This window comes from Nocardioides aquiterrae (genome assembly GCF_039526625.1).
Taxonomy (GTDB): domain Bacteria; phylum Actinomycetota; class Actinomycetes; order Propionibacteriales; family Nocardioidaceae; genus Nocardioides; species Nocardioides aquiterrae.
Window position 1 is genome coordinate 55,226 of sequence record NZ_BAAAJE010000001.1, and the last position, 57,671, is coordinate 112,896.

At 70.7% G+C, this 57,671-nt stretch carries 49 protein-coding genes and 1 pseudogene (2 of these 50 running past the window's edge); 20 read left to right on the top strand and 30 right to left on the bottom strand.

Annotated elements, in window-relative coordinates; all coding sequences use genetic code 11:
* From ABD086_RS00280 to ABD086_RS00330, 11 genes and pseudogenes are all read right to left on the bottom strand, one after another.
* Positions 1-315, bottom strand: the start of a protein-coding gene (locus tag ABD086_RS00280; protein ID WP_343904611.1) for a nickel pincer cofactor-dependent isomerase, group 22. It extends 1,026 nt beyond the left edge of the window; only the first 315 of its 1,341 coding nucleotides appear in the window; its start codon is at positions 313-315; the stop codon falls past the left edge of the window.
* Entirely contained in the window at positions 312-2,048 is a 1,737-nt protein-coding gene (locus ABD086_RS00285) for a dihydroxy-acid dehydratase (protein WP_343904612.1), read from the bottom strand. Before ABD086_RS00285 ends, ABD086_RS00280 begins: the two co-directional genes overlap by 4 nt.
* Positions 2,049-2,100: 52 nt before the next feature.
* Positions 2,101-3,288 (bottom strand): L-2-hydroxyglutarate oxidase, encoded by a 1,188-nt coding sequence (gene lhgO / locus ABD086_RS00290; protein WP_343904613.1) that lies wholly within the window; start codon positions 3,286-3,288, stop codon positions 2,101-2,103.
* Complete coding sequence (locus tag ABD086_RS00295) at positions 3,288-4,007, bottom strand: ABC transporter ATP-binding protein (RefSeq protein WP_343904614.1); 720 nt, start codon at positions 4,005-4,007, stop codon at positions 3,288-3,290. The genes lhgO and ABD086_RS00295 overlap by 1 nt, the downstream gene beginning before the upstream one ends.
* A gap of 19 nt (positions 4,008-4,026) precedes the next feature.
* Positions 4,027-5,808 (bottom strand): branched-chain amino acid ABC transporter ATP-binding protein/permease, encoded by a 1,782-nt coding sequence (locus ABD086_RS00300; RefSeq protein WP_343904615.1) that lies wholly within the window; start codon positions 5,806-5,808, stop codon positions 4,027-4,029.
* On the bottom strand, positions 5,808-6,683 hold the full coding sequence (locus tag ABD086_RS00305) for a branched-chain amino acid ABC transporter permease (protein WP_343904616.1): 876 nt from the start codon (positions 6,681-6,683) through the stop codon (positions 5,808-5,810). The genes ABD086_RS00300 and ABD086_RS00305 overlap by 1 nt, the downstream gene beginning before the upstream one ends.
* 22 nt (positions 6,684-6,705) lie before the next feature.
* Entirely contained in the window at positions 6,706-8,037 is a 1,332-nt protein-coding gene (locus ABD086_RS00310; protein WP_343904617.1) for an ABC transporter substrate-binding protein, read from the bottom strand.
* Positions 8,038-8,119: 82 nt separating this feature from the next.
* Complete coding sequence (locus tag ABD086_RS00315; protein ID WP_343904618.1) at positions 8,120-8,884, bottom strand: SDR family NAD(P)-dependent oxidoreductase; 765 nt, start codon at positions 8,882-8,884, stop codon at positions 8,120-8,122.
* Positions 8,885-8,888: 4 nt separating this feature from the next.
* Positions 8,889-9,305: a GlcG/HbpS family heme-binding protein gene (locus ABD086_RS00320; protein ID WP_343904619.1), complete on the bottom strand. Its 417-nt coding sequence runs from the start codon at positions 9,303-9,305 to the stop codon at positions 8,889-8,891.
* A gap of 34 nt (positions 9,306-9,339) precedes the next feature.
* A complete protein-coding gene (locus tag ABD086_RS00325) occupies positions 9,340-10,158 on the bottom strand; it encodes a cyclase family protein (protein ID WP_343904620.1) in 819 nt (272 codons plus the stop codon).
* A pseudogene (locus tag ABD086_RS00330) lies at positions 10,151-10,363 on the bottom strand (tautomerase family protein); the annotation flags it as partial. The gene ABD086_RS00325 and the pseudogene ABD086_RS00330, both read right to left, overlap by 8 nt.
* A 131-nt stretch (positions 10,364-10,494) precedes the next feature.
* Between ABD086_RS00330 and ABD086_RS00335 the strand changes: the two are divergent.
* Positions 10,495-11,700 (top strand): MFS transporter, encoded by a 1,206-nt coding sequence (locus ABD086_RS00335; RefSeq protein WP_343904622.1) that lies wholly within the window; start codon positions 10,495-10,497, stop codon positions 11,698-11,700.
* Between the two features lie 255 nt (positions 11,701-11,955).
* Here ABD086_RS00335 and ABD086_RS00340 read toward each other — a convergent pair whose 3' ends face one another.
* The 3 genes from ABD086_RS00340 to ABD086_RS00350 form a co-directional block, all read right to left on the bottom strand.
* Positions 11,956-15,045: a hypothetical protein gene (locus ABD086_RS00340; RefSeq protein ID WP_343904623.1), complete on the bottom strand. Its 3,090-nt coding sequence runs from the start codon at positions 15,043-15,045 to the stop codon at positions 11,956-11,958.
* Positions 15,046-15,119: 74 nt separating this feature from the next.
* A complete protein-coding gene (locus tag ABD086_RS00345) occupies positions 15,120-15,785 on the bottom strand; it encodes a hypothetical protein (RefSeq protein ID WP_343904625.1) in 666 nt (221 codons plus the stop codon).
* 125 nt (positions 15,786-15,910) lie between these two features.
* The gene (locus ABD086_RS00350) at positions 15,911-18,580 is read right to left on the bottom strand and encodes a replicative DNA helicase (protein WP_343905301.1); all 2,670 of its coding nucleotides are present in this window, start codon (positions 18,578-18,580) and stop codon (positions 15,911-15,913) included.
* 489 nt (positions 18,581-19,069) lie between these two features.
* Between ABD086_RS00350 and ABD086_RS00355 the strand changes: the two genes are divergently transcribed.
* From ABD086_RS00355 to ABD086_RS00365, 3 genes are all read left to right on the top strand, one after another.
* Positions 19,070-20,428 carry an MATE family efflux transporter gene (locus ABD086_RS00355; protein ID WP_343904626.1) on the top strand — a complete coding sequence of 453 codons (1,359 nt, stop codon included), beginning with the start codon at positions 19,070-19,072 and terminating at the stop codon, positions 20,426-20,428.
* On the top strand, positions 20,425-20,955 hold the full coding sequence (locus tag ABD086_RS00360) for a hypothetical protein (RefSeq protein ID WP_343904627.1): 531 nt from the start codon (positions 20,425-20,427) through the stop codon (positions 20,953-20,955). Before ABD086_RS00355 ends, ABD086_RS00360 begins: the two co-directional genes overlap by 4 nt.
* A 77-nt stretch (positions 20,956-21,032) precedes the next feature.
* Entirely contained in the window at positions 21,033-22,196 is a 1,164-nt protein-coding gene (locus tag ABD086_RS00365) for a hypothetical protein (protein WP_343904629.1), read from the top strand.
* Between the two features lie 256 nt (positions 22,197-22,452).
* Here the strand turns inward: ABD086_RS00365 and rplI are convergent, their stop codons facing one another.
* From rplI to rpsF, 4 genes are all read right to left on the bottom strand, one after another.
* Positions 22,453-22,899 carry a 50S ribosomal protein L9 gene (gene rplI, locus ABD086_RS00370; protein ID WP_343904630.1) on the bottom strand — a complete coding sequence of 149 codons (447 nt, stop codon included), beginning with the start codon at positions 22,897-22,899 and terminating at the stop codon, positions 22,453-22,455.
* 14 nt (positions 22,900-22,913) lie between these two features.
* Positions 22,914-23,150 carry a 30S ribosomal protein S18 gene (gene rpsR, locus ABD086_RS00375; RefSeq protein ID WP_028637855.1) on the bottom strand — a complete coding sequence of 79 codons (237 nt, stop codon included), beginning with the start codon at positions 23,148-23,150 and terminating at the stop codon, positions 22,914-22,916.
* Between the two features lie 202 nt (positions 23,151-23,352).
* On the bottom strand, positions 23,353-23,910 hold the full coding sequence (locus tag ABD086_RS00380; protein WP_343904633.1) for a single-stranded DNA-binding protein: 558 nt from the start codon (positions 23,908-23,910) through the stop codon (positions 23,353-23,355).
* 111 nt (positions 23,911-24,021) lie between these two features.
* Entirely contained in the window at positions 24,022-24,312 is a 291-nt protein-coding gene (gene rpsF / locus ABD086_RS00385) for a 30S ribosomal protein S6 (RefSeq protein ID WP_343904635.1), read from the bottom strand.
* 238 nt (positions 24,313-24,550) lie between these two features.
* On the opposite strand from rpsF, the gene ABD086_RS00390 reads away from it, so the two are divergent.
* Together ABD086_RS00390 and ABD086_RS00395 are read left to right on the top strand one after the other, a co-directional pair.
* Positions 24,551-25,348, top strand: coding sequence for a deoxyribonuclease IV (locus ABD086_RS00390; protein WP_343904637.1), 798 nt, complete (start codon positions 24,551-24,553; stop codon positions 25,346-25,348).
* A complete protein-coding gene (locus ABD086_RS00395; RefSeq protein ID WP_343904638.1) occupies positions 25,345-25,758 on the top strand; it encodes a VOC family protein in 414 nt (137 codons plus the stop codon). The genes ABD086_RS00390 and ABD086_RS00395 overlap by 4 nt, the downstream gene beginning before the upstream one ends.
* 9 nt (positions 25,759-25,767) lie before the next feature.
* On the opposite strand, the gene ABD086_RS00400 is transcribed toward ABD086_RS00395, so the two are convergent.
* Positions 25,768-26,064, bottom strand: a complete 297-nt coding sequence (locus tag ABD086_RS00400) for a hypothetical protein (RefSeq protein ID WP_343904640.1) — start codon at positions 26,062-26,064, stop codon at positions 25,768-25,770.
* Between the two features lie 69 nt (positions 26,065-26,133).
* On the bottom strand, positions 26,134-27,429 hold the full coding sequence (locus ABD086_RS00405; protein WP_343904642.1) for a CHAT domain-containing protein: 1,296 nt from the start codon (positions 27,427-27,429) through the stop codon (positions 26,134-26,136).
* 81 nt (positions 27,430-27,510) lie between these two features.
* Between ABD086_RS00405 and ABD086_RS00410 the strand changes: the two genes are divergently transcribed.
* On the top strand, positions 27,511-28,002 hold the full coding sequence (locus ABD086_RS00410) for a hypothetical protein (RefSeq protein WP_343904644.1): 492 nt from the start codon (positions 27,511-27,513) through the stop codon (positions 28,000-28,002).
* Positions 28,003-28,585: 583 nt separating this feature from the next.
* Here the strand turns inward: ABD086_RS00410 and ABD086_RS00415 are convergent.
* The 3 genes from ABD086_RS00415 to ABD086_RS00425 are packed head-to-tail and all read right to left on the bottom strand — an operon-like array spanning position 28,586 to position 31,259.
* A complete protein-coding gene (locus ABD086_RS00415) occupies positions 28,586-30,160 on the bottom strand; it encodes a S8 family peptidase (RefSeq protein WP_343904646.1) in 1,575 nt (524 codons plus the stop codon).
* Between the two features lie 14 nt (positions 30,161-30,174).
* On the bottom strand, positions 30,175-30,636 hold the full coding sequence (locus ABD086_RS00420; RefSeq protein ID WP_343904648.1) for a hypothetical protein: 462 nt from the start codon (positions 30,634-30,636) through the stop codon (positions 30,175-30,177).
* Positions 30,636-31,259, bottom strand: coding sequence for an RNA polymerase sigma factor (locus ABD086_RS00425; protein ID WP_343904649.1), 624 nt, complete (start codon positions 31,257-31,259; stop codon positions 30,636-30,638). The genes ABD086_RS00420 and ABD086_RS00425 overlap by 1 nt, the downstream gene beginning before the upstream one ends.
* 177 nt (positions 31,260-31,436) lie before the next feature.
* Between ABD086_RS00425 and ABD086_RS00430 the strand changes: the two genes are divergently transcribed.
* Entirely contained in the window at positions 31,437-32,585 is a 1,149-nt protein-coding gene (locus ABD086_RS00430; protein ID WP_343904651.1) for a lipid II:glycine glycyltransferase FemX, read from the top strand.
* A complete protein-coding gene (locus ABD086_RS00435) occupies positions 32,582-33,637 on the top strand; it encodes an alanine racemase (RefSeq protein WP_343904653.1) in 1,056 nt (351 codons plus the stop codon). The genes ABD086_RS00430 and ABD086_RS00435 overlap by 4 nt, the downstream gene beginning before the upstream one ends.
* Positions 33,638-33,644: 7 nt before the next feature.
* On the opposite strand, the gene ABD086_RS00440 is transcribed toward ABD086_RS00435, so the two are convergent.
* Genes ABD086_RS00440 through ABD086_RS00450 form a run of 3 tightly spaced genes read right to left on the bottom strand, consistent with a single transcriptional unit; the run spans position 33,645 to position 38,151 of the window.
* The gene (locus ABD086_RS00440; protein WP_343904655.1) at positions 33,645-34,313 is read right to left on the bottom strand and encodes a hypothetical protein; all 669 of its coding nucleotides are present in this window, start codon (positions 34,311-34,313) and stop codon (positions 33,645-33,647) included.
* A gap of 46 nt (positions 34,314-34,359) precedes the next feature.
* Positions 34,360-35,796 carry a glycosyltransferase family 87 protein gene (locus ABD086_RS00445; RefSeq protein WP_343904657.1) on the bottom strand — a complete coding sequence of 479 codons (1,437 nt, stop codon included), beginning with the start codon at positions 35,794-35,796 and terminating at the stop codon, positions 34,360-34,362.
* On the bottom strand, positions 35,797-38,151 hold the full coding sequence (locus ABD086_RS00450; protein ID WP_343904659.1) for a transglycosylase domain-containing protein: 2,355 nt from the start codon (positions 38,149-38,151) through the stop codon (positions 35,797-35,799). It abuts the gene before it with no gap.
* Positions 38,152-38,321: 170 nt separating this feature from the next.
* Here ABD086_RS00450 and ABD086_RS00455 point away from each other — a divergent pair, with 170 nt between their 5' ends.
* Positions 38,322-38,948, top strand: a complete 627-nt coding sequence (locus ABD086_RS00455; RefSeq protein ID WP_343904661.1) for a PadR family transcriptional regulator — start codon at positions 38,322-38,324, stop codon at positions 38,946-38,948.
* 22 nt (positions 38,949-38,970) lie between these two features.
* On the top strand, positions 38,971-40,062 hold the full coding sequence (locus ABD086_RS00460; protein ID WP_343904663.1) for an inositol-3-phosphate synthase: 1,092 nt from the start codon (positions 38,971-38,973) through the stop codon (positions 40,060-40,062).
* 40 nt (positions 40,063-40,102) lie between these two features.
* Here ABD086_RS00460 and ABD086_RS00465 read toward each other — a convergent pair whose 3' ends face one another.
* Positions 40,103-41,356 (bottom strand): phospholipase D-like domain-containing protein, encoded by a 1,254-nt coding sequence (locus tag ABD086_RS00465; protein WP_343904665.1) that lies wholly within the window; start codon positions 41,354-41,356, stop codon positions 40,103-40,105.
* Between the two features lie 208 nt (positions 41,357-41,564).
* Here ABD086_RS00465 and ABD086_RS00470 point away from each other — a divergent pair, with 208 nt between their 5' ends.
* Positions 41,565-45,161, top strand: a complete 3,597-nt coding sequence (locus ABD086_RS00470) for a PKD domain-containing protein (RefSeq protein WP_343904667.1) — start codon at positions 41,565-41,567, stop codon at positions 45,159-45,161.
* A 158-nt stretch (positions 45,162-45,319) separates the two neighbouring features.
* Here the strand turns inward: ABD086_RS00470 and ABD086_RS00475 are convergent, their stop codons facing one another.
* Positions 45,320-46,243: a hypothetical protein gene (locus ABD086_RS00475; RefSeq protein WP_343904669.1), complete on the bottom strand. Its 924-nt coding sequence runs from the start codon at positions 46,241-46,243 to the stop codon at positions 45,320-45,322.
* Positions 46,244-46,395: 152 nt separating this feature from the next.
* Positions 46,396-47,820 (bottom strand): CCA tRNA nucleotidyltransferase, encoded by a 1,425-nt coding sequence (locus tag ABD086_RS00480; protein WP_343905302.1) that lies wholly within the window; start codon positions 47,818-47,820, stop codon positions 46,396-46,398.
* Between the two features lie 100 nt (positions 47,821-47,920).
* Here ABD086_RS00480 and ABD086_RS00485 point away from each other — a divergent pair, with 100 nt between their 5' ends.
* From ABD086_RS00485 to trxA, 7 genes are all read left to right on the top strand, one after another.
* A complete protein-coding gene (locus ABD086_RS00485) occupies positions 47,921-50,041 on the top strand; it encodes a DUF6049 family protein (protein WP_343904670.1) in 2,121 nt (706 codons plus the stop codon).
* Entirely contained in the window at positions 50,038-51,702 is a 1,665-nt protein-coding gene (gene murJ, locus ABD086_RS00490; RefSeq protein ID WP_343904671.1) for a murein biosynthesis integral membrane protein MurJ, read from the top strand. Before ABD086_RS00485 ends, murJ begins: the two co-directional genes overlap by 4 nt.
* 46 nt (positions 51,703-51,748) lie before the next feature.
* Positions 51,749-53,602: a protein kinase family protein gene (locus tag ABD086_RS00495; RefSeq protein ID WP_343904673.1), complete on the top strand. Its 1,854-nt coding sequence runs from the start codon at positions 51,749-51,751 to the stop codon at positions 53,600-53,602.
* Positions 53,599-54,282 carry an RNA polymerase sigma factor SigM gene (gene sigM / locus ABD086_RS00500; RefSeq protein ID WP_343904675.1) on the top strand — a complete coding sequence of 228 codons (684 nt, stop codon included), beginning with the start codon at positions 53,599-53,601 and terminating at the stop codon, positions 54,280-54,282. The genes ABD086_RS00495 and sigM overlap by 4 nt, the downstream gene beginning before the upstream one ends.
* A 44-nt stretch (positions 54,283-54,326) precedes the next feature.
* Positions 54,327-54,980 (top strand): hypothetical protein, encoded by a 654-nt coding sequence (locus tag ABD086_RS00505; protein ID WP_343904677.1) that lies wholly within the window; start codon positions 54,327-54,329, stop codon positions 54,978-54,980.
* 84 nt (positions 54,981-55,064) lie between these two features.
* Positions 55,065-56,087: a thioredoxin-disulfide reductase gene (gene trxB, locus ABD086_RS00510; protein ID WP_343904678.1), complete on the top strand. Its 1,023-nt coding sequence runs from the start codon at positions 55,065-55,067 to the stop codon at positions 56,085-56,087.
* A 95-nt stretch (positions 56,088-56,182) separates the two neighbouring features.
* Positions 56,183-56,509: a thioredoxin gene (gene trxA, locus ABD086_RS00515; protein ID WP_343904680.1), complete on the top strand. Its 327-nt coding sequence runs from the start codon at positions 56,183-56,185 to the stop codon at positions 56,507-56,509.
* 93 nt (positions 56,510-56,602) lie between these two features.
* On the opposite strand, the gene ABD086_RS00520 is transcribed toward trxA, so the two are convergent.
* A complete protein-coding gene (locus ABD086_RS00520) occupies positions 56,603-57,256 on the bottom strand; it encodes a GNAT family N-acetyltransferase (RefSeq protein ID WP_343904681.1) in 654 nt (217 codons plus the stop codon).
* Positions 57,257-57,317: 61 nt separating this feature from the next.
* Between ABD086_RS00520 and ABD086_RS00525 the strand changes: the two genes are divergently transcribed.
* Positions 57,318-57,671, top strand: partial view of a pyridoxal phosphate-dependent aminotransferase gene (locus tag ABD086_RS00525; protein WP_343904682.1) — the start only. It continues 861 nt past the right edge of the window; only the first 354 of its 1,215 coding nucleotides appear in the window; its start codon is at positions 57,318-57,320; the stop codon falls past the right edge of the window.

Genomic DNA, 57,671 nt, shown 5'->3' on the forward strand with positions numbered 1-57,671 from the left:
GCCCATCGCAGGCACCAGGAAGGGCTGGGCCCCGACGCGACGAAGCTCCTCGACCACCGCTCGGACCACCTCGGCGATCCGGGTGATCCCGCGGCTGCCGACACCGACGGCGACCGTCTCGCCCGGCCGAACGACGCGCAGCGGCTCGACCAACTGCTCGTGAACGATCGACCGAACATCGAGCGGTGGCTCCGGGGGTGCAGGGGGTCGGCGGACGCGCAGCACCTGCGGAACCGGCACCTCACGGGTCACGATGTCGCTCAGCTGGAGCGAGGGCAGCACCGGGCGGGCGGCGGGCCGTCCGGTCGCGGTCATCGCGGCGGCTCCGGCTGCAGAGCGTCCCCTCGATCCTCATCGTGGGCCATGAAGTCGAGGTCGGCCCCGAGGTGCGCCTGGGTGACGGTCTCGGCGTACAGCCGCCGCCAGCCTCGGGCGGGAACCTCCGGCGCCGGTTGATCCGCTCGCCTCCGTGCGAGCTCCGCCTCGTCCACGAGGAGGTCGATGCGACGCTGCTCGACGTCGAGCCGCACCAGGTCGCCGTCCCGCACGAGGCCGAGCGGCCCACCCACCGCACTCTCCGGCGAGCAGTGCAGCACCACCGTGCCGTACGAGGTGCCGCTCATCCGCGCGTCCGACACCCGGACCATGTCCGTGACGCCCTCAGCGGCAAGCCGCCGAGGGATCGGGAGCGAGCCGGCCTCCGGCATGCCGGCCCCGACCGGACCGGCGTTTCGGAGCACGAGGACCGAGTCCGCCGTGACGTTCGTACCGGGGTCGTCGAGCCGCTGCGCGGCGTCTTCGGGGGAGTCGAACACGACGGCAGGTCCGGTGTGCTGGAGCAGCGAGCCGGTGGCCGCCGACACCTTGATGACCGCACCCTGGGGTGCCAGGCTGCCCGAGACGACGGCCAATGCCCCAGGCGGCCCCAACGGGTCATCGAGGCTCCGGATGGTGCTCTGCCAAGGCGCCGGGTCGGGCACCTCGTCGAGGAGGTCGCCGAGGGAGCGCCCGGCCAAGCCGCGGTGCTCCAAGCGCAGCAGCGGCCGGAGCGCGCGGAGCAGCACCGGCACCCCGCCGGCACGGTGCAGGTCCTCCATGTAGCCCCTGCCGGATGGCTTGAGGTCCACGAGCAGCGGCGTCTCGCGCGCGATGTCATCGAAGTCCTGGAGCGTGACCCCGGCGCCGGCCCTCCGGCTGATGGCGAGCAGGTGCACGATGGCGTTGGTGGACCCGCCTACCGCCGCGAGCACGCGCAACGCGTTGTGGAAGGCGTCGGGCGTGAGCACCTCTCGTGGGAGTACCGGCTCGCGGGCCAGCTCAACCGCGCGTCGACCGGTGCGCACGCCGTGCCTCAGCCGGTCGCCGGTGGGCGAGGGAGGTGTTGCCCCACCGGGCAGCATCATGCCGAGCGTCTCCGCCATCGTGGCCATCGTCGAGGCGGTGCCCATCACCATGCAGGTGCCGGAGGTCGTGGCCAGCGCGCCCTCGGCCTCCCGGATCCGCTGCTCGTCCATCTCCCCCGAGCGGAACTTGCCCCACAGGCGTCGGCAGTCCGTGCACGCTCCGACCCGCTCCCCCTCGAACGTGTTGGTGAGCATCGGGCCGGTCACCTCGATGAGCACCGGCACGCTGCTCGAGGCAGCTGCCATCAGCTGGGCCGGGACCGTCTTGTCGCACCCGCCGACCAGGACGGCGGCGTCCATCGGTTGGGCACGGACGAGCTCCTCGGTCTCCATGGCGAGCAGGTTGCGAAAGAGCATCGAGGTGGGGGACAGCAACGTCTCCCCCAGGCTCATCGTCGGGAACACCATCGGCAAGCCGCCTGCTTCGGCGACTCCGCGTTTGATGCTGTCGATCAGACCCGGCATGCCGCGGTGACAAGGGTTGAAGTCCGAGGTCAGGTCGGCGATGCCGACGATGGGACGGTCGAGATCGTCGGAGTCGAAGCCGGCCCCCGACAAGAACGCACCGCGGAGGAAGCGGCTGAAGCCGACGTCGCCGTACGCCGTCATGCCGCGTGCGGCGCCCGTCGGCTTGTTCGTGGTCACGGAACCTCCTGAGTCGGGTCGGCGGAGCGTGCCGGGATCGCGTGCCGTGCCCTCACTCCCTCCAGAGCTCCCGCGCGATGTGCTCTCCGATCGGAAGGCAGGCAGTGGCGGCGGGAGAGGGTGCATTGAGCACGTGCAGGGTGGGTCCGTCGCGGAGGAAGAGGAAGTCGTCCACCAGCTGTCCGGCGCGAGTGACGGCCTGCGCGCGCACTCCTGACCCAGCACGCCTGATGTCGGACGTGCGCAGCTCGGGGACCATCTGTCGGGCTGCGCGGACCAGGGCGCGTCCCGCGAGCGAGCGGGCCATCTCTTGCGCCCCTGTTCCGGCGTACCGGCGCGCGAGCCGCCACGCGCCGGGGTAGGAGGCGGAGTCCCACACGTCTCGTAGGGCCACGTCGGACCACCGGTAGCCCTCCCGGGCCAGCGCTGGCACGGCATTCGGTCCGATGTGGACGACCCCGTCGATCCCGCGAGTCAGATGCACACCGAGGAAGGGCAGAGACGGGTCCGGCACGGGATAGATCAGCCCCTTCACGAGGTGATCGCGTTCGCGGATGATCTCGCTGTACTCGCCTCGGAACGGCAGGATCCGCACGCCTGGGTCGACCCCCGAAGCCCGGGCGAGCCGGTCGCTGTGCAGCCCGGCGCAGACGGCAACTCGTTCGGCTTCCCAGCCGTCGTGGGCGGTCAGGACCCGGGCGACGCGCCCGACCTTCTGGACGGACAGGACCGTGGTGCCGTCCAGGATCTTGCCCCCCGCGGCGCGAACGTCGTCCGCCAGGGCAGCCGCCACCAACCCGTAGTCGACCGTGCCCGTCGAGTCCACGGCCAGCGCGCCCTTCACCCGCAGGTGCGGCTCGCGTTCGAGGATCTGCTGCGGGGTGAGCCGCCGCACCGGAACGCCGTTCTGCTGTCCGGTGACGTACAACCGGTCCAGCTGAACCATCTCGGAGTCGCTGGTGGCAACCACGAGCTTGCCCGACACGTCGACCGGTATGTCGTTGGCGACGCAGAACGCCTTGAGGGCCGCCGCACCCTCCACTGCGAGCCGCGCCTTGAGCGAACCGGGCTTGTAGTACAAGCCGGAGTGGATGACTCCCGAGTTGTGACCGGTCTGGTGCCGGCCCACCTCGGCTTCCTTCTCGAGCACGACGACCGGCTGATCCGGCTTGAGCCGCTGGAGGGCGCGCGCCGTTGCCAGGCCCACGATCCCGCCACCGACGACGACTGACGGACGCATCAGAACAGGTCCCACCAGACTTCGCGCTGCTGCGCCTCCGCCCCGGACTCCTCCAGGACGATCGAGCCGTTGCGCAGGACGTAGACCCGATCGGCGATGCCGGTCACCGCCTTCACGTTCTGCTCCACCACCAGGACGCTCATCGACCGCTCCTGCGCCAGCTCGCGGATGGTGCGGAACGTGGCTCCGACGACGGCGGGTGAAATGCCGATGGACGGTTCGTCGAGCAGCATGATGCGCGGCTGCGCCATCAGGGCGATGCCCAGCGACAGCTGCCTCTGTTGACCGCCCGAGAATCGCCCGGCGATCGTCGACCGTCGCTCGCCGAGGACCGGGAAGACCTCCACCACCTCGTCCATGCGGCGCCGGATCTCCTGGCGGTCCGAGACACCCGAGGCGCCGAGCTCGAGGTTCTGCTCGACCGTCAGGTCGCGGAAGATCGGCTGCTCCGCCGGTGTGATCGACATGCCGCGCCGGACCATCTTCACGCTGGAGACCCGTTCCACACGTTCACCCTCGAACTCGATCTCGCCTGAGGTCAGGGGCACCATCCGGATGAGGGTCTTGAGCAGAGTCGTCTTCCCTGCGCCGTTGTGGCCGAGCACGCCGACCACCTCACCGGGCGCGACGTGGATGTCGACGTCCGACAACACCCGGCGTTTGCCGTATCCGGCGGTGATGCCTCGACCCTGCAGGATCGGTTGCACCGCGACCTCCATCGATTGTCCGGTCATGTGGTCACGTCCCGAAGTAGAGCTCGGCCAGCTCGCGCCGGTTCATCAGCTCGTCGACGGTCCCCTGCGCGATCACGGCCCCCTGGTCCAGGAAGACGGCTCGGTCGGCCAGCCGCTGCACGAAGTGGACGCTGTGCTCGACGAGGCAGACCGTGTGCCCCAGCGTTCGGAGCCTCGCGATCCCGTCGATGACCTTCTCGACGCTGGCCGGGTCCACACCGCTCGTCGGCTCGTCGAGCAGCAGCACGTCGCAGTCGGTCGCGAGCAGCCGGGCGATGGCGACCAGCTTCTGGTCGCCGTACGACAGCTCACTCACGCGGAGGTGGGCCCGATCGGCGATCCCGAGCAGGGCGAGGCAGTCGAGCGCCTTCTGCCGGACCCGCTTCTCGGCGGTACGGGTGGCGAACGGGCGGAGCACAAGACGGCTCACGCGCTCACCCGGCTGGTTCTGCACGCCCAACGCGACGTTGTTGAGAGCCGTGAGTCGCTGGCACACCCGGACATCCTGGAAGGATCGTGCGAGTCCCTTGCGGACCAGCTGGTACGCCGGCTTCCCGGTGACGTCCTCACCGCGGAGGAACACCCGCCCCTCGTCGGCGCGGAGCGTCCCACAGATCATGTTGAAGATCGTCGTCTTACCTGCGCCGTTCGGGCCGATGAGCGCCGTCACCTTCCCGCGTTCGAGCTCGAACGTCGCCCCTGCGACGGCCTTCAGGCCACCGAAGCTCTTCTTGAGGTCGAGGACCTGGACGATCGGCTCGGCCTCCCCTTCGGTGACGACCTCAGGGGCGTCCTGGGACAGCCGAGCCAGCGCCTCCTCCTCGGTCGGCACCACCTTCGGCGCCTTCCGGCCCCGCCAGTTGAGCAGCCGACCGGGACCGAATCCCTCGGGAAGAAGCCCCTCGGGTCGAAGCCGCATCATGACCACGAGTGCCGCACCGTAGATGACGGTCTGCCACGGGATGGCCTCGTCACCGACGTACTCCCGGAGGAACGGTTCGAGGAGCCCGAGGGCGATGGCGCCGACAACCGTCCCGCTGAGGTTCCCGATGCCTCCGAGCACGACGACGGACACGATGAAGATGGAGTAGGTCAGCGAGTAGTTGCTCGGTACGACGGAGCCGTAGTAGAAGGCGGCCAAGGCGCCCACGCCTCCGGCGATGGCGGCGCTGATGCTGAAGGCGAGCAGCTCCGGGACCACCGGGTTCTTCCCGACGCTGGCGACCGCCGACTCGTGCTCGCGGATACCTTTCAGCAGCCGCCCGAACGGGGACTCGCCCAGCCCCCAGCAGATGACGATCGCGACGACGGCGGCAGCCAGCATCACCCAGATGAACTGCTCGGGCAGGATCAGCGGCGTCGAGCCGAGCTGGATCGGCGGGATCCCGGAGAGCCCGTACGGTCCGCCGGTCACCTTGTCGAGAACCCCCATGAGCTGGTTCGCCACGAGCTGGAACGCCAGGGTGAGCAGGATCAGGTACTCGCCGCGGACCAGTCGCACCGCAGGGATCGAGATGACGAGGGCGGCGACAGCGGCGACGACGACGGCGACGAGGAGGGCCGGCACCCAGTGCCAGCTGAACCCGGTCTGCAGACCGGCGGTCGCGACGCCGCCGAGCTCCTCCACGGTGGGAAGCGTCAGTCGGGCGGCCGTGAACCCTCCGATGCCGAAGAAGATGGCGTGAGCCATCGACACGCGTCCCGCGTAGCCCAGCAGCAGGTTCAGCGAGACGCCCAGCGTCATGAGGATGAGGATGGAGATCGCGATGTCGGCGTAGTAGCTCATCAGGCGGCGGCCTTCCCGAGGAGCCCCTGCGGGCGGATGAGCAAGACGAGGAACATCGCGCCGAAGACGACCACCGGGCCGTAGTCGACCTGCAGGTAGAGCGCGCTCCAGCTGCTGATCAGCCCCAGGGCGAGCCCGCCGAGCGCCGCGCCCCACTGGGAGCCGATGCCACCGAGGAAGGCGGCGATGAATCCCGTCAGTGTGGGTTGGAGCCCCATCGTCGGCGTCGCGACTCCCTTGGCGGTGAACAGCAGGCCGGCGACGCCGGCCAACAGGGAGCCGATGAGGAAGACGAACAGGTAGACCTTCTTGCCGTCGATGCCCACCGCCTCTGCCATCGCCGGGTTCGTCCGCATCGCGGTGACGGACCGTCCGAACCGGGTACGTGCGATGTAGGTGGCCACCGCCGCGATCAACACCCAGCAGATGAGGAGGGTGGCCACGTCGTGCCGGGAGATCGTCACGGAACCCAGCCCGTACGTCGGGTTGTCCGGACGCGGGAGGCTCTGGTTCTCAGGGCCGAACGCGAGCTGGAGGAGGTTGGGGAACGCGACGCTGATGCCCAGCGACACCAGGAAGATGGTCAGCAGCGTCGCGTTCCTCCGGCGCATCGGCCGGTAGAAGAGCACCTCGATCGCCACGCCCAGCACGGCTGCTGCGACGAGGCCGACCACGAGGGCCGGCCAGAACGGCAGGCCCAGCGTGTCGGCAGACCACACCGCGGCGTACGCAGCGCCTGCGTACGCCACCGCATGAGCGAGGTGGAAGATCCTCGTCGTGGCGTAGATGACCCCGAAGCTGACGCCCAGCAACGCGTACGTCGATCCCACGACGAGGCCGGAGACCGTCAGCTGCGCCAGAAGTTCCAGGTCCATGGTGCTCCTCGGAGATGGACGGTCAGACCAGCGCCGAAGCGGGGTCGTCGCCCGACGCGATCTTGACGATGTCGGCGATCTTGCTCGGCTGCCCGTTGGTCACCTTGAAGACGCCCATCGGCTTGGAGATCGTGTGGTCCTCCGGGTTGAACTGCACCGTCCCAGGGGCGCTCGCGTCACCGCCGTACAGGGACTTGAACTCGGGGTTCGCCTCCAGAGCGGACTGGAGCGCGGTCGTGTCCGTGGGGTCACCACCGTCGGCGAGGACGCGCCGGACGAGCTCCCAGACGAAGAAGACCTGCTCGTAGTAGTTGGCCCCGTAGTACTCCGGGTCGGAGCCGAACATGTCGTTGTGGCCGTCGACGAAGATCTGGTTCCACGGGTTGGGGTTCTTGGGGTCGTAGAAGTCGGTGGCGAAGTTGTAGGTGTCGTACGACGCACCGGCCACCTTCGCCGCTTGCTCGGTGAACTCGATGCCCATGATGGGCACGGTGACGTTGGCCTCTCGCAGCTGCTTGACGAGGTAGCCCACGTCGTCACCGAAGCTGAAGGTCAGAATCGCGTCCGGGCTGGATGACTTGATCCGCGCCACGATCGAGCTGAAGTCGGTGGCACCGACGTCGTGCTGCTCGTTGGCGACGACCGTCCCGCCGGTGAGCTGCGCCCACACCGCAGGGCCGATCTCCTTGGCACCCGCGACGCCGTTCTCCTGTGTTCCGACGATCGCGAGCTTCTTCGCGTCGGGGTACTCCTTCGCGATCCATGCCAGACCGCCCGGGCACGGGTCGTCACCGAAGATCATCCGGGTCTGCCACAGGAACGGCTTGGCCACCTGGCCCGGGCTCGAGCCGCCGCCGTTGAACGACAGCAGCTTGTTCTGCCCGATGAGCGGGACGATGGCCTCGCTCGGCGCGCCGTAGGAGGTCTGGAGGATCTTGATCTTGTCCTGGGTGACGAGCTGGCGGGTGACCGTGAGCGCCGTGGGCACGTCACCGCTCTTGTGGTCCCCGATCTTGACGTCGTAGGTGATGCCGTCGGCGGACTTGATCTGCGCTGCGGCGAGCTGCGCGCCCTGGCTCATGACCTTGCCGAAGAACGACCCCTGCCCGGTCATCGCGAGGAGCATGCCGGCGGTGAGCGTCACGCCCGAGCCGCCCTCCTCGCCGCCGGGGCCGAAGATGTCCTGCAGCCCCTGGGCGACCTCGGAGTCGACCTTCGAGGTGTCGATCTTCGCGGCCGAGGACTTCGTGTCGCCGTCGCCCCCGCCACAAGCGGCGAGGAAGGACACCCCGCCGAGCGCGGCGCTCCCACGGAGGAAGCCGCGGCGAGACACGTCGACGGACGGGAAGCTCAAGCCGGACCTGCCTGCCGGCTTACGTCGGTTGTTCATTTCTGCTCCTGTTGTCTTGCGCGGTGATGTGTGGGTGCAACGGAGGTCAGGCGACGCCGCCGTCGATGACCAAGGTCTGACCGGTCATGTACGAGGAGGCGTCGGAGGCGAGGAAGAGGACGCCGCCGGCAATCTCCTCAGGAGATCCCTGGCGGCCCAGCGGCACGACCTGTCGAACCGCTTCCTCCTGCGAACGACGGCCTCCCATGAAGTCGATCGCGGGCTGGTTGAAGGGCGTGTCGATCCATCCGGGACAGACGGTGTTGACCCGGATGCGGTGGGGCGCGAGCTCGGCGGCCAGGGCCTTGCCGAAGCCGACGATGGCGCCCTTGGACGCCGAGTAGGCGGTCATTCCGGGGCCGCCCTTGATCGCCGCGAGGGAGGCGGTGAGGACGATCGATCCGCCGTTCTCGCGCAGGTGGGGGACGACGTGCTTGGCGCCGAGGAAGCAATGGCGCGGGTTCACGCTGAAGAGCGCGTCCCACTCGTCGACGGCGAACTCGGTGACTGCCCCGGACCGCTGCAGCCCCGCGTTGAAGAAGCCGACGTCCAGGCCTCCCCATCTCTGAGCAGCGGTGTCGACGAGCCGCTGCACCGCCTGCTCGGACGTCACGTCGGTCTCGACGACCGACGCGGCCCCACCCTCCTTCTCGATGAGGTCGACCGTCTCCTCGGCGCCTGCGACGTCGACGTCTCCGATGACGACGCGTGCACCGTGGCGCGCCATGAGCAGGGCGCACGCTCGGCCGATGTTGGCCGCGCCGCCGGTCATGACGACGCGCTTGCCCTCGAGCTGTCGGAGGTCGGCCATGGCGTCAGCCCGCGACGGCGGCGGCACCGGCCGCGGCGATCTCGTGGTCCTGGTCGGGAGTCCCGCCCGCCACGCCGATGGCACCGGCCGGCTTGCCGTCGATCGAGACGAGCACTCCACCGCCGAAGGTGACGAGCGCCCGTCCCGCGGCGAGGTGCGCGGTGTGCAGCCCGAAGAGCGCGCCGCCGGGCTGTGCGAGGGCCTCCACGTCGCGGGTGTCGCAGCCGAGCGACCGGGAGGTGTAGGCCTTCGCCTGCGAGATGGCAGCACTGGCCAGCAGCGCCTCGTCCATCCGCGCGAACGCCAGCAGCTCGCGGCCGTCGTCCATCACGGCGACGGACGACGGCGAACCGATCTCCTCAGCCTTCGCGAGGCACGCCTCGAGGGCGGCCTGAGCCTGCTTCAGGGACAGCGATCCCACGGTGTTCTCCTTCGGTTGGTTCTCTTCGTCTGGGTCAGGGGACGAGCGCAAGCGGACGGACCGGTGAGCCCGTGACCCCCTCGAGCTTCAGCGGGAGGCAGACGAACAGGAACTCGTGGTTCCCGCTGGCCGCCAGCTCCTCGAGCTGTAGGTTCTCGACGATGTAGATGCCGGCCTCGTAGATCAGCACCACGTGGCAGGGCAGGGATCCGAGCTCGGGGTCCACGTTGTCGGGGACGTCGAACGCGACGTTGTCCGCGCCGCAGAGGAACGGCCGGCGGTTGGCCAACCACCGAGCTGCATCCTGCGCCATCCCCGCTCCCGCGAGGTAGGGCTTGGGGTCTGCGTAGAGCCGGGCCGTCCCGGTCCGGACGAGGACGCAGTCACCGGCCTCCACCCGGACGCCTTGCACCTTCTCGGTCAGCGCCAGGTCCTGAGCACTGACGAGGTAGCCGGGCTCGAGGACGTCGACTCCCAGCGCCGCCGGTACGTCGAGCAGGACGCCGCGCTTGAAGACCGGCGGAATCGTCTCGGCGCCCAGCTCCGTGAAGCCGCGGGGAGTCTGGACCTCCGGGTTGATCTGGACGCCGCCGAACATCTCCATCTCCACGGCCTGGTGGCACAGCGCGTCGATGTGGGTGCCGGAGTGCTCCTGCATCGTGACCGTGCCGGACGCGCTGGTCCGGACGCCGTCACCGAGGGCCTCGTGGTGCCGGTGCAGCGTGTAGACGAATCCCGGCCAGTGCGCAGGGAAGATCGGCGCCCCGACGTAGCGCGGGTGCTCGAGCTCGAAGACGCTGCACCGGTCGAGCCCGCGTAGCAGCTCTGGCAGCGCCACGCCCTCGTCACTCATCCCGGGCCGCCTCGGGCAGGCGCAGCGGCTCGCCGCCGACGTTCCAGTGCCCCTCCGCGTACTCCGTCACCAGGACGGAGACCCGCTCGGGGCTCGATCCCAGGACCCGCTCGACGACCTCGGTGAGCTCGCGGACGAGCTGCGCCTTGAGCGCCGGCGGACGGCCCGCGAGGAGGTGGACTTGCAGCAGAGGCACGACCTCAGACCTCGTTCCAGTGAGACGGACGCCACATCCGGCGTTTCGCTATGCTAAACAGGTATCGCATGGAGAAACAAGACCCGACTTTTCGACGACCCGTCGGCGCTCCGGCGAGCCGCCCCTCGCGGCGGAACCCGATGGTGCCGGCGTTCAGCGCTGCCCAGGTCGTGGTCGTGGTGGTCTACGCGTCGGTGGTGGCCGGCGTGACCCTGCCGACGCCGATGTACGTCGACTTCCAGCAGCGCTGGTCACTGACGCATGCCGAAGTCACTGCGCTGTACGCCCTGTATCCGGTGGGCGTCCTGGTCGTGCTGCTCGGCGCTGCCCACTGGTCCGACGACATCGGCCGGCGGCCGGTCATGGCGATCGCGCTCGGGTGCAGCGCCGGCAGCTCGGTGCTCTTCCTCGTCGCGGACTCGTTCGTCGTCGCCTCGATCGCACGGGTGTTGACCGGCGTGGCCTCCGGATTCATGGTCAACGCGGCGAACGCTGCGCTGGTCGAGCTGGCACCCAGCGGTCACCGCCGCAGCGCCTCGATCCTCTCGACGGCGGTGAACCAGATCGGCCTGGGGCTCGGAGCGCTGGCGGCTGCCCTCCTCGTCCAGTACGGCCCGGCGCCCACCCGGCTGACCTTCGCCTGCCACCTCGGCGCGATGCTGCTCGCAGCAGCCTTGTCATTCACCGTTCCGGAGACCGTTGCCGCCCGCCGCACCAGGCCGCGACTGCGTCTTCAGCCGCTCGGGCTCCCTCCGGGGCGTCGTGCCGAATTCCTCGGCGCTTCGTTCGCTGCCTTCGCGGCTTTCGCACTCTGCGGCCTGCTCGCCTCGCTCGCTCCCTCCATCGTGAGGGAGCAGCTCGGGAGCGACCATGCGCTCCTCGGTGGAGGAGCGGGGGCTCTCGTCTTCGTCGTGTCCGGAGCGACGCAGCCCTTCTGGGCCCGACGCCGGGACACCGGCGCCCTGCTGGTGGGGTCGGGGTTGCTGGTCAGCGGCTTGGTGGTGATGACGTACGGGCTCTCCGCGGGCTCGGTGAGCCTGTTCCTCACCGGCGTGGCGATCGGAGGAGCAGCCGTCGGTGCGCTCTTCATGACCACGCTCATGCGGGTCAACCTCCTGGTGGGCGACGCCAGCCGGGCCAGGACCACCGGCACCTACCTCTTCATCACGTTCTCCGGGCTCATCCTGCCGACGCTCGGCACGGGTTTCGCCGCCGACCGACTCACGCAGCTGCAAGCGACCGTGCTGTTCTCCACCCTCACGGGCCTCGTCACGCTCGGCTCGCTCGGCCTCCTTCTGATGGGTGAGCACCGACGCTCCGCCAGAGTCGATCTGTCGCGTCGGTAGGGTCGAGCGGGCTGCCTCGCAAGCGGCTCCGAGTCCGGCCTACGAGCAGCGCGCGAATCAAGGCTCTGTGGTAGCGCGGGGCACCCTGCGCAGTTGAGGCGACGCGGGCGCCGGACTGCGGAAGGAGGACGACCAGATGCGAACTGAGCAGGCAAGGCGGATCGCCTGCCGGCGATCTGTGAATCTGCAGCGTAATGACCCCCGGATCTGCAGCAGCCGGCCTGGCCGAAACCCTGCAGCCCTTGGGTGAACAGCTCATTCTTCAGACGGCTCTTCCAGGAGTGACAGAAGCGTGCCGTCGGGAGCGAGCGCTTCTAGCAGGTCCTGGTGTGCGACGTCGTCGGTTGCGTAGCGGTATCTGCGGCAGAGCAGATCGCGCATCGCCCATTCTCCAGTTGCCTCGTTTCTGGAGCGGAGCCCCCATCGTTTGGCGACGCTCGATGTCTGCAGAGCAACGTGGAGATCAAGTTCATCCAGCAACATCCCGATGGGTAGGTGAGGTCCCGCTTCGGCTTCGGGTTGCCTGGCGATCTCTCTCGCAAGTTGGGCGCCTGCCGCTGCGATGGGAATGCCCGACTCTCGGAGACGCCAGTTCATGCCGACGTTCACGATCGCCACAAGGATTTGCCAGTCCAGCCATCCGTCGTTGCGAAGAGCTTCGATCGCCGCGTAGCCCCGTTCGTCGGCCAGAAGATTGGCGATGCTGTACCGCCAACCCTCTTCGGCGACTTCGTATCGCTGACGTATCAGCTCTAGGGCTTCGGACTGGTCGTAGCCAGGCCCAGTCTTCGTCGATGCCAACAGATGGTCATTCTCGATTGGCGTGTACCCATCCGAGGACGCTGGGCGGGTGGCCGCTGCGCAACGGTCGAAATGGTTGTCGTCGAGGAGATCAGCTGCGTCCTGGTAGGGGCGGGCGACGGTGACCTTATGAGGAAGTCCGTCGCGAAAGAGTGGTTCAAGCAGGGCTTGAAGGTCGGCGTCGGGTCGCACATGGACGGGGCCGAGGAGTTGAAACGCAGTCGCGACCAGAGCAGGGCCGATGTCGTCGAATGCTTCAGCATCGGCAGACAGTGTGATGTGGGCTTTGATCTCCGGCTCGAAGTCATCGATCTCGACGTCATCGACGGCGTGCGACGCCCCTATCGGAACGGTAATGGTGGCTCGCACAGTGCTTCTGATGAGGACGGGCTCATACCGTGCGATGTCGGCGAGGAGCACTTGGAACGCCGCGCAGAAACCTTCGGCAGTGAGAACCGTGGACCGGTCGTTCGCGAACTTGAATACCCATCTGACACCAAGGGCCTTGAAGTCGATGGTGCGCTGTGGACCGAGATCCCCCAGGACCGGGCCGGCGAACTGGGCGACGGCGAGCTCCTGGAACCGACCCTCGTCCAAAGGCATCTGGTTCTCGGGCGCCTCGAGCATCTCGGCGAGGTGCTGGTACCAGCCCGTCATCGGATGGGCGGCCTCGAACAAAGACTCTAGTTCTGGCCAGAAGCCGTGAACTGCCACTAGCTCCATGAGCTCATTCAGCTCAGCTGTCTCCACCTCCGGGTGCTTGTCGTAGTCGAACGGGTCTGTCACGAGAGCGCTCTGGGCGATGAGGGCGACCTCGGTCAAGCCCGCTGCGTCAATCCAGCATCCGCCTAGCTGGGTCGCTTGGACCGCCTCGAAGAACGCGGCGGGGACGTGCGCCAGCAACGCGGTGTCGGCGCTCTGACTCGCCATGGCTGCGGCGCTGCAGGCGTACATCTTGGCCGCATACGTGAGCCCCAGTTCGCGGTACAGGTTTCCGATGTAGCGCATCGTGAGCACGGATCCGTACATCGTGTCGCCGTGAAACCATCGCGCCTTCGCGTCGTGGAGCTCGTGGATCGCTTCGAGGGGCTTCCCCGCTTTCACGAAGACCATTGCGCGGTTGCGACACCGATCCGCGATCGCTGCATCTCCGTCGACCAAGGCCAGTGCTGCGTCAAGACCGTCACGGACCTTCGCGTAGTCAGGCTGAGGCGAGAGCGCCGGGGAAAACATTGTGAAGACGCGCGCCAAGCTCCGGACTGAGTATGGGCGCGCCTCGGGGAGCAGGTCGACCAACGCGCTCAGATGCCTCATCGCACCATCGAGGTCGACGAGGTCGTCGTCGAGAAGGTGGGAGGTGTCAACCTCGAACTCGTCGAGCCGTACCCCCGCGTTCGGATCACTGTCCCGGGGCTCCGGTCGCCCGTACTCGTCTTCGAGCTTTACCCATCGGGGCAAGAGATGAAGGAACGCAAGCGTTCCGGTCAACGACGCAGCTCTCACGGGGTGGGTAGTCGCTTCAGTTCCGTCGAGTTCGGCTACGAGATGCACCCGCAGTTGCTCGACGGCTGCCGCGATCTCGGAGGCCTCCGCCCGCGCGACGCCAGCACGCCACATGACGCCCCAGTACGAGGCCAGAGTGACCGCGTCCTCCATCACGTTCGGGTGGCTACTGCTGCTCGCGAAGGCGATCGCGCGACGGACAAGATCTTCAACCCCTGTCGCGACACCCATGCCGCGGAACCGGGCGACCGCCATCTCGTAGCACGCTCTGAACACCAGTTCTTCGTCGGAACCATTGTCGGCGTCAGCAAGAAATGCGCCCATGAAGTCGAGCCATTCGGGAAGGTCCCCGTTTGTGTCCGCGTCCCAAGTAGCGAACCGGAGCCCTTCGGTGATCTCGCCCTGAGTTGCGGCAGTCAACGCCGCCGGTCCGTTGTTGCGACGCAGATTCTCCAGAAGGTCGGCGTACCAGTCGGGCGGTCCATCGTCCTCAGGTTCGGGGACCATCGACGACGGCAACTCAAGGTAGTGCCTGGCAATCCAGATCAGGTCATGCTCGGCGAGAAGAGTGGCGATCTTCATCCCGCTGTAGACGTCGAGGGTCACTCCGTATTGCTCTCGCGCGACCCGCTGAAGCTCGTGGGTTGTTCCCTCCGGTATCGAACGGACGCTGAAGAACGCCACCAGTTCCACGTCTGCGGCGGCGTCCGCGCAGATGCCTGCCAGATCGGCCAGGACCTTCGCCCTCAACCCTTCGGATTGGACGGTGCAAGCCACGACGACCGGGAAAGTGGATGCCGAGGCCGCGAACCCTGCCGAGTGGGGCAACTCGTCTGGAATGCGAGTCGTGTACGACTCCGCATCACGCTGCTGATCGCCACCCGAACTGACCGGGCCGTTGGCAACCAGGATGTTCGCACTGATCCGCTTTCGCGCGATCCGAGTGCAGATGTCCTCGAACTTGTGGTGTTCATTTCGCTGGGACAGTGACTGCAGTCGATAGTCGATGTACGACTCCAGTTCAGGAACGTGCTGGCTCACGGGGACATCATCTAACCCAGCACCGACGCAGGGTGGTATCGAGCACATCTGTTCGAGTTTGGGTCCGAACACAGCTATGCCGAGGCCCAAGCCGCCATTGCGGCCGGATTGAGTCGCTCTTGGTAGCGCAATCGCTTGCCGGCGTTGAGCTGCTTGGCCAGGTCTGCCAGCTCCAGTGGACTTGGGCCCGGCCACTCGTTGCGGATGGCCTCTACCGCGAGTTGCTCAGGAACCAGGAGGTGACCGCGGTCGCGCATGAACGTGAGTGCCTGGACCGCAGTCGACCGCTCGCGGGAGTCAGTGAGACCCTGATTCAGCACGGGCAGCATGGAGATTCCCTTGACCATCTTCTTGATAGCAGCGCTTGCTTCCGGAATCGCCGCGACGGGGTCGCCTCCCAGGAGGTCAGCGGCGTGAGCGGTGATCCATGGCGCGTGTGCCTTATAGCCGCGAACGAGCACCAACCCATCAAGCTCGGCGCGTTCTTCGAGCTCTAGAACCTCGTCGAGGTGCAGACACCAAGCGATGACAGTTCCCGTCCGCGGTTGTGCGGCGAATCGACTATGACGGTTGCCCGTAGTACCTATCGGCAGCCCCGAACTCGTCAGGAACGGCGACTCTTCGATGGCGCTGGTGCTAGGACCGACGATGGTGACTTGCCCTGCGTCGCGAGCCCACCTCCTCGCGAGGCGAAACGAGTCAGGCAAGCCCACGTGGGGATCGATGTAGGCGCGGCGCATGTGCTGAACCTAGGTTCCGGCACCGACAGCGTTGCTGGACGGCGTAGCAATAGCCCGCGAAATTGCACCCGTTCCAAATTGAGCGGTCCATTGCAGATCGCGCGCCGTCGGCATCGCCAGCAGGTTCAGTGCGCCATGTCGACGAACCGCGAGTAGTGGCCCTGGAAGGCGACGGTGATGTCGCGAGTGGGGCCGTTGCGGTGCTTGGCCACGATCAGGTCGGCCTCGCCGGGGCGGGTCGACTCCTTCTCGTAGACGTCGTCGCGGTGCAGCAGGATCACCATGTCGGCGTCCTGCTCGATCGAGTTGTGAGCGGCGATGCCCTCCACGACGAAGTTGTGGGTGCCCATGACGGTGGCGTCGTAGACGTCCTGCTCGCCGACCGGCTCGATCGAAGAGACCGAGTCCCAGAAGACGTCGTTGGTGGCGAGCACCTCGAGGTCGGCGTCTCCCAGCACCTCGGCCACTTGGGCGAGACGCTGACGCGACGGGGCGTGCTTCCACATCGTGGAGCCGCTGAAGCTGGTGCCCATCGCCGCGGCGAACGCCCGGTGCGTCATGCCCCGGTCGGCGAGGATGCCGCGGACGTCGTCCCAGACCCGCGTAGGGATCGTGTCGAGGTTGGTGTTGCCGCGGACGTCGCGGATCGCCTCGGCGAGAGACCGGGCCTTGTCGCCGCGCAGGCCGTGCACCCCGATGTCGTCGAGGAAGCGGAGCTGGTTCTCGACGCCGTACACGTGCAGGTGCCACCCGTCCCGGTAGCCGGCCTTGCGCGCACGCTTGATCCGGGTGAACACGTTGAAGCGGAGCAACAGCCGCGCCACATCGTCCACCAGTCGACGACTCGTCGAGGCGTAGTAGACGCGACCGAGACGCCGCTTCTCGTCGTAGGCGACGCACCCGTCGGTCGCCCACAGGTGCCGGAGGAAGAGGCCCACCTGCGTCTTAGGCAGGCTGAACACCCAGGAGGGCACGAACTTCTCGTGGCTGCGCAGGCCGAAGAGCCCGTCCTCGTCGAGCCAGGCCGCGATCGGGTTCCGCTTGCCGTGGGTGAGTCGATACGGCGCAGGCAGCCGCAGCGTCGTCACCCGGGCGGCCGGGTAGTCGTCGCGGACGGCGTTGATGCCGAACCGCCGACCCGCCGCCTCGGCGACCGCGGCCAGGTTGGCCTCGTCGATGCTCGCGTAGCGGATCGGCTGGCGGCGCACGAACGAGCCGTCGCCGAGCAGGTGGGCGAGCAGCACGACCTCGTCCGCGTCGCGCTCGACGATGTTCAGCGGCGGTGGCACGTGGCGCACCGAGCCGATCCGGGCGCCGGGCGTCAGCTCCGAGAGCGGCATCCAGCCCTCGTAGGTGAGGAACTTGTGGTTGCCGGTGGCGGTGATCCGCCGGCCCGAGGCCAGCGTCAGCTCGTAGACGGGCTTGCGGCCCGACGGGAACGCGTGGGTCAGGGTCCGGGGCACGAGCTTGAGCCGGTCGTCGAGCGACCAGACCGGGATGTCGCGGACGTCGGACGCCATCAGCTCGCCGAGGGTGATCTCGGTGTTGTCGTCGGCGCGCATCAGGCGCGTGTCCGCGGTGAGGCACCCCGACTCGCGCAGGTCGCTCATCATCGGGCGCTTGTCGCCGCGCTGCTCGGGGCCACGGTTGAGCTGGGAGAGGGCGATGATCGGGATGCCGAGCTCCTTGGCCAGCAGCTTGATCTGCCGGGAGAACTCCGAGACCTCGAGCTGGCGGGACTCGACCTTCTTGCCCGACGTCATCAGCTGCAGGTAGTCGATCACCATCAGCCGCAGGTCGTGCTTCTGCTTCAGCCGCCGCGCCTTGGCGCGGATCTCCATCATCGTCATGTTCGGCGAGTCGTCGATGAACATCGGCGCCGACGACACCTCGCCCATCTTGCGGGCCAGCTTGGCCCAGTCGTCGTCGTTCATGTTGCCGTTGCGGATGTGGTTCAGCGGCACCTTCGCCTCGGCCGAGAGCAGGCGCATGGTGATCTCGGAGCGCGTCATCTCGAGGCTGAAGAACGCCGAGGTCAGGTTGTTGTGGATCGACGCCGCACGACAGAAGTCGAGTGCGACCGTCGACTTACCCATCGCGGGACGCGCCGCGACGATGATCATCTGACCGGCGTGGAGACCGTTGGTCAGGTCGTCGAGGTCGGCGAAGCCGGTGGGGACGCCGTAGAGGCCGGCCTCGCGGTTCGAGATCGCCTCGATCTCGTCGAGGACGCCGTCCATGATGTCGCTCAGCGGGGCGTAGTCCTCCGACGAGCGCTTGTCGGTGATCTTGTAGACCTCGGCCTGCGCCTCGTCGACGATGTCGTCGACCTGGCCCTCGCCGGCGTACCCGATCTGCACGATCTTGGTGCCCGCGTCGACCAGGCGCCGCAGGATCGCCTTCTCGCGGACGATCTCGGCGTAGTAGCCGGCGTTCGCGGCGATCGGGACGTTCGCCGACAGGGTGTGGAGGTACGGCGCGCCGCCGACCCGCTGCAGCTCGCCGCGGCGCTGGAGCTCGGCGGCGACGGTCACCATGTCGACCGGCTCGCCCCGGCCGTACAGGTCGAGGACCGCGTCGTAGATCGTCTCGTGCGCGGGCCGGTAGAAGTCGACGCCGCGGATCGTCTCGGTGACGTCGGCGATCGCGTCCTTGGAGATCAGCATCGCCCCGAGCACCGACTGCTCCGCCGCCATGTCCTGCGGCGGGGTGCGGTCGTTCGGGGAGGTGGGTCGCTCGCCGGGGGCGTACGCCGCCGGCCCGTCGCCCCAGTCGTCGAACGGGGGCTCCGCCATGCCTCGCGCGTCCTGGTCGGTGACGCTCACGCCACACCCTCCCCTGATCGTCCCGGACTCGACCCCTCGACATCGCCGAGGCTAGAGATGACCGCCGACACCCCAGTCAACCGGGGGGACGCTACGTGGCCGGACGGGTCAGCGACAGTGCCCTATCCACACCCCCTGGGGACAGTTGGGGATAACCTGCGGGTCGGCCGTGGACGACACGCCGCGTGCTGTGCACAGCTTGGGGAGCGGCCTGTGGACAGGACCCGCCCGATCGGGTGATTCACCGCTCTGACCTGCAGAAACGCTTCCCCACAGCTGTGGACCGGAAATACCCGGGCAGGAAGTCTCGTTCACCCGATGGTCACCTGGAGGCCACCTGGCGGTTTGTCGACATACCGTGGGGTGTCAGGTTTTCCCAGCATTGTCCACAGGTGTTGATAACTAGTTCTGTAGGGAGCAGATACCGTGTCTACTGCTTACCATGACTAGGGTGCGTCCGTGACCGACGTCCGCGACCGCGAGATCGTCCGGCTCGCCGTCCCGGCGTTCCTCGCGCTGGTCGCCGAGCCGCTGTTCCTCCTGGCCGACGCGGCGATCATCGGGCACCTCGGCACCGCGCCGCTGGCCGGCCTCGGCATCGCCGGGGCGATCCTGCAGACCGTCGTGGGACTGTGCATCTTCCTCGCCTACGGCACCACCGCCAGCGTCGCCCGCTACCTCGGCGCCGGCGACCTCCGCGGCGCGATCGCGCACGGCGTCGACGGCCTGTGGCTCGCCGTCGGCATCGGGTCCCTCGCCACCGTCGCGGGCGTCCTGCTCGCCGGGCCCCTGGTCCGGCTCTTCGGCGCCTCCGCCGAGGTCAGCGGGCCCGCGACGACGTACCTGCGCATCGCCTTCCTCGGCACCGTGCCGCTGCTCGTCATGCTGGCCGCCACCGGAGTGCTGCGCGGGCTCCAGGACACCCGCACCCCGCTGGCCGTCGCGGTCGGCGGCAACGCGCTCAACGTCGTCCTCAACCTGCTGCTCGTCTACCCCGCCGGGCTCGGGATCGCCGGCTCCGCGCTCGGCTCGGTGCTCGCCCAGGCGGCCAGCGCCGCGGTCTTCGTGGCCGTCGTGGTCCGGGCCGCCCGGCGGCACGGCGCCTCGCTGCGACCCGACCTGCCGGGCATCCGCGCCGCCGGCCGCGCCGGCGTGCCCCTCGTCGTCCGCACGCTCACGCTCCGGGCCGCGCTGCTGCTGACGACGTACGTCGTGACCGCGGCCGCGCTCGGCGCGAGGGACCAGGAGGTCGACCTGGCCACCCACCAGCTCGCGATGACGATCTGGGGGTTCCTCGCGTTCGTCCTCGACGCGATCGCCATCGCCGCCCAGGCGATCACCGGCCGGGCGCTCGGTGCCGGCGACGTCGCCGGCACCCGCGAGCTGACCAGCCGGATGGTGCGCTGGGGGGCCGCCGGCGGCGTGGTCACCGGGGTGCTGCTCGCCGCCGCCAGCCCGGTCCTCGGCCACCTCTTCACCGGCGACCCGGACGTGCAGGACCTGCTGGTCCCGGTGCTCCTGGTGGCCGCCGCCGGCCAGCCCGTTGCGGGGATCGTGTTCGTGCTGGACGGCGTGCTCATCGGCGCCGGCGACGGTCGCTACCTCGCCAAGGCGGGCCTGGTCACGCTGGCCGCCTACGCCCCGGTCGCCCTCGCGTGCGCCGCGGCCGGGGCCAGCCTGGTGGTCGTGTGGGTGTCGTTCTGCGTCGTGTTCATGGGCGCCCGGCTCGTCGTGCTCGTCCGCCGCGAGCGGGGCGATGCCTGGCTGGTCACCGGCGCCGCCGGCGGGCGCGGGCGCGCCCGTAGGGTGACGCCGTGAAGCCGCTCCAGTCGATCGCGATGGGGTTCGTCATCATCGCGATCTCTGCGCGGAGCCACGGGTACGACCTGCTGCCCGACCCGGTCGGCTGGCTGCTCGTCCTGCAGGGTCTCGGGGCGCTGCCGGACCCGCTGCCGCACCGGCCGACCCTGCGGACGCTGGGCTTCGTCGCCCTCCTCATGAGCATCGTGCTCTGGTTCCCCGCCCTGGCCGACGGCCTCGAGAACACCGACGAGTCGCTGCTGTGGGCGGCCAACCTGCCCCAGCTCGCGTTCGTCGCGCTGCTGTGCCGGGCGCTCGCGGAGCTGGCCGACGGGTCGGCCGCCCGCTGGCTGACGACCGCGTCCACGCTGACCGTCGTCGCGGCCCTGCTGCCCGTCGTCGTCCTCGGTGCGGGTGCGTCCGGGCTGCTCGCGGTGATGGTCGTCGGCAGCGCGGCCGTCCTCGTGCTGGTGATCGTGCTGCTGTTCCGGTACGCCGCGCGGCCGTGGGCCGGCCCGCAGGTGGACCAGACCACCCCGGGCTGACCGGGTTGGCCGACGTACCCCGCGGGCACACGGCCCGTTGGGCGACCGGGAGCAACGCCCGAGGAGAGGGAGGGTCCATGCACGCCTACCGTCGTGCCGCCGCCGGCGCCGCTGCCCTGGTGGCCGTGGCCGCGGCACTGTCCGTCACCGCGGCCCCGGCCGACGCGGCGGACCCCTGCTACAGCGAGGCACAGCCGACCACCGGCCCGCCACTGGACCTGCCGACCGGCCCGGGCTGCGACGACACCGTCCCGCCCGAGACATCGATCGACTCCTCGCCGGTCGTGGGCGGCTGGCTCCGCGCCACCAGCGTCTCGATCACGTTCAGCGGCCGGCACCCCGACGCGGACTCCGACCCGATCAGCTACGAGTGCCAGTTCTTCAACTCGGTCAGCACGCCGACCACCTGGCAGTCGTGCACGTCACCGTTCAGCCGGGACGGGCTCGACGAGAACACCGCGACGCCGTACACCTTCCGCGTGCGCGCCGTCGACACCCCGGACAACGCCCACGACCTGACGACCGACGCCTGGTACCCGGCCAGCGCCGACGCCCCCGACTACGACCAGAGGCCGGCGGAGCTGTCCTTCACCGCCGACGCGACCGCCCCGAACACCTTCGGGTTCCTGCGCACGACGTACGCCGACGACTCCGGCTTCGACGGCCCGATGCTGGTCGCGAACAGCGCGCAGGTCCGGCTGCAGAGCAGCCAGGGCACCACGTACCGCTGCACGCTCAACCGCAAGGACGTCGCCTGCAACGACGGGCTCACCACGCTGCGCCCTCTGGGCGCGGGCTGGAAGCGGTTCGAGGCCGCGGCGGTCGACCCGGCCGGGAACGTCGACCCGTCGCCGTTCGTGGAGGAGTTCTTCGTGCCCCGCAACCTGGCCCTCGGCAACGCGCCGCGTGCCTCGCGCGGGGACTGGCGGCGGTTCCGCGACCCCGGCGCCTTCGGCGGCGACTACCTGGAGTCGGCGCGGTACGGCGCGATGCTCAGCTTCCCGGTCCGCAACGTCCGGGAGATCCGGCTGCTGGCCCCCGCCGGACCGCAGCTCGGTCGCGTGGAGATCCGCGTGGGCCGCGGCCAGTGGTACCGGGTCAACCTGAGCAGCAGCGACCCGCAGAAGCTGAAGGTCTATGCGGTCCGCGGGGCGCTCAGCGGCCTGCTCGCCGGCACCCTCCAGGTGCGCGTCGCCTCGCACGGCAAGCCGGTGCGGGTGGACGCGATCTCCGCGCGCTGAGCCTGGCGGGTCGTGGCCGGCCCCGGGCCGGTATGCGGCGCGGGGGTGGTGGCGTGGTCGGCCGGGCCGGCGCGCAATTGAACGCTCAGCCTTGCCCTACCGGCGGGTAACCCAGTCTGGTCGTTCAATTGCGCAGCCGCCGGTCGCCGCAGGGTCCCACCGAACCGGGCCCGGACATGCGCGAAGGCCCGCCGGATCACTCCGACGGGCCTCCGCAACGATGCCGCTGCGCTAACGGGTGGGCCGGCGAGGCCGGTCAGGCCGGGATGACGTTGAGGGCCACCGTGGCCGACACGTCGTCGTGCAGCTTGACCGACACCTCGTGGGCGCCGAGCGACTTGATCGGGTTGTCGACCACGATCGTGCGCTTGTCGACCTGCTCGCCCGAGGCCTCGGCGAGAGCGCCGGCGATCTCGGAGGGCGTGACGGCGCCGAACAGGCGACCGCCCGCACCGGCGCGCACCTTCACGCTGACCGGCTGGGCCTCGAGCTTGGTCTTGATCTGCTCCGCGTGGTCGTGGTCGCGGACCGCGCGCGAGGCGCGGGCGGACTTGATCGACTCGACGGTCTTCTCCGCGCCGCGGGTCCACCGCAGCGCGAGACCGCGCGGGACGAGGTAGTTGCGGCCGTAGCCGTCCTTCACCTCGACGACGTCGCCGGGAGCACCGAGGCCGGTGACCTCCTGGGTCAGGATGAGCTTCATCTCCGTGCCTCCTCTCAGCGACCGGTGGACGTGTAGGGCAGCAGGGCCACCTCGCGGGCGTTCTTGACGGCGGTCGCCACGTCGCGCTGGTGCTGGACGCAGTTGCCGGTCACCCGACGCGCGCGGATCTTGCCGCGGTCGGAGATGAACTTGCGGAGCAGCGCGGTGTCCTTGTAGTCGACACCGGTCGCCTTCTCCTTGCAGAACTGGCAAACCTTCTTCTTCGGCTTGCGAATCACTGCCTTGGCCATTGTGGTGCTTCCTCTCTAGAAGCCCGGCCCCACCGGAGTGGGTTGAGTGCCGGAATGGTTGAGGGTGTTCGGATTACTTGGTGTTGGAGCAGAACCTCGGCTCGGGTCTCGATACGCGCGTCGGGACTTCGCTTCGCTCAGTCCCGGCGCTACTCGACCTCTACGCCTGGGTCTGACGCCGCGCGAGCGCGGCGTCAGGGCGCTAAAACGGCGGCTCGTCGGAGCCGGCGCCGGGCGCGCCCCAGGGGTCGTTCGCCGGGGCGGACTGGCCGCCACCGCCGTACGAGCCCTGGCCGCCACCCTGGCCGCCGCCCTGCGGAGCCGGGGTCGCCCACGGGTCGTCGCCGCCGCCACCCTGTGCGCCGCCGCCGGAGTAGCCGCCCCCACCGCCCTGACGGGTGGTGCGGGTGACCTTGGCGGTGGCGTACTTGAGCGCGGGGCCGACTTCCTCGACCTCGAGCTCGATGACGGTGCGCTTCTCGCCCTCGCGGGTCTCGTAGGAGCGCTGCTTCAGGCGGCCCTGCACGATCACGCGCATACCGCGCTGCAGGGACTCGGCGACGTTCTCCGCAGCCTGCCGCCACACCGAGCAGGAGAGGAACAGCGCGTCGCCGTCCTTCCACTCGTTGGTCTGGCGGTCGAAGGTGCGCGGCGTCGACGCGATCCGGAAGTTCGCCACGGCCGCACCCGACGGGGTGAAGCGCAGCTCCGGGTCGTCGACGAGGTTGCCGACCACCGTGATGACGGTCTCGCCTGCCATGAAGAGCTCCCTAAGGCTTGGTTCTGATCAGAGTCGTCCGACCACGTCCGCACATCGTTGCGTCTCGCACCGACACACGGAAGGGCCGATCCACAGGACGGGTCCCGTGGGTCAGTGCGCGTCGGGCCGGATGACCTTGGTGCGCAGGATCGACTCGTTGAGGGTGAGCTGGCGGTCGAACTCCTTGACCGTGGCCGGCTCGGCGTTCAGCGTGATGACGGCGTAGATGCCCTCGGCGTTCTTCTTGACCTCGTAGGCCAGGCGACGCCGGCCCCACACGTCGACGGACTCGACGGTGCCACCGTCGGCACGGATGACGTTGAGGTACTTGTCGAGAGAGTTCTCGACGGTCCGCTCTTCGACGCTGGGGTCGAGGATGACCATCACTTCGTAGGCACGCACAGCGGTCCCCACCTCCTCTGGACTCAGGCGGCCACGGACTCTCCGTGGCAGGAGGGCGATGCGTTGTCCGTACGGCGAGCCGCACGGAGTCCCCCGCGAGCACCCGTCGGTGGGTGCCGGAAGCAGAGAACGCCCCAGACTAACAGCGCGCCGGACCGCGGTTCCAATCGTCGGAGCGAGCCGTCGGAGGCCCCGGCTGGTCCGCGGCCGGGTCGGCGGTGCCGCCTAGGCTGACCGCATGAGCATCGCGATCGGAGCACACGTCGACCAGGCCGACCCGATCGCCGAGGCGCAGGCGCGCGGGATGTCCCACGTGCAGTTCTTCCTCGGCGACCCGCAGGGCTACAAGGGACCGGAGTTCCGGTACGCCGGCGGAGCCGAGGGCCTCAAGGCCGACGCCGAGTCCGCGGAGATCGGGCTGTACGTGCACGCGCCGTACATCGTGAACGTCGCGACCACGAACAACCGGATCCGGATCCCGAGCCGCAAGCTGCTGCAGCAGCACGTCGACGCCGCGGCGTCGATCGGGGCGAAGGGCCTGATCGTGCACGGCGGCCACGTGAACAAGGACGACGATCCTTCAGTGGGCTTCGACAACTGGCGCAAGGCGGTCGAGGCGGTCGACCTGAAGCTGCCGCTGCTGATCGAGAACACCGCCGGCGGCGAGAACGCGATGACCCGCTACCTCGACCGGATCGCCCGGGTGTGGGACGCGATCGCGTCGACCGAGCAGTTCGACCTGGTCGGGTTCTGCCTCGACACCTGCCACGCGCACGCCGGCGGCAACGCCCTGGAGACCGTGGTCGACGACGTCCGCAAGATCACCGGCCGCATCGACCTGGTGCACTGCAACGACAGCCGCGACGAGTTCGACTCCGGCGCGGACCGGCACACGAACCTCGGCGCCGGCAAGGTCGACCCCGACCTGCTCGCGGCGGTCGTGCGCGACGCCGGCGCCCCGGTGGTCCTGGAGACGCCGGGCGGGCCCGCCGAGCACACCGCCGACGCCGCGTGGCTCCAGGAGCGGATCGGATGACCCTCCGGATCACCGAGATCAGCGTCGACTGCGCCGACCCGGGGACGCTCGCCCGGTTCTGGGCGGCGGTCCTCGACTACGTCGTGCTCCACGAGGACCCCGACCTGGTCGAGATCGGTCCGCCCGGTCGCGACGACGAGCAGCTGCTGGCCGAGGTGCGCTCCGGTCCCGTCGCGCCGACGATCTTCTTCGCGCGGGTGCCGGAGCGGAAGACCGTGAAGAACCGCGTCCACTTCGACGTCTCGCCCGTGGACACCGACCGCGACGCCGAGGTGGCGCGGCTCGAGGGGCTCGGCGCCCGCCGTACCGATCTCGCGCCGCCGGACAAGAGCTGGGTCGTGATGCTCGACCCGGAGGGCAACGAGTTCTGCGTGCTGCGCAGCCTCGCTCCCGAGCACTTCTCGCTGTAGGGCGGCAGCTCAGCCGACGGCGACCAGCAGGTCCCTGACCTCCCCGGAGCCGGGGCGGTCGATGCGGCTGCGGACCAGGCGCAGCGGCTGCGGCCGGTCGTCCTGGCCCTGGAAGACCAGGAAGCTGAAGCCGTGGTCGCCCTCGACGAGTGGGACGAGGTGCGCCGGGCGGTCCTCGACCTGCCAGCGGCTCAGCCCGAGACCACGACGGCGGAAGCGGACCTCGAGCCGGCTCCCGGCCGGCAGTCGGACGAGCTGTCCCGGCTTCGGGTCTCGCAGGATGCGGTGCTGCGTGCGGATGCTCATACTCACTCCTCGCTGATCTCCCCCGTCAGCTCAGAGGAGCGGCGTCGCGGCGTGCCTGATACCTGCAGATCAGCCGAAGCACACGAGGGGCACCGGGGCGGTGTCGGCCGAGACGGCCGGCACCGCCGCGGCGAGCGCGGTGGCGGGGTCCACCCCGGCCGCCAGCTGCTGGTGCACGGCGACGAGGACGTCGTACGCCGCGCGGTCGTTGACCGCCGCGGCCGAGGCGATGACGCACCGCGCGCCGGCGTGCAGCCACGCCGTGGTCATGCCGATCAGCTCGTCGCCCCAGCGGACGGTCGAGCGGCCGACCTCGCACGCGGACAGCAGGACGACGTCCGGCACCCGCCGGAGCTGGTCGATGTCGTAGCCGAACCACGGCCCGTCGGCGAGCTGGAGGCCGGAGAACATCGCGTTCTCCGAGCTGTGCCGGCCGTGGGCGGCGACGTGCAGCACGTCGACCTCCGACGCGAGCTCGGACACCGCGGCGGCGGTCGCGTCGTCGCCGGTCAGCACGCGCGCGTCCGCCCACTCCTTGGCCGCCGCGGTGACCTCCTCCTCGGCCCGGGGGACGCGCGGGCCGGCGACGAAGCCGGCGGTGGCCGACCGGAGCGGCGTCGTGCGGCGGGCGAGCCAGCTGGTCGCGGACTGCGCCTGGGTGACCGGGCGGCCCGTGAACCCGGGAAGCAGCGTCCACGGCACACCGGCGAGCGCGCCGGACGGCGTGAGGACGACGGCCCGCTCGCCGACGGCGTCGAGCACCGGCTCGACCAGGACGCCGGCGAGCGCCGCGAGCCGGCCGGCCAGCTCCTCGCGGACGAAACCGGCCATCGTGTCCGGGAGGTCTGACGCGGCGACGTCGAGGTCCGGCAGCAGGCCGCCGAGCAGCGCGTCGATCGGGTCGCGCCCTCCGAGGTCGACCCACGTGACGTCGCTCGCCGCGACGACCAGCGCGACCACACGATCGGCCGCGACGACGTACGCCACCAGCGCCGCGCCGTCCAGGGCCGGTTGCAGCTCGTCGAGCGTGACCGGGTCGGCGACCTCGCCCGAGCCCCGGTGCTGCCAGGCCCGCTCGCGCACCCGCTGCCGCAGCTCGGCCTCACGCGCGGGATCGCGCCGCCCGCCCTCGGCGGCCATCTCGCGCAGCTCGGCCAGGTCCGCGACGATCTGCTCGTCCTCCGGCGCCCGCACCGGCTGCACCCGGCTGGCCAGCATCCGCGCCCGCTCCGACCACTCGAACAGCACCTCGGGCTTCCCGGACTCGACCGCGAGCGCGAGGCCGCGGGCAGCGAGGCGCACGCCGTGCCCGGCGACCCCGGTCTGCAGGTCGAGCGACCCGAACGAGCTCTGCCAGGCGTGCAAGTCGGACAGTCCGGCGCGAAGATGCTGGAGCGCACCATCGAGCTGGCCTCGGATCTCGTCGAGCTCTGAGCACACGTCACGGTGGAGCAGACGGATGGCGAGCGGGTCCGCGTCACCGGGTCCCAGATCACGAAGCAGTCGTTCTGCCGCGGCCAGCTCGCCACCTCGCGCCTGGACCTGCACGGCTCGCAGCCCGGCCGCCCTCGCCCGCCAGTTCAGACCCCGCGCATCCAGCGCCCGCCGCAAGTCGACAAGCTCATCCACCATCGTGGCGCGGCTGCGTCCGGCCTCGACCTCGGCGGCGAGGATCTCGGCGTTCGCCCGATCCAGCCAGGCCTCCGCGCCCATCGCGCGGAAACGCCGCCGCGCCTTCATCGCGTTGTCACGCGCGGCGATCGGATCGAACACCAACTGGTTCGCCGCGAGGGTCAGTTCAGCTTCACCCTGGCGCTGCCGCATCCGACGTTGGCCGTAGCTCGCGGCCGCGCCGCGGAGCATCTCCGTGCCGGCGTCAAGCAGTCCGGCGGCGAGGAGGACTTCGGCACGGTCCTGCTCACCGACCGCTCGCGGTAGTGGCCCGGTCGGTGCCACGACCTCGTGGGCTGACTCCATCAACCTCAATGCCCCGACAAGGTCGCCGGCGAGGAACAGGGCGTAACCCAGGTTGTGCTCCGCCTTCGCTTGGGCGACGACGTCACCAGCCTCGCCGTAGGCAGCTGCTGCTGCCTGAAAGTCACTCGCGGCTGCAGCCAGGTCCTGACGATCGAGGTACGCCGTGCCTCGGTTGAGGTACGCCTTGCCGAGGTCGGCGGGCAGCTCGGTGAGATGTGCGATCGCAGCGCCGAAGTCGCGTAGCGCCTGCTCCGCCTCGCCGGATCGGCGCAGGATCACCGCTCGCTGGCAAAGCAGCACACCACGTGACTCCTCGGGCAGATCGGTGAGCTCAAGCACCTCGTCGATCGTCTGCAGTCCCGTTCGGAGGTCGCTGCTGTCGATGGCGACATACGCCAGGCTGGCGGAGATACGTGCCCGCAGCACATCGTCGTCGGTGCGGTCGAGCGCCCGGTTCAGGAGTCTCGACGCTGAGGACAGACGCCCGGCGTTCATCTCTACGACGCCGCGTCTGTGCAGCTCCTCGGACGTCAGCACCAGCCCATCATCGCCGGATCGAGGTGAGCTCCTCCACTGCGACCCACCCGCGGTCGACTGCAAGCGACGTGTCCTCATCCACGAGGTGGTCGCACAGCATGGCCGCGACGCGGCCGGCTAAGAGCGGGGCTGAGAACGACGTGCCGCTCCACACCGCGAATCCACCCCGGAAGTCGTCGGGGTCAATCGACTCACGCACCCGTCCGAAGACCTTGGTCCGGGCGACCGGCTGCAAACCGCCTTGGAACGGAGGCATCGTGCTCATCACGGCCGCGCCGCTCTCGTAGGCGCGCACCCAGGATCCGGCGTTGCTGAACAGCGCATCACTACGCCCATTCGGATTCATGGCGCCGACCGACACGACAGGAAGCCGGTCCGGATCGTCCGCGATCGGGCCGGCGCCATCGCTCCACGGCGCAAACGCGGCGGGGAACGCCGGACGACTGGTGGCGTCATTGCCGGCAGAGCAGACGACGAGCGTCCCGTTCGCCGAAAGGTCCGCCAGGATCGAGAACAGCGTCGGATCGAACAGCAGATCCTCGGGCGTCTCGTGGTAGTAGCCGAGGGACATGCTCAGCACGTCGACCGCGTGTCCTCCCGGTTCCCCGGCGCGATGTCTTCGTACCAGTTCGGCGACCTGCGCGAGCGCGGTGATCCAGGCTGTCTCGGAGATGGGGCCCTCTGACGGCATGATCCGCCAGGCCAGGATGTCGGCATCGGGACATGCTTGGTGGATGAGGCCCGAGATGAACGTTCCGTGGCCGGACATCGCGTCGATCACCCCGTCCAACGGGCCGACCAGGTCGCCGAGGACGTCGGGGTCCGTGGCGGGATCGTCGAACCCTATGACGTAGCCGTCAAGGTCGACGTCGGTCTTCACGACGTCGTCGAGCCAGGGGTGGGAGCCACAGCCGGTGTCCAGGATTGCGACGACCGGCCGGCGGCCCGTGACTGCGTCGTCCGACCGTCGAGGCGGGCGGGGGCCGACGTAGGAGACCGGTTGGCGGCCGCCGCTGCCAGGGGTTCCGTAGGTGCTGAGTGGGAAGGAGTCCGCCGGGTGACCCTCGTTGTGGGGGTGACCTTCGTTGTGCGGGTGACCATCGTTGTGCGGATTCCCGCCGATGACCGGATGCCCCTCGTTGTGCGGGTCCGCGAACACGACGTGGTCAAGGCCGACGCCGACGACCGACTCGATCCCGAACTGTGCACGCGTCTGCTGCAGCAACGTCCAGCCGTCCGGCGCGATCGTGGCTCGGTTCGAGGCGACGACGATGCGGACCGGGCGGACACCGAACCTCAGGTTCACGGTCCGCGGGTCCTCGGGCTCCGGCTCGACGTCCCAGCCCAGTGGTTCCGCGACGGCGCGGAGCACCCGCATCGCCCCCTCGAAGTCGACGGACTTCGAGATCACCAGCCGCGGGCCGACGTACACGGTCGAGCGTGGGGAGACGCCCTTGACCGTGATCGCGGTGGCCGGATCGAGGACCCGGCCCTCGACGGCGGCGATGGCCGACGGGCGCGGCGGCGCGGGGTCGCGGTCGAGGGGCTTGCGGGCAGGACGCTTCGGCTCGGGCTGCTCCATGGGGCGAGGCCTCCTCAGATCTCGAACGTCGGCGTCGCGAACGCCGGGCGGGCGGTGTCGTGCGGTTCGAGCCGGAGGCGCAGCAGCCCGAGCGGCAGGTCGGTGAGCTCGAATCGCCCGGTCTCGGTGACGACCGAGGACCAGTCGGTGGGATTCTCGCCGGGCAGGGCCCGGACTGTCATCGGTTCGGGCGGGACCACCCACCCGTCGACGCGGGAGCGGTCGCCGTCGACGGCGACCCGCAGCAGCAGGTCGGTGTCGCCGTGCACGAACCGGAGCGTGTACGACGAGGAGCCGCGCGCGCCGACCAGCTCGGTCGCCCGCTCGACCAGCTCCATCAGCTCAAAGTCGAGGTCGGAGGCGGCCGTCGCCGCGGCGGCCTGCATGGTCGCCACCAGGTGGTCGGGGACCGGGTCGTGCCGGTCCCACACGTCGCGGACGACCGCCAGGAGGGCGTCCCTGCTCAGCTCGCTCATCAGAACTCCCCGGTCTGCATCAGGGCCACCCGCAGCTTCGCCAGGCACCGGCCCCGGGTGGGGCCGATGCTGCCGACCGGCATGCCCAGGTCGGAGGCGAGCTCGCGGTAGTCGGGCCGGTTCTCGAACGCGACGATCCGCAGCAGCCTGCGGCACCGCTCGGGCAGGCCGTCCACGGCCGCCCAGATCCGGTCGTCCTCGTCGTGCTGGACCGCGGTGTCCTCCGCCGAGCGCTGCGCCGGGATCCGCGGCTCCAGGTCGTCGTCGGCGACCGGCAGCGAGCGGCCGTCGCCCTGCGCCACCCGCCACGCCTCCCGGCGTGCCGTCGTGGTCAGCCAGCCGCCGATCGCGACCGCGTCGACGATCGTCGCGCGGCGGCGTACCAGCGCCAGCCAGGTCGCCTGGACGACGTCCTCGGCCGCCGACTCCGACAGCCGGTAGGACCGGACCACGTGCCAGAGCACCGGGGTCATCACGGCGACCAGGTCGTCCAGGCCCGCGGGGTCCCCCGCGACCCAGCGGTTGAACCCGTCGGTCGCCTGCGTCCAGACGTCGCCCGCACGCGCGGCGCCGTTGTCGGGGTGTCCTGCCCCCGACGGTCGTGCCGAGCCGAGCCCACTCACTGGTCGCGCCGCTCCCCGATGCTTGATCTGTCTCTCGATCAGGATCACGCTCGGGAGGAGGATCCGCGAGCGGATCCTGATACCTGTTCTCCGGAATCTTCCGCCGACCGGTCTGGACCGGCGTCGGGCGGTCCGGGTGGGACCGGCCGGCCGACACCGGTTCGGTAGCGTGGGACGGTGCCCCAGCCCGAGCTCACCGTCCGCGAGATCCCGGCGACCGACCACCTGGAGTTCGTCCGGGGCCGCCGTTCGGTGAGCTTCCTCCAGACCCCGGCCTGGGGCCGGGTCAAGTCGGAGTGGCGGCACGAGTCGATCGGCTTCTTCCGCGACGGCGAGCTCGCCGGAGCCGGCCTGGTCCTCTACCGGCAGCTCCCTCGCCTCAGGCGCTACCTCGCCTACCTCCCGGAGGGCCCCGACCTGGACTGGGACGACGAGGACCTCGCCGCCTGGCTGACCCCGATGGCTGCGCACCTGAAGAGTCGCGGCGCGTTCGGCGTCCGCATGGGACCGCCCGTCGTCACCCGGCGCTGGGACGCGGCCACGGTCAAGGCCGGCATCGCCGACGACGCGGTACGCCGCCTCGGCGACCTCGCGCCCACCGAGCGGTCCAGCCTCGGTGCCCGCGTCGTCTCCCAGCTCACCGAGCTCGGCTGGCGGCCGCAGGCGGTCGAGGGCGGCTTCGCGGCCGGCCAGCCGCAGTACGTCTTCCAGGTCCCGCTCGCCGGCCGCATCGAGGACGAGGTGCTCGCCGGCATGAACCAGCTCTGGCGCCGCAACATCAAGAAGGCCGCCAAGGAGGGCGTGGAGACCGCGGCGTACGCCGGCACCGCGATCGAGCCCGAGCTCAAGACGTTCCACGACCTCTACGTGCACACCGCCGAGCGCGACCACTTCACCCCGCGGCCGTTGACGTACTTCAGCACCATGGTCGAGGCACTCGCGGCCGAGGACCCGGACCGGATCGTCCTCCACACCGCCCGCCACGAGGGCACGCTCGTCGCCGCCACGATCGCGATCCGCGTCGGCGCGCACGCCTGGTACTCCTACGGCGCCTCCTCCACCGAGAAGCGCGAGGTCCGCGGGTCGAACGCCGTCCAGTGGGCGATGATCCGCGCCGCGATCGCCGCCGGCGCCGACGTCTACGACCTGCGCGGCATCACCGACACCCTGGCGTCCGACGACCCCCACCTCGGGCTGATCCAGTTCAAGGTCGGCACCGGCGGCGAGGCCGTCGAGTACGTCGGCGAGTGGGACCTGCCGCTCAGCAAGCCGCTCTACAAGGCCTTCGACCTGTACATGCGCCGCCGTTCCGGGGGGCGTTCATGAGCCTCACGCTGACCGTCGACGGCGACCGCTGGCGACGCCACCTCCGCGCGTACACCGACGCCACCCCGGGCCTGGTCCCGGTCGCGAAGGGCAACGGCTACGGCTTCACCCTCGGCCGGCTGGCCCGCAAGACGCAGTGGCTGGGCCTGGACACCCTCGCCGTCGGGACCTACGACGAGCTGCCCGAGGTCGCCGGCCGGTACGACGGCAGCCTGCTCGTGCTGACCCCGTGGCGGCCGTTCGGCGCGGCGCTCGAGGTCGACCCCGCGCTGGCGAAGCGGGTGATCCACACCGTCAGCCGCCAGGAGGACGTCGCCGGCCTGCTGGACCGCGAGCCGGGTGCCCGCTTCCTGCTCGAGCGCGCCACCAGCATGCTGCGCCACGGCATGTCCGCGCGCGAGCTGTGGGCGGCGGCCCGCGAGGTCGCGGCCCGGCCGGGCGCGAAGGTCGAGGGCGTGGCGCTGCACCTGCCGCTCGCGCACGGCGCCCACCTGTCGGAGGTCCGGCGGCTGGTCAACGACGTGGTCGCGGCCGAGCTGCCGCTGGACACCATCTGGGTCAGCCACCTCAGCGCGGCCGAGCTCGGCGAGCTGCGCTCGGCCTACCCGGACCTGACCTTCCGGCCGCGGGTCGGCACCGACCTCTGGCTCGGCGACCGCGGCGCGCTGCACGTGACCGCGACCGTGCTCGACGTGCACGAGGTCGAGCGCGGCGACTCCTACGGCTACCGGCACCGGACGGCACCGAAGGCGGGCCACATCCTGGTCGTCAGCGGCGGCACCGCGCACGGCATCGGCCTCGAGGCGCCGACCGGCGAGGCCTCGCTCCGGGCCCGGGCGGCGACGCTGGCCCGCGGCGGCCTGGACGCGGCCGGGTTCGTGCGCTCGCCGTTCTCGATCGACGGCAAGCAGCGGCTGTTCGCCGAGCCGCCGCACATGCAGGCCTCGATGCTGTTCCTGCCCCACGGGGCCCGGGTGCCGGCGATCGGCGACGAGATCGACGTGCGGGTGCGCTACACCGCGACCGCGTTCGACCGCATCGTCGTGAGCTGACCGCGGGTCAGCACCTCGCCCGGGCGCGGAACGTCGCCTGCGCGGGGACGGCGACGCTGCCGGCCGCACCGTCGGCGGTGCGGTACGTCGCCCGGATCCCGCTGAACGACGCGCCCTGCTTGCTGTGCAGCGCCTTCTCGTCGAGCACGAGGTGCAGCACCACCAGCCCGGTCTCGCCCTCGGCCGGCGACCAGGTCCACATCGGCGCGTGCTCGGCCCACGACGTCGTGCGCGTGTCCAGCGCCTTCGCCCGCTCGGGCCAGGAGGCCGAGCCGCCGTAGGCGATGCTGCCGCCGAAGTTCACCGGCGGCACGTTGATCGTGTCGCCGACCCGCTGGCGGACACCGACCGGGTCGGTCAGCCGGAACCGCAGCGCGTCCAGGTCGGCTCCGGCCTTCCAGGTCACGTCGAACCAGGCCAGGTCGCGGGCCGCGGACGGCAGCAGGCAGATCGAGCCGGACGGCCCGCCGGAGGTCAGGGCCAGGGGCGCCGGACCGGGCGTCGTGCCGGTCTGGTCCGTGCTCTGCTCCGTGGTCGCGGACGTGGCCGACGGGGTCGGCGCTCCGCCGGCCTCGTCGGAGTCGCTGGAGTCGCTGCCACTGCAGCCGGCCGATCCGAGGACGACGGCGGCGGTGAGCAGCACCGCCGTGGCGGCGCGCAGGTGGGTCCGAGTCACGTCCGAGCTCCTGAGTCCCGAGTACCGAGGGTTCGGGGTCATCTCATCATGCGGAGCGAGCAGCCGCCGCGACCGCGGGCCACCGGACGGCGGCCCGCACCGGGTCGTGGCGCGGGTGCAGGATGTCGCGCACCACCATCGCCACCAGCCACAGCTCGCAGGCGATGCGGAGCGCGATCGCGGCCCAGTAGAACCCGGAGTCGCCGCCGCCTGCCGGAGCGAGGAACCCGCCGAGGTACCACCACACCGACGCGAAGTAGAGCACCTCACCGGCCTGCCAGATCAGCAGGTCGCGCCAGCGCGGGCGCGCCAGCACCGCGAGCGGCAGCAGCCACAGCACGTACTGCGGCGAGTACACCTTGTTGACGAGCAGGAACCCCGCCACCACGAGGAACCCGAGCTGCGCGAGCCGCGGCGTCGCCGGAGAGGTCAGCCCGAGCACCAGCACCCCGATGCACCAGGCGCCGAAGAACAGCCACGAGCCGACGTTGATCGTGTGCGGGTCGAACGCGAACGGGTCGCCGACCTGCTCCATCGCCTGCTGCACGACCAGCCACGCCGAGCCCAGGTCGGCGCCCCGGTCGGAGTTGAACGACCAGAAGACCTTCCACTCCGAGGGCCCGGACAGGTACGCCGGCAGGTTGGCCAGCACCCACGCCCCGGCCGCGCCCAGCGTGGCCACCGCCAGCTCGCGCATCCGGCGCCGGCGCAGGCAGATCACCAGCACCCCGCCGAGGAGGAACAGCGGGTAGAGCTTGACCGCCGTGCCGAGACCGATCAGCACGCCGGTCAGCAGTGGTCGGTCGCGGGCCCACGCCCAGAGCGCGCCGGCGACGAACACGACCGCGACGAGGTCCCAGTTCACCAGCCCGGTGAGCAGCAGCGCCGGCGAGAGCGCGAACGCCGCCGCGTCCCAGGGCCGTCGGGGGTTGACCCCTGTGAGCAGCCAGGCCGCCAGCAGCGTCAGCACCGCGAACCCCAGCGCGTTGACGACGACGAAGATCCGCATCTCCCGCAGCACCGGCGACGTGGCCGACAGGTCGCCCACCGACATCGCGTACCGCGGCTCGATCGGGGGGGAGCCGTTCAGCCAGTGGGTGACCCAGGCGGCGCCGTAGGCCCAGTAGGCGATGCCGACGGGGTACTCCATCACCTCGTAGCGGGCCCGGGTCTGGGCGTCGTCGCTGTACGGCCAGGTCAGCTCCGCGAACCCGCGCCCCGTGTAGAGGTAGGGCAGGTCCGAGTAGCACATGTGGGTGTACCGGGCGTTCCCGTCCTGCCAGGTGTCCTCGTAGCAGTTGGTCTTCTGCCACATCCCCAGCGCGAGGCAGACCGCGGTCAGCGCGAGCACCACCCGCACCGGCGTCCACCACGGGTGCCGGCCGGCGCGCGGTCCCACGGGGCCGCCGACGCCCTCGCTCAGCGCGCCGACGACGGGGTCGTCCGTGGTGGGATCGACCCAGTCACCGGGCGCCGGGCGCATTCAGGACACCCGGGTACGCCGCCGACCGCGCCGGCCGCGTGCGCCCGGTCCACCCGTGCCTCCCGACTGGCTGGAGGGCGGGGGGGTCGCCGGGTCCGACGACGAGGGCGTGTCGGACGGCGACCCGCAGCCGCCGAGCAGCCCGCAGCTGTCCGTCGGCGACTCCGTCGGCGTCGGGGTCGGGGTCGGCGTGGGGGTCTGCGTGGGGGTCTGCGTGGGGGTCTGGGTCGGGGTCGGCGTCGGCTTGGTCGTCCTGGTCTGCGTGGGCGGCGGCGGCGCCGGGTCGTGGCCCGTGTCCGGCGCGTCGCCGTCCAGGTTCGCGGCCAGCGGGAAGGGCTCCTCGGGGACACCCTCCATGTCGGCCCGCATGACCGCGGTCCAGGTGCGGGTCGGGTACTCGGCACCGAAGTAGGACGGCAGCCAGCCGTCGAGCTGCTCGTTGCCCTTGCCCCGCACGTACATCACTGCGGTCGCCAGCTGCGGGGTGTACCCCACGAACCACGACGACGAGACCTGGTCCTTGGCGTTGGTCGCCGTGCCGGTCTTGCCGGCGGCGGGCCGGCCCAGCGCCAGCGCGTTCTGGCCGGTACCGGACCGCACCACCTGCTGCAGGGCGTAGGAGGTGTCGGCGGCGATGTCGCTGTTCATCTGCGCGTCGTTCGGGTCGAACGCCGGGGTCGTGTGCTGCTTCCAGGTGTAGTTGTGGCCACCCTGCTCGTCGACGACCTTCTCGATCACGTGCACGTCGGCCGCCTCGCCGCCGTTCGCGATCGACGCGTAGGCGTTCGCCATGTTGACCGGTGCGATGGTCGCGGACCCGAGCGCGATGCCGGACACCGGCTCCAGGCCGGGGCTGTTGTGCAGGTTGTCGAAGCCGCCCTTCGACTTGTCCCACTTCGGGATGCCCAGCGCGTTGGCCGTCTCGAGGATCTTCTCCGGGCCGTCCGGGATCGACATGGTCAGGTCGGCGTACGCGGTGTTGATCGACTGCTCGGTCGCGTAGAGCAGGCTGACCGCGGAGCCGTAGTCGGTGCCCAGCCCGTCGGGACCCGAGCCCTCGTTGCGCACCCGGTCACCGGTGCCCTCGCCGTTGTAGTAGTAGGGCGAGTTGCCTTCGAAGGTGTCCTTGAGGGAGAAGCCCTCCTTGAGCCCGGTCGCGAGGGCGAACGGCTTGAACGACGATCCGGGCGCGCCACCGGTGACCGCCCAGTTGATCTGCGAGTCCAGGTAGTCCTGGCCGCCGTAGAACCCGCGCAGCGCGCCGGTGCCGGGCTCGACGCTCGCCACCGCGACGTGCAGCTGCTTGTCGCCGAAGCCCTCCGGGCGCTCCTCCTTGACCCCGTTCGCGGCGGCGTCCATCGCCTTCTTGGTGAACGTGGTGGTGACCTGGAGGCCGCCCCCGTCGATCTGCTCGTCGCTGTACCCGAGCTGGTGCAGCTCGTCGCGGACCATGGCGAGCATGTGGCCCTTCTGGCCCCCCAGCCGGCTGTCGGCCTTGATCTCCGGGAACTTCGGCAGGTGCTTGGCGGCCCGGGCGGCCTGCTCGCTGGTGATGCTGCCGGCCGAGGCCATGCCCTGGAGCACGTAGTCGTAGCGCTCGTGCAGGTCGTGCTTGGACTGCCGGCCGTTGGCGGGGTCGAAGTGCGTGGGGTTGTTCAGCACGCTCGCGAGGACCGCGGACTGCTTGAGCGTCAGGTCCTTGGCGTCCTTGTCGAAGTACGCGTGCGCGGCCGCCTGGACGCCGTACGCGCCCCGGCCGAAGTAGATGGTGTTGAGGTAGCCCTCGAGGATCTGGGTCTTGCTCTGCGTGCGCTGGATCTTGAGCGACAGGATCGCTTCCTTGACCTTGCGCTGGTAGGAGCGCTCCTGGCTCAGGTAGAGGATCTTCACGTACTGCTGGGTGATCGTCGACGCGCCCTGCGTGGAGTTGCCGGACGCGTTGCTGAACGCGGCCCGGATGATGCCCTTGGGGTCGATGCCCTTGTCGGTCCAGAACGTGCGGTTCTCCGCCGCGACGACCGCGTCCTGCAGGTTCTCGGGCATCTCCTTGATCGAGATGGAGTCGCGGTTCTGGACCGCGAAGCTGCCGAGCTCGGTCTTGCCGTCGGCGTAGTAGATCTGCGACGTCTGGGTGAGGAAGTCCTCGTTCGGGTCCGGGATGTCGATCGTCTTGTAGAGGAAGACGAAGCCGGCGACCGCGACCACCGCGAGGACCAGGAAGCCGATCCCGGCCCACTTGGCCACCCGCAGGGCCTGCTGCTTGCGGGTGCGGGGTCGCTTCGGCGCCGACTTCTTGCTGGCAGTCCTGCTGGCAGTGGTGCTGGCGGACGTGCCGGCGCTGCGCTTACCACTCACGTTGGGGAGCTCCGGTTCGGGATCGAGATCCTCGTCAGGGTACGGGGAGCCGCCAACGGGTCCCAAGACGCCGCCCGGGTGCGCTCCGACACGTCCATCCGGAGCTGGCATGCTCGGCACCGACGGGTCACGGCTTCGCAACGCGCGGATATATCGCTACGATAGGTCGTATGGCACGTCGGGCAGAGACCATCGAGCTGGCAGTCCTCGGGCTGCTGCACGAGGGACCCATGCACGGCTATGAGCTCCGGAAGCGGCTCAACCTCATGCTCGGATGGGGTCGGGTGCTCTCCTACGGATCGCTCTACCCCACCCTGAAGAAGATGCTCCGCGGCAACCTCATCGAGGAGGCGGCCACGACCGTCACCCCGGTGACCCGGCGGCCGCGGATCGTCTACCAGCTCACGGAGGCCGGGCAGCGGGAGTTCGAGCGGCTGATGACGGAGGTCGGTCCCACCGCGTGGGAGGACGACAACTTCGACATCCGCTTCGCGTTCTTCTCGCGCACCGACATGGAGATCCGCCTGCGGGTCCTCGAGGGTCGGCGGACCCGCCTCCAGGAGCGTCTCGACCGGGTGCAGAGCCAGCTGTCGATGACCCAGAAGGAAGTCGACAGGTACGCCATGGAGCTCCAGCGCCACGGCGTCGAGTCGGTCGAGCGTGAGGTCCGGTGGCTCTCCGACCTCATCAATGCCGAGCGCAGCGGTGAGCAGAGCCGTGTCGACACCCCCGCCTCCACCAGCGAGCCGGGCGTCGACACCACCAGCAACGGCCACCAGGCCACGTCCCAGAAGTAGCAGACGAGGAAGGACAACCCTGATGGGTTCGGTTCGAGTAGCAGTCGTGGGAGTGGGCAACTGCGCCTCCTCCCTGGTCCAGGGAGTGCACTACTACCGGGACGCCGACCCGACGGGGACGGTGCCCGGCCTGATGCACGTGACGTTCGGTGACTACCACGTCTCCGACGTCCAGTTCGTCGCGGCGTTCGACGTCGACGACAAGAAGGTCGGCAAGGACCTCTCCGAGGCGATCAACGCCTCCGAGAACAACACCATCAAGATCTGCGACGTCCCGACGCTCGGCGTCGAGGTCCAGCGCGGCCACACCCTCGACGGCCTCGGCAAGTACTACCGGGAGACCATCGAGGAGTCCGCGGCCGAGCCGGTCGACATCGTCCAGGTCCTCCGCGACACCGAGGCCGACGTCCTCGTCTCCTACCTGCCGGTGGGTTCCGAGGAGGCCGACAAGTTCTACGCCCAGTGCGCGATCGACGCCGGCGTGGCGTTCGTGAACGCGCTCCCCGTCTTCATCGCCTCCGACCCGGTCTGGGCGAAGAAGTTCGAGGACGCCGGTGTCCCGATCGTCGGCGACGACATCAAGTCGCAGGTCGGCGCGACCATCACCCACCGCGTGATGGCCAAGCTGTTCGAGGACCGCGGCGTGACGCTGGACCGCACGTACCAGCTCAACGTCGGCGGCAACATGGACTTCAAGAACATGCTCGAGCGCGAGCGCCTGGAGTCCAAGAAGGTCTCCAAGACCCAGGCCGTCACCTCGAACCTGCACGGCGAGCTCGCCGGCAAGGTCCACGACAAGAACGTCCACATCGGCCCGTCCGACTACGTCGCATGGCTCGACGACCGCAAGTGGGCCTACGTCCGCCTCGAGGGCCGCAACTTCGGCGACGTCCCGCTGAACCTCGAGTACAAGCTCGAGGTCTGGGACTCCCCGAACTCCGCGGGCATCATCATCGACGCGATCCGCGCCGCGAAGATCGCCAAGGACCGCGGCATCGGCGGCCCGCTGATCTCCGCCTCGTCCTACCTGATGAAGTCCCCCCCGGTGCAGCTGCCGGACGACGAGGGCCGCGCCCGCGTCGAGGCGTTCATCAAGGGCGAAGTCAGCCACTGAGGCACCGCAGCACCCCGCACGGCGCGACGGCCCGCCAGGATCACTCCTGGCGGGCCGTCGCCCGTAGCGCCGCCGTGGTGCGACCGACGAACTCGAAGTGACGGGCGTACGCCGCGAGCGCTGACGCGAACGGAACCTGCACGGTCACCTCGTCGTTGAACCGGGACACGTTGGACCAGTTCTCCGAGCCGGTCCACACCCCCTTGAACGGGTGCCCGGCCCACGTCCCGTTCAACGACATCCACTTCTCGTGGGAGAAGACCTCCCAGCCGGTCTCGTCGAAGCCGGTCTCGGGATCGTCGTCGAGGTCGACGGCGGAGCTCCGGATGGAGACGCCGGACCGGTGCAGCACGGCGTGCACCCGCCGACCCGCCCCGCTGACCAGCACCCGCACCCGACAGCCGGCCCGCGACAGCGCCGCGACCTTGCGGGCCAGCAGCAGCCCGCGCGCGCCCACCCAGCCGTACATCATGATCCGGATCGTGGTGTGGCCCTGCTCGCCGTACCCGGCCGGAGCCCGACAGCCGACCCGGTCGAGGCGTTCGTAGATGTGGTCCCTGGTGCCGCTGACGTGCGGATCGGACCCGAACTCGACGAAGTACTTGCCGTCCTGGACCGTCACGTAGGGGCGCTTGCGCCACCGGTCCTGCGCCATCTGGCCGAAGATCGTGCTGAAGTCGTCGAACATCTTCTGGTTGCCGAGCACGGTGTAGAGGTCGTTCCAGTGCACGTTGGCGGCGTAGCTCATCATGTTGTTCGAGCCGAACATGACGACCGGCTTCCCGTTGCCGGTCGCCGAGAACAGGTAGAACTTGCTGTGCTGGTTCGAGCGGTCGCTGCCCAGCCGACAGGCGCCCTGGCAGACCTTGAAGAAGCTCGGGACCGGGTACGGCTCGCGCCGCGGGCCGTACTTCCGCGGGTGGCACCGGTCCTTCCACCGCGGCCGGATGTCACTGCCGAGGTACCGCATCATCCGGTGCGCCTCGGCGCCGATCGCGTTGTCGTTCAGCACCAGCTGGACCGAGACGCGCCGCTTGCAGGCCCGGATGAGGGCGTCGCCGATGTCGCGGCGGTTGTAGGAGTAGACGGCGATCCGGATGACGCCGCCCCGCGGGACGGCGTCGATCGTCCTGCGGATCTTCCACATGTTGACGTTGCGCGCGGCGAGGTCGCCCCGCGGGTTGTTCCACGTCGGTCCCGGGCGTGGCGTGAACGAGGAGGCCGCGGCCACCGGTCCCGCCGTCACACCCAGCACGACCGCCAGAACGACGAGGACAGCGACACGCTTGAGCACCCGATTCCCCCCTGCTCACACCCTGATGACCCCTGGATCGTAGGTGCGCGCCGCCGCGAAGGTGGGAGAAGCGCCGGTCTGGACCGCACGGGTGGGCGGGCCTGCCCGGACCGGGGTGCGGGTAAGGGCTCGTAACCAGCGGCGGCAATGCGTCGTTGCCGGATCACTCGGTCGCCACCCGCGACCCCTGTCGAGATTGCGTCCGCCCATGTTGAAGAACACCGTCGCGGCCACCACTGTCGCCGTCCTCGGAATCGCGCTGCTCGCCCTACCGGGTACCCCCGCGACCGCCGCAGCTATCCACACCGCCACCGCGCCCACCATCTCCGGCCCCGCCGTCAGCACCGTCACCGTCGGCGGCCTGGAGGTCGAGAACAGCTTCGTCTCCTCGGTCGGCTGGGTGAAGCCGGGCGACAGCTACCCGTCACGGATCATCGTGACCAACCCGACCGACCTGCCGATCGCCGGCGCCACCATCACGGTGACCGCGCCCGAGGGCTCCACCATCACGGACGCCGGTTCCGGCGCGACCGTCTCGGGCGACGGCACCACGGTCGACTGGACCGTCCCGGTCGTCGCCGCCGGCCAGACCCGCACCCTCGTCCTCGAGAGCGTCGCGGACACGACCGCGCAGAACCCCGAGATCGTCTGGCGCGACATCTCGACAACCGCCTCGATCACGGTCGGCACCAGCACGAAGCAGGCGACCAGCCACGGTCCGAAGGTGATCCCGCCGTCCGGCACCTACGACACCGCACGGTACGGGGACCGCCCGTTCCCGGTCGTCCCGGTCGAGTACCGCGACCGCGCCTACCAGACCGGCCACACCGGCGACTCGCTCGAGTCGGTCATCAACGACCCCGCCAAGCCGGGCTCCACGTTCAACCTGTACCAGGAGATGTCCCTCGGGCAGCTCTTCCCGGAGGGCACCGTCCCGTCCGCCGGCATCGCCACCAAGGACTTCACCTACGGCCCCGGCTTCGACTTCACCCAGGTCGAGCCCGGCCAGACCTGCGCGGGCGCGACCCAGACCGGCCCCGTCCCGGCGCCCGGCACCGTCGGCGGACCCGGGTACACCGAGCGCATCACCAACGGCGTCTACAACCTGCCCGGCGACACCGGCTACTACGGCTCGGACGCCAACGGCTCCGCGATCATCGGTGCGCTCACCGGCGTCGGGGCGCTCCAGAGCATCGACGGCGGCTGCGGGTCCGCCGGCAAGCTGGCCTACGACGCCGCGCAGATCGCGGACCCGGAGATCGACTACTCCGACTACGACACCGACAAGGACGGCGTCGTCGACTTCTTCATGGTCGTGTTCGCCGGGTGCGGCGGCAACGGCTCGTCCCAGCTCTCGGTGGCCGGCTGCGACTACCCGGGCGCGCCGTACGACAACGTGTGGCCGCACTCCTCCTCGCTCGAGTACTACTACACCGACCCGGACACCGGCCTGCCCGGCTACACCTCCGACGACCAGCTCAAGGACCTCGAGGGCCGGCCGCTCTGGTACACCGACACCAGCCGCAAGACGATGACGACCTCGGACAAGGGCGACGCGCTCAAGGTGTTCGTCCGCGTCGGTCCGTACAACGTGAACCCCGAGACCGCGATCGACAAGGCGTCGGTGATCTCCCACGAGTACGGCCACTCCCTCGGCCTGCCGGACTTCTACTCCACGGGCAACCGGGAGACGTACGGCGACTGGAACCTGATGGCCACCGACAAGTCGCAGAACATGGACGCCTACTCCCGGCAGGAGCTCGGCTGGGTGGTCCCGCAGGTGCTCGAGCCGGGTATGACCAAGACCGTCTCGAACATCACCGACTCCAAGCAGGACATCGGCACGATCACCTGGAAGACCCCGGACGGGCAGCCGTACACGTTGGTCAACGGCCAGGACGGCGTCGTGCACAACTCCCAGATGTTCGTGGCGAAGCTGCCCGGGCGACAGCTGCTCGACCCCGCGACGTTCGACACCGGGGACAAGGCCAGCAAGAGCCACGCGTGGTGGTCCGGCTCCGGCAACGACTTCGGCTGCGCGCCGGAGGGCGGCCACAACCTCGACCTGGCCGTCCCCGGGCTCGCGAGCCTGCCCTCGGGGAGCACCGTGAAGCTGACCTTCAAGTCCAACTGGGACATCGAGTGGGACTACGACTACGGCTTCGTGCTGACGACCACCGACGGCGGCAAGACCTACACCTCGCACGAGTCGGAGAACGGCTACACCACGTCGAACACCGACCCGCTGGCCGGCAACCCGAACCAGAACACCTGCCAGGCCAAGTACGACAACGGCCTGACCGGGACCAGCGGCTCGTACGCCGCCGGCAGCGAGGCGACCGACCGCAAGCTCGGCGACACGCCGCCCGCCGTCTTCCTCGCCGACAGCTACGACATCAGTGACCTGGCCGGGAAGCCCAACGGCGCGCTCCGGTTCAGCTACGCCACCGACCCGGGCCTGGCCCGGCCCGGCTGGTTCATCGACGACGTCAAGGTGACCGCGACGACGCCGTCCGGCGACAAGGTGCTCCTCCAGACGGACTTCGAGTCCGACGGCGGGCCGACCGACCCGCGCATCTTCAACGGCGGCTGCCGGGAGAGCCTGACGACGGCCCAGACGTGCACCCAGGGCTGGAAGTACCTCCAGGCCGGTGCCGACTCGCCCCAGGACCACGCGTACTACATGGAGATGCGCGACCGGTCCGGCTTCGACCTCGACGGCCACGGCCAGATCGACCGCGACCCGATCGGCTGGCAGGCGGGCTTCTACCTCGCCTACACCGACGAGGCGCACGGCTACGGCAACGTCGGCACCGACAACCCGCCGGCGCAGTCCCCGCTCGACTCGACCCCCGAGCCGGGCTCGGACACGCCGGACCTGAACGACGCCGCGTTCACCGCGGCGCCCGCACGGTCGTCGTTCTCCGACGCCAAGGCGAAGCCGCACGTGGACAACTACTCCGACCCGTCCACCGCGTCGGGCAACTGGGAGTTCGGCTTCGGCTGCCTCGGTTTCGACGTGACGTCGATGTCCGGCAACGCCGACGGCCCGGCCACGTCCGACGGTGACCTCACCGGCACGGTGAAGTTCACGACGGGTACCGGTTGTGGCGCCTTCGACTACGGCTACCTCCCGCCGACCGCACCGGCCAACACCGCGCCGACCGCAGACGCGAAGGCGGACCCGGACCACGCTCGCACCGGTCAGCAGGTGACGTTCGACGCCAGTGGCAGCTCCGACGCCGAGACCCCGGGTGACCTCGACTACACCTGGGACTTCCGTGACGGCGGCTCCACCAAGGACGCCAGCGGCCCGGTGGTCCGGCACGCCTTCGACCAGGCCGGGACGTACGACGTGACGGTCCTCGTCACGGACCCGTCGGGCGCCACCGCCGCGGACTTCGTCCGGGTGACGGTGGCCCCCTCGCCCGGGCCCTCGCCCTCGCCGACGACCGTGCAATGCGGGTCGCGGAAGGTCGACCGCACCGGCAGCTGGCGCAACGTGCGCTCGACGTCGGCGTCGGGCGGCCGCTACTGCGACAACCTCGGCACCGGCAAGGGACGCGACACGATGCGCCTGACCACCGTCGGCCCGAAGCTCGACGTCCGGTTCGGCCAGGCCGCCCGCGGCGGCCGGGCCAAGATCGTGGTAGACGGCGACCGGGTGGCGACGATCCGGTTCCGGGGCACCCAGGCGAAGCCGGTGTTCGCGCACCGGGTCCTGCGCCACCTCGGCGCCGGACCGCACCAGGTGAAGCTGGTCGTCGTCAAGGGCCGCGCGTACGTGGACTGGTTCCGCTTCTAGCCGCCCGTCGGGGGCCCTCCGCTGGCGCGGAGGGCCGTCGAGGGGTCTCGACGCAATTGCTCGCTCAGACTGCCCTACCGATCAGTAGCGGCAGTCTGAGCGTTCAATTGCGCCAGGGGGCGACTCGGCTCGCGGACGTTCCGGTAGCCGTGCCTCCCTCAGGCGGCGCGGCGTCGGCCCGGGAAGTGCCGCATCCACTCCGGATCGTAGATCCGCGGGACCTCCACACCCCGTGATGTCAGCGCACGGGCGACTCGGTCAAGAGTACTGAGCGGGTCGACGTAGACCCCGCTCGCGACGACGGTGACCTCTCGCCAGGCCGCGTCGTCGGTTCGGTCCCGCCGCGTGATGTCGTGCTCCCAATCGTCGACGACCTCGACATGCCGCCGGCCGTCGTACCCGATCGCCACCTTGGCTCGGCGATAGCCGAGGTCGAACTGCAGCAGCACGTCACCGTTCTCGTCCCTGATCTCGACGTTGACCTCGGGCTCGGGGAATCCGGCGAGGACGAGGAGCATCCGTAACCGGGATTCCATGGGCGAGCCCACGCCGTTCCGGACGTAGCTGGCTGCGTACCTCGCCGCGGGCGACCAGTAGTCCTTCGACTTCGCGAGCTGTGCCCGCAGCCAGGCGGCACGGATGTTCAGTCTCCGGCACATGTCGTCACCTGCGACCACGACATCGACGAGAGGCAGGATCGCGGCGAGCTCGATGAAGTTGCGAACCAGACCGGACACCGGGGTGCCGTCGACGACCACGACCTCGGTGTGGGGCGGAGCGACGTGCGGCTTCAGGCCCGGCGACCAGCGCCGGTCCTTCGCGTCGGTCACGCTGACGTGCACGAACGGGTCGTCAGGCACGGCGATGCGGCGCACGCGGGCGCCGCTGGTGTGACTGAGGAAGGCACCCTCGGGATGGAGCAGGAGTGCCCCGGAGAATCGCTGCTCCTGCTCGATCCGCACCGCTGACGAGATGTGGACGTTTCGGAAGATCCGGGAGTACTTCGGCCCGTCCAGGACGTTCCGCGGGATCCCTGCGCCGAGCCCGTCGGCGCGGGTGAACGGCTGCCTGTCATCGAACATGGCCGGGAGATTGGCACAGGTGCCGCCGCGATGCGTTCGTCATCCACAGCGTCGAGAGTCTGGGTGCCGACGGCCCGGTGCCGGCCAGCGCAATTGAACGCCCAGCCTTCCTCTACCGCCGAGTAACCCAGGTCAACTCAGCAATTGCGCGACTACGACACCCGACCGGCCCACCAGGCGAGCAGGGCGCTGCGGGCGTCGTCCTCGCTCATCGGGCCGTTGTCCATCCTCAGGTCGAGGAGGAACTGGTACGCCGCGCCGACCTCGCGACCGGGGCCGATGCCGAGGATCTCCATGATCTGGTTGCCGTCGAGGTCGGGACGGATGGAGTGCAGCTCCTCCTGCTCGCGCAGCTGGGCGATGCGCGCCTCGAGGTCGTCGTAGGTGCGCTGGAGCCGGTCGGCCTTGCGCTTGTTGCGCGTGGTGGAATCGGCGCGGGTGAGCACGTGCAGGCGCTCGAGCTGGTCGCCGGCGTCGCGGACGTAGCGGCGGACGGCGGAGTCGGTCCACTCGCCGGTGCCGTAGCCGTGGAACCGCAGGTGCAGCTCGACCAGCTTGCCGACCGCGTCGATGTCGTCGTTGGAGAACCGCAGCGCCTTCATCCGCTTGCGGGTCATCTTGGCGCCGACGACGTCGTGGTGGTGGAAGGTCACGGTGCCGTCGTCGACGAACCGCCGGGTGCGCGGCTTGCCGACGTCGTGCATCAGCGCGGCGAACCGCGCGACGAAGTCCGGCCCGCCGCCCGGCAGCCGCGGCTCGAGGTCGATCGCCTGCTCCAGCACGGTGAGCGTGTGCTCGTAGACGTCCTTGTGCCGGTGGTGCTCGTCACGCTCCAGCTTCAGCGCCGGCAGCTCGGGCAGGACGAGATCGGCGAGCCCGGTGTCGACCAGCAGCGCCAGCCCCCGCCGGGGGTACGGCGCGGTGACCAGCTTGACCAGCTCGTCACGCACCCGCTCGGCGGAGATGATCTCGATCCGGCCGGCCATCGCGCGCATCGCGTCGACGACCTCCGGTGCGACGGTGAAGCCGAGCTGAGCCGCGAACCGGGCGGCCCGCATCATCCGCAGCGGGTCGTCGGAGAACGAGTCCTCCGGCCGGCCGGGCGTGCGCAGCACCTGGTGCGCGAGGTCGACGATCCCGCCGTACGGGTCCTCGAGCTGCCGCCCGGGCACGGTCACCGCCATCGCGTTGACGGTGAAGTCGCGGCGGCCCAGGTCGCCGGCCAGCGAGTCGCCGAAGTCCACGTCCGGCTTGCGCGAGGTCGGGTCGTACGCCTCCGAGCGGTAGGTCGTGATCTCGACCTGCCACTCCCCGCGGCGGCACCCGATGGTGCCGAACGCCCGGCCCATGTCCCAGATCGCGTCGGCCCAGCCCTGGAGCAGCCGCTCCGTCTGCTCGGGCCGGGCGGAGGTCGTGAAGTCGAGGTCGTTGTGCTGCCGCCCGAGCATCGCGTCGCGCACCGGCCCGCCGACCAGCGCGAGCTCGTGCCCGGCGTCGGAGAACCGCCGGCCGAGGTCGTCGATGACCGGCGCGATGCGGTCCAGCTCCCGGGACACCGAGCGCTGGACGTCGGCCATCTGGGGAGGGGGAGGCGGGGCGTCGGGCACGGGCCAGCAGTCTAGTGCTGGCGGCGAGGGCCGCCGATTCGGCACAGGTTCCCCCAGTAGAGTCGCGGGCGTGCTTCGCCCGGTGTCGCTGTTGCCTGCCCTCGTGGTGGTGCTCGCGACCCTCCTCGGCGTTCCGGCCGGTACGGCGCAGGCCGCGCCCGGCGCGCGCGCCGCCGACGCCGACCCGCTCGACGTGACCATCGAGACCCTGTCGTCGTCGGAGATCCCGCACCGCGGCCCGATCCGGGTGACCGGCTCGGTGACCAACCGGGACGAGGGCCCCTGGCAGACGATCAACGTCTATGCGTTCCTCGGCTCGACGCCGATCACCACCTCCGCCGACCTCGCCGAGGCCGCGGCCACCCCGGCCACCACCGAGGTCGGCCAGCGCATCATCGACCTCGGCGACCCGGACACCGAGTACACGATCGACGAGCTCGCGCCGGGCGAGACCGCCCAGTTCTCGCTGACGGTCCCGCACCGCTTCCTGCGGATGACCGATGGCGGTGTCTACTGGTTCGGCGTGCACGCGCTCGGCGAGGGACCCGAGGGCCGGCTCGACGGCGCCGACGGCCGCGCCCGCACGTTCCTGCCGTACGTGCCGAAGACGAGCAAGACCGTGGACACGTCGCTGGTGATCCCGATCCGCCGGCTCGTCGCGCACGCGCCCGACGGCTCCATCGGCGGGCTGGGTCGCTGGACCGAGGGGCTGTCCCCGGGTGGCGCGCTGCGGTCCCTGGTGGACCTCGGGGCGGCCGCGGGCTCGCGCCCGGTGAGCTGGCTGGTCGACCCGGCGGTCGTCGACGCCGCCCGCCGGCTCGCGGCCGGCAACCCGGGCCGCTATCTGGGACCCACCGTCGACCCGGCCGACGGCGACGCCACCGAGTCGCCGTCGCCCAGCCCGACGCCGGACGACGGGACCGACGGGACCGACGGCCCGGAGCTCACCCCCCGCCAGCAGGCGGCGGCCGACGCCGCCACCACCTGGCTCGAGCGCCTGCACGCGGGCCTGGAGGGCAGCGAGATCCTCGCCCTGCCGTACGGCGACGTCGACGTCGCGGCGTCGGCCGCTCACGACCGCCGGACCTACCGCCAGGCACGCAGGCGGTCGGCCGGCGACCTGCCGCCCTGGGGGCTGCCCACCACGCCGGCGGTGTCGTCGCCGAGCGGCTACCTCGACGCCCCCGGCCTGCGTCTCGCCGGCCGCGACGCGACGGTGCTGCTCACCGACCGGATGTTCGGGGCTCGGGCCCCGGCCGTCGCCCACGTCGCCGGGCGCACCGTCGGCGTCACGTCCTCGGGGGCGGTCGACGGCGGCCCCGGCCCCGACGAGCGGCAGGCGTCGCTCGCGATGCGCCAGCGCATCGTCAGCGAGGCGGCCATCCGGCTGCTCACCCCGGGCCGCAAGCCGCTCATCGCGGTCTTCCCGCCCGCCTGGGCGCCGGAGTCGGCCTCCGGGTTCTGGCAGGGCCTGGACCTGGACTGGCTGAACCTCACGACCGTGGCCTCCGCGATGCAGCGCCAGGGCACCGACGTCCCCGTCCGCCGGCTGAAGTACCCCGACCGCCAGGCCGAGCTCCAGCTCGACCTCCCCTCGTTCGCCGCCACCGACGCCCTGGTGCGGGCCGGCGACACGCTGCAGAACCTGCTGACCGAGAACGACCAGGTCGCCGCGGAGGTGCGGGACGAGGCGTGGACCGACCTCTCCTACTCGAGCCGGCTGCGGCCCGAGCGCACCCGCGACTCCGCCGACCGGTCCCGCACCTGGATCGAGACACGGCTGCGCGGGGTCACCGTCGACGCGCCCCGGGCGGTCATCCTCTCCAGCGGCAGCGGCCGGTTCGCCGCGACCGTCACCAACACGCTCGACGAGCCGGTCAGCGTGAAGGTCGAGGCGGTGGCCGAGCCGCCGCTGCGGGTCGGCGTGCCCACCCAGACCATCGACCTCGGCGCCGACGAGCGGACGACCGTCCTGCTCAACGCGTCCTCGTCGGGGGTCGGCATCCAGAACGTGACCCTGCGGCTGACCGACGTCGACGGCGTACCCCTCGGGTCGTCCGACGACGTGCCGGTCCGGTCCAACCGGGTCAGCAACGTGATCTGGCTGATCGTCGGCACCGGCATCGCGCTGCTGCTCGGCGCGATCGTGGTCCGGCTGTTCCGCCGGGTCCGGGCCGCGAGGAACACGTGACCGACGAGGAGCGGTCCGAGCAGCAGTCGGTCCTCGCCAACAGCGCGGTGATGGCGGCCGGCACGGTCGTCTCGCGGACGAGCGGCTTCGTCCGCTCGGCGCTGCTCGCCGCGGCCCTCGGGCCGGCGCTGCACGCCGACCTGTTCAACATCGCCAACACGATCCCGAACATGCTCTACATCCTGCTGGCGGGCGGCGTCATCAACGCCGTGCTGGTCCCGCAACTGGTGCGCTCGATGCGCGGGGACACCGACGGCGGCGACGCCTACACCAACCGGGTCATCACGCTCGCCGCCCTCTTCCTCGGCGCGGTCACCGTGCTCCTGGTCGTCGCCGCACCCTGGGTGATGGACGTGTTCCTCTCCTCCGACTACGACCGGCCGTCGATGGCGGACGAGCGTGAGTCGATCGTCGCGTTCGCCCGCTTCTGCCTGCCCCAGGTGTTCTTCTACGGGATGTACGTGCTGGTCGGCCAGGTCCTCAACGCCCGCGGCCGGTTCGGGCCGATGATGTGGGCGCCGATCGCCAACAACGTGATCTCGGTCGGCGTGCTCGTCGTGTACCTGGTCGCCTTCGGCCCGGCGCAGGGCGCCGAGCTCGTCGGTCCGTTCTCCCCCGGTCAGGAGCTGCTGCTCGGCCTCGGCGCCACCGCCGGCATCGTCGCCCAGTTCCTCGTGCTCGTGCCGTACCTGCGCTCCAGCGGGTTCCGTTACCGCCCCCGCTTCGACTTCCGGCGCACCGGGCTCGGGCACACGCTGCGGCTGGGCGCCTGGACGGTGCTGTTCGTCATCGTGAACCAGGTCGCCTACACGGTCGTGGTCCGCCTCGCCTCCGGCGGCACCGCGAGCTCGGACGACGGCACCGGCTACTGGATCTACTCGGCGACGTTCCTCATCGTGATGGTCCCCCACTCGGTGGTGACGGTCTCGCTGGCGACCGCGATCCTCCCGCGCCTCTCGGCGCGCGCAGCGGCCGACGACCTCGCGGGCGTCGCCCGGTCGCTGACCGACACGCTGCGCACGGCGCTCGCGGTCGTGATCCCCTTCGCCCTGCTGCTGCCGGTGATCGCCGGCGACCTGGCGCGGGTGATCTGGGGGTACGGCGCCTCCGCCGGTCGCACCGACCTCTACGCGCCGTCGCTCGCCCTGTTCGGCGGCGGCCTGGTCTTCTTCACGGTGCACTACCTGATGCTCCGCGGCTTCTACGCCCTCGAGCTCACGCGCACCGTCTTCTTCATCCAGTGCGCGGTGGCGGCCACCAACATCGCCGCGGCGCTCGTGCTGGTGCACTCGACCGATCCCCAGCACACCTCCCCCGCGCTGGTCGTCGCCTACACGACGTCGTACCTCGTCGGCGCGATGGTCTCGTACGGCGTGCTGCGCCGGCGGCTGGGCGGGCTGCGCACCCCGACGCTCCTCCGGTTCGTGGTCCGGCTGGCGATCGCGGTGGCGGTGTCGACCGGGGCGGCCGCCGTCGCCGCCGCACTGCTGCACCGCGTCGACGACGCCCCGAACTTCGCGGTCGCCGCGGTCTGGGTCGCGCTCGTGGGCCTCGTCGACGCCGCGGTGCTGGTGCTGATGGCGCGCGCTCTGCGCCTGCGCGAGCTGACGACGGTGGTCGACATGGTCACCAGCCGTGTCCCCCTGCTCCGCAACCGCTGACGACGCCTACGATGGGCCGAGTCCGGGACTCGACGAGGGGAGCTGCGTGCCGAGCTCGATCCGGCCCGGCGACGTCCTCGCCGACCGGTACCGCCTGGTCGACCTGCTCACCGAGAGCAGTGGCGGCCGGTTCTGGCGAGCCCACGACAAGGTGCTCGAGCGGCACGTCACGCTGCACGTCATCGCCGAGGACGACCCCCGCGCGGACACGCTGCTCGAGGCGGCCCGCCGCTCCGCGACCGTCCACGACCGCCGGCTGCTGCGGGTCCTGGACGCCGACCGCGCCGACGGCCTCGTCTACGTGGTCAACGAGTGGGGCACCGGCGACTCGCTGGACATCATGCTCGCCGCGGACGGGCCGCTCAGCCCCCGCCGAGCGGCGTGGCTGGTCTCGGAGGTGGCCAGCTCGATCGCGGCCGGGCACGAGGCCGGCGTCCCGCACGGGCGCCTGGTACCGGAGAACGTGCTCGTCGACCACGCGGGCGCCGTCCGCCTGATCGGGTTCGCGGTCGACGCCGCGCTCTTCGACCTCACCCCGCGCGCCACCACCGACGTCGCCGACCTCGGCGGCCTGCTCTACGCCGCGCTCACCGGGAAGTGGCCCGGGCAGTCCCCGTCGCAGGTCCCGGCCGCGCCGGTGGTCCAGGGCCGGGTGCTGCGGCCGCGGCAGGTGCGCGCCGGCATCCCGCGCCCCCTCGACGTGCTCTGCGACGAGGTCGTCAACCCGTACGCCGGGCACGACGGCTCCCGGCTGCGCGAGACCTACGACCTGGCCAGCGCCCAGGGCATCGCGGACTTCCTGGCGACGTTCGTCGGCGACCCGACCGGCCTGGCCGAGGCCGAGGCGGCGCTCGGCCACCGCGACACCAGCGACACCATCTCGCTGCCCGCGATCGCCGACCCGCCGCCCCGCGAGCCCGAGCCCGCACCGGAGCCCGAGCCGGCACCGCAGCCGGAGCCCCCGAAGCGGTCGACCGAGCTGCCCACCGAGGCCGGGCTGCCGATCTTCGACGACGAGAACGACGACGTCTCCTGGCTGAGCGCGCGCACCGATGCCCCCCCTCCTCCCCCGCCGCCGTTCGAGGACCCGCCCGAGCGGCCGCTGTTCGCGCCCGAGCCCACCGAGGGGCCGGCCCGGCGGCCGCGCCGGCCGGTGCCCGCGGCGGCGAGCGCGGGCAGCGCGACGTACTGGCCTTGGGACACCGGCGGCACCGGCACCGGAACCGGGCTCACCCCGCCGGTCGAGGAGCCGGAGGACGACGACGGGGTCCCGGGCCGCAGCTGGCTGCAGCTGGCCGCCGGGATCGCCGCCGGCCTGCTGCTGCTCCTCGCGATCGTGGTCGCCTACAACCTGGGCCAGGGCCGCAGCCCGCTCGCCGTCCCGGTGGGCGGCGGCGACCACGAGGACCCGTCCACGAGCCCGTCGCCGAGCGCGTCGGCCGCACCGATCACCGGGGTCACCGCGACCGCGTTCGACCCTCAGGGCGATCCTCCGAACGTCGAGAACTCCGACGACGTCCCGCTGGCGGTCGACGGCAAGCCGGCCACGGCGTGGCCGACGTCGATCTACCTCCAGAACTTCGGGCCGGGCGGCCTCAAGAGCGGCGTCGGGCTGGTGCTCGACCTCGGCCGGTCGTACGACGTCAGCTCGGTCGACCTGACCTTCGTCGGTGCCCCGACCGGCTACGCGCTGTACGTCACCGACGAGGCGCCCACCGCGGTCAAGGGGCTCACGCCGGTGCGGACCGGCACCGCGAACGGGACCCGGGCCCGCGAGGTCCTCGACAGCCCGGTGGCCGGGCGGTTCGTCACCGTCTGGCTGACCTCCATCCCCGCGGTCGAGGGCGGCTTCCGCGGCCAGGTCGCCGAGGTCGCGGTCCGGGGATCAGCGGCCGGATGACGCCCGAGGAGCTGGAGCGGGCCACCGACCACGAGCTGCTGCTCGCCCACGTCGACGGGGACCCGTTCGCGTTCGGCGCCCTCTTCCACCGGCACCGCGACCGGCTCTGGGCCGTCGCCCTGCGCACCATGGGCAACCGCGAGGACGCCGCCGACGGGCTGCAGGACGGGCTCGTCGCGGCGTACCGCCGGGCCGCCGGCTTCCGCGGCGACGCGGCGGTCACCACCTGGCTGCACCGGGTGGTCGCCAACGCCTGCCTCGACCGGCTCCGGGCGGCCAAGGTGCGCCGGGCCGAGCCGCTTCCCGACGACCTCGAGGAGTACCGGGGCCGCGGCTCGGTCGCCTCCGCCTCGACCGAGGACCCGGCCGACGTCTCCGTCGCGGACGAGCGGCGCAGCCAGGTGCTGGCCGCGCTCCGGCAGCTCCCGGACGAGCAGCGCGCCGCGCTGGTCCTGGTCGACATGGAGGGGTACCCGGTCGCGGAGGCCGCCGCGATGCTCGACTGCGCCGTCGGCACCGTGAAGTCGCGCTGCTCGCGCGGGCGGGCCCGGCTGGCCGAGCTGCTCGCCCCGCTGCTGGCCGCCGAGCATGACGCGGATCACCCGGCGTACCGGAACCCCGACCCGCCCGGCCCCGTCGAATCCGGTGACCCACCCCGCGGACCCCCGGCCCCCGCCTGAGCCCCGCTCCACCCGCACCCAGAGCACACGAGGAGGTGACACCCATGTCCGAGGAGGACCAGATCCGTCGGCTGCTCGCCGACGCGCGGCACGACGAGCCGATCCCGCCCGACGTCGCCGGCCGGCTGGACGGGGTGCTCGCCGACCTCCGGGCGGACCGTCCGGTCCGCCCCGTCGTCACCGACCTGGCCGCCGCCCGCCGCCGGCGCCGGGTGCGCACCCTGCTGGTCGCCGCGGCCGCGGTCGTCGTCGCCGGCATCGGCGTCGACCAGCTCCGCGGCGCGGACCTGTCCGGCGGCGGCGACGCCGCGGGCGGCTCCGCCACCTCGAACGAGCGGCCCGAGATCGCGTCGCAGGACGGCGCGGGCGGCGGCAGCGCGTCGTCCGCCGAGGCCCCGGTCCCCGGGCAGGCCGGAGCCGCCGTCCGGCTCGACTCCGACCGGTTCACGCGCCAGGTCGCCCGTCTCCAGGGCGACGTCCGCGCGGCGCTCAACGCGACGACCGACACCCGCCTGTTGTACTCCTACAAGAGCGCCCGCTGCCGGGCACCCGGGAGCGGCCGCAAGGTCCCCGTGACGTACGACGGCGCGCCCGGCGTGCTGGTCTTCCGGCCGCCCACCCGTGACTCCCAGGTCGTCGACCTGATCCTCTGCGGTCACGAGGGCATCACCCGCACCATCACCCTCCCCGCGCCCTAGCCCGGGAAGATTCCTCACCTACGATCGGTTGTACCGGCTGCCTTCCGGCTACCCGGCACCGACCTCCGAGGGGACCCGCACTCCATGACCGACGTCCGCGATGTGATCGTCATCGGCTCCGGCCCGTCCGGCTACACCGCCGCGCTCTACACGGCCCGGGCCAACCTGAAGCCGCTCGTCTTCGAGGGCTCGGTCACCGCCGGTGGCGCGCTGATGAACACCACCGAGGTCGAGAACTTCCCGGGCTTCCGCGACGGCATCATGGGCCCGGCCCTGATGGACGAGATGCGCGCCCAGGCCGAGCGGTTCGGCGCCGAGCTGGTCCCCGACGACGTCGTCGAGGTCGAGCTGACCGGCTCGGGGCCCGACGGCCTCAAGACCGTGAAGACGGCCACCGACACCTACCAGGCCCGCGCGGTGATCCTCGCGATGGGCTCGGGCTACCGCAAGCTGGGCCTGCCGCGCGAGGAGGAGCTCTCCGGCCGCGGGGTGTCGTGGTGCGCCACCTGCGACGGCTTCTTCTTCCGCGACCAGCACATCGCGGTCGTCGGCGGCGGTGACTCCGCGATCGAGGAGGCGACGTTCCTCACCCGCTTCGGCTCGAAGGTGTCGCTGATCGTGCGCCGCGACGAGCTGCGCGCCTCGAAGATCATGCAGGAGCGGGCGTTCGCCGACCCGAAGCTGGAGATCCTCTGGAACTCCGTCGTGGAGGAGATCAACGGCGCGGACCGCCTCGAGTCGCTCACGCTGAAGGACACCGTCACCGGCGAGACGCGCAACCTGCCCGCCACCGGCCTGTTCATCGCGATCGGGCACGACCCGCGGTCGGAGCTCCTGCACGGCCAGGTCGAGCTCGACCCGAACGGCTACGTGATCGCCAGCCACCCGTCGACCGGCACCAACCTGCCGGGCGTCTTCGCAGCCGGCGACCTGGTCGACCACCACTACCGGCAGGCGATCACCGCCGCCGGCACCGGCTGCGCCGCGGCCCTGGACGCCGAGCGCTTCCTCGCCGAGCTCGAGCACGTCGCCAAGAACCCGGCCGACGCCCAGGCGCGCGCCGACGCCGAGATGGTCACCGAGGCGGTCCAGACGGCCGGGGCCTGACGCGGACGGCCGGACCGCACTCCGGGAACAACCGTCCCCGGGCTGCTGTTGACTGTGATCAGACCTCCGAGTTCACCCTTCGAAAGGAACCCCCTGTGGGCAACATCAACGCCGTGACCGACGCCGAGTTCGACGTGCAGGTCCTCAAGTCCGACAAGCCGGTCCTCGTGGACTTCTGGGCGGAGTGGTGCGGCCCGTGCCGCCAGGTCGCCCCGATCCTCGACGAGATCGCCTCCGCCCACGGTGACAAGATCACGTTCCTCAAGATGAACGTGGACGAGAACCCCGTGACCCCGTCCAACTACCGGGTCACCGGCATCCCGACGATCAACGTCTACCAGGGCGGCGAGGTCGTGAAGACCATCGTCGGCGCCCGGCCGAAGGCGACGCTCCTCAACGAGCTCGCCGAGTACATCGCGTAGCTGGTCGTCGGCCCCGCTGACTGGATCTCGACACGCCGGTCGCGACGTCGTTCCTCCGTCGCGCGGCTCGCTCGATCACCATCAGTCGGTCCGCTAGCGCGGCCCGACTCGCGAGGCCCGGGTCGCCTTCGGCGCCGGGCCTCGCGCCGATTTCGGGGCCGGTCGCAGCGTGCCGACCAGCCGCTCGATCGCGGCCTCGACCTCGTCGCGCCAGGTCACCGCGGTGCGCAGGTCCATCCGCAGCCGCGGGTAGCGCGGGTGCGGGCGGTGCGTCTTGAACCCGACGCCGCCGAGGAAGTCCACCGGCACCACGCAGTGCCCGGCGCGGCCCCGGGCGTCGCCGAACGCCTCGACGGCCCCCACCCCGCCGCGCTTGATCAGGTCGCGGGCCATGCCCTGCACCAGCATCCGGCCGAGCCCGCCCCCGCGGTACGCCGGCTCGACGTACGCCATCGTCATCAGCACCGCGTCCGGCGACACCGGCGCCGTGGGGAACCCGGCCGCACCCGGGACGAACGCCTCGGGTGCGTAGACGACGTACCCGACCGGACGGTCGTCGACCAGCGCGACCCGGCCGCACGAGCCCCACTCGCGCAGCACGTGCGACACCCAGGCGTCCTTCTCGGCGCGCGGATCGGACACCCGCTCGCGGCGCACCGGGTCCAGCTCCCAGAACAGGCAGGCGCGGCACGGCGCGCGCAGCGCCTCGAGGTGGTCCAGCGTCAGCCGGACGATCTTGCGCGACATCACACCTCCGTCCCCTGGCACCCCCGCAGCCATGGTAGGCCCGGCCTGCGAGGATGTCCGCGTGCGCAAGATCCGACAGAGCCGGAAGCTGCAGAACGTCCGCTACGACGTACGCGGGCCGATCCTCGTCGAGGCGCAGCGCCTGGAGGCCGAGGGCCACCACATCCTCAAGCTGAACATCGGCAACACCGCGCCGTTCGGCTTCGAGGCCCCCGAGGCGATCGTGGCCGACATGGTGCACCACCTGCCGGAGTCGCAGGGCTACAGCGACAGCCAGGGCATCTACCCCGCACGCACGGCCGTCGCGCAGTACTACCAGAGCCACGGCCTGCGCGACGTCGGCGTCGACGACGTGTTCATCGGCAACGGTGTCTCCGAGCTGATCACGATGGTGCTCCAGGCGTTCCTGGACGAC

Excerpts from the sequence above, each read along its gene's own strand:
- lhgO (WP_343904613.1), bottom strand. The coding sequence starts at position 3,288 with ATGCGTCCGTCAGTCGTCGTCGGTGGCGGGATCGTGGGCCTGGCAACG.
- ABD086_RS00295 (WP_343904614.1), bottom strand. The coding sequence starts at position 4,007 with ATGGAGGTCGCGGTGCAACCGATCCTGCAGGGTCGAGGCATCACCGCC.
- ABD086_RS00300 (WP_343904615.1), bottom strand. The coding sequence starts at position 5,808 with ATGAGCTACTACGCCGACATCGCGATCTCCATCCTCATCCTCATGACG.
- ABD086_RS00305 (WP_343904616.1), bottom strand. The coding sequence starts at position 6,683 with ATGGACCTGGAACTTCTGGCGCAGCTGACGGTCTCCGGCCTCGTCGTG.
- ABD086_RS00315 (WP_343904618.1), bottom strand. The coding sequence starts at position 8,884 with ATGGCCGACCTCCGACAGCTCGAGGGCAAGCGCGTCGTCATGACCGGC.
- ABD086_RS00325 (WP_343904620.1), bottom strand. The coding sequence starts at position 10,158 with ATGAGTGACGAGGGCGTGGCGCTGCCAGAGCTGCTACGCGGGCTCGAC.
- ABD086_RS00335 (WP_343904622.1), top strand. The coding sequence starts at position 10,495 with ATGGTGCCGGCGTTCAGCGCTGCCCAGGTCGTGGTCGTGGTGGTCTAC.
- ABD086_RS00345 (WP_343904625.1), bottom strand. The coding sequence starts at position 15,785 with ATGCGCCGCGCCTACATCGATCCCCACGTGGGCTTGCCTGACTCGTTT.
- ABD086_RS00350 (WP_343905301.1), bottom strand. The coding sequence starts at position 18,580 with ATGGCGGAGCCCCCGTTCGACGACTGGGGCGACGGGCCGGCGGCGTAC.
- ABD086_RS00365 (WP_343904629.1), top strand. The coding sequence starts at position 21,033 with ATGCACGCCTACCGTCGTGCCGCCGCCGGCGCCGCTGCCCTGGTGGCC.
- rplI (WP_343904630.1), bottom strand. The coding sequence starts at position 22,899 with ATGAAGCTCATCCTGACCCAGGAGGTCACCGGCCTCGGTGCTCCCGGC.
- rpsR (WP_028637855.1), bottom strand. The coding sequence starts at position 23,150 with ATGGCCAAGGCAGTGATTCGCAAGCCGAAGAAGAAGGTTTGCCAGTTC.
- ABD086_RS00380 (WP_343904633.1), bottom strand. The coding sequence starts at position 23,910 with ATGGCAGGCGAGACCGTCATCACGGTGGTCGGCAACCTCGTCGACGAC.
- ABD086_RS00390 (WP_343904637.1), top strand. The coding sequence starts at position 24,551 with ATGAGCATCGCGATCGGAGCACACGTCGACCAGGCCGACCCGATCGCC.
- ABD086_RS00395 (WP_343904638.1), top strand. The coding sequence starts at position 25,345 with ATGACCCTCCGGATCACCGAGATCAGCGTCGACTGCGCCGACCCGGGG.
- ABD086_RS00400 (WP_343904640.1), bottom strand. The coding sequence starts at position 26,064 with ATGAGCATCCGCACGCAGCACCGCATCCTGCGAGACCCGAAGCCGGGA.
- ABD086_RS00415 (WP_343904646.1), bottom strand. The coding sequence starts at position 30,160 with ATGGAGCAGCCCGAGCCGAAGCGTCCTGCCCGCAAGCCCCTCGACCGC.
- ABD086_RS00420 (WP_343904648.1), bottom strand. The coding sequence starts at position 30,636 with ATGAGCGAGCTGAGCAGGGACGCCCTCCTGGCGGTCGTCCGCGACGTG.
- ABD086_RS00435 (WP_343904653.1), top strand. The coding sequence starts at position 32,582 with ATGAGCCTCACGCTGACCGTCGACGGCGACCGCTGGCGACGCCACCTC.
- ABD086_RS00445 (WP_343904657.1), bottom strand. The coding sequence starts at position 35,796 with ATGCGCCCGGCGCCCGGTGACTGGGTCGATCCCACCACGGACGACCCC.
- ABD086_RS00455 (WP_343904661.1), top strand. The coding sequence starts at position 38,322 with ATGGCACGTCGGGCAGAGACCATCGAGCTGGCAGTCCTCGGGCTGCTG.
- ABD086_RS00460 (WP_343904663.1), top strand. The coding sequence starts at position 38,971 with ATGGGTTCGGTTCGAGTAGCAGTCGTGGGAGTGGGCAACTGCGCCTCC.
- ABD086_RS00470 (WP_343904667.1), top strand. The coding sequence starts at position 41,565 with ATGTTGAAGAACACCGTCGCGGCCACCACTGTCGCCGTCCTCGGAATC.
- ABD086_RS00475 (WP_343904669.1), bottom strand. The coding sequence starts at position 46,243 with ATGTTCGATGACAGGCAGCCGTTCACCCGCGCCGACGGGCTCGGCGCA.
- ABD086_RS00480 (WP_343905302.1), bottom strand. The coding sequence starts at position 47,820 with ATGGCCGACGTCCAGCGCTCGGTGTCCCGGGAGCTGGACCGCATCGCG.
- sigM (WP_343904675.1), top strand. The coding sequence starts at position 53,599 with ATGACGCCCGAGGAGCTGGAGCGGGCCACCGACCACGAGCTGCTGCTC.
- ABD086_RS00505 (WP_343904677.1), top strand. The coding sequence starts at position 54,327 with ATGTCCGAGGAGGACCAGATCCGTCGGCTGCTCGCCGACGCGCGGCAC.
- trxB (WP_343904678.1), top strand. The coding sequence starts at position 55,065 with ATGACCGACGTCCGCGATGTGATCGTCATCGGCTCCGGCCCGTCCGGC.
- ABD086_RS00520 (WP_343904681.1), bottom strand. The coding sequence starts at position 57,256 with ATGTCGCGCAAGATCGTCCGGCTGACGCTGGACCACCTCGAGGCGCTG.